The 56,507-nt window shown below is 73.3% G+C and carries 49 protein-coding genes, 2 tRNA genes and 1 pseudogene (1 of these 52 running past the window's edge); 22 read left to right on the top strand and 30 right to left on the bottom strand.

The window, feature by feature from the left end; all coding sequences use genetic code 11:
- Positions 1–1,040, top strand: the 3' portion of a protein-coding gene (locus tag ACFV1W_RS01330; RefSeq protein ID WP_380411758.1) for a penicillin-binding transpeptidase domain-containing protein. The gene continues 712 nt to the left of window position 1, outside the view; 1,040 of the gene's 1,752 nt are visible here — the last part of the coding sequence; the start codon falls outside the window, past its left edge; the stop codon is at positions 1,038–1,040.
- A gap of 79 nt (positions 1,041–1,119) precedes the next feature.
- Here the strand turns inward: ACFV1W_RS01330 and ACFV1W_RS01325 are convergent, their stop codons facing one another.
- From ACFV1W_RS01325 to ACFV1W_RS01300, 6 genes are all read right to left on the bottom strand, one after another.
- Positions 1,120–2,526 (bottom strand): glycosyltransferase 87 family protein, encoded by a 1,407-nt coding sequence (locus ACFV1W_RS01325; protein ID WP_380411756.1) that lies wholly within the window; start codon positions 2,524–2,526, stop codon positions 1,120–1,122.
- 128 nt (positions 2,527–2,654) lie between these two features.
- Complete coding sequence (locus ACFV1W_RS01320; RefSeq protein WP_380411754.1) at positions 2,655–4,229, bottom strand: amino acid permease; 1,575 nt, start codon at positions 4,227–4,229, stop codon at positions 2,655–2,657.
- A gap of 157 nt (positions 4,230–4,386) precedes the next feature.
- A complete protein-coding gene (locus ACFV1W_RS01315) occupies positions 4,387–5,910 on the bottom strand; it encodes a penicillin-binding transpeptidase domain-containing protein (RefSeq protein WP_380411752.1) in 1,524 nt (507 codons plus the stop codon).
- Complete coding sequence (locus tag ACFV1W_RS01310; protein WP_380411750.1) at positions 5,910–7,277, bottom strand: FtsW/RodA/SpoVE family cell cycle protein; 1,368 nt, start codon at positions 7,275–7,277, stop codon at positions 5,910–5,912. Before ACFV1W_RS01310 ends, ACFV1W_RS01315 begins: the two co-directional genes overlap by 1 nt.
- A gap of 346 nt (positions 7,278–7,623) precedes the next feature.
- The gene (locus ACFV1W_RS01305) at positions 7,624–8,307 is read right to left on the bottom strand and encodes an ABC transporter (protein ID WP_380411747.1); all 684 of its coding nucleotides are present in this window, start codon (positions 8,305–8,307) and stop codon (positions 7,624–7,626) included.
- Complete coding sequence (locus tag ACFV1W_RS01300) at positions 8,304–9,155, bottom strand: ATP-binding cassette domain-containing protein (RefSeq protein ID WP_380411893.1); 852 nt, start codon at positions 9,153–9,155, stop codon at positions 8,304–8,306. The genes ACFV1W_RS01305 and ACFV1W_RS01300 overlap by 4 nt, the downstream gene beginning before the upstream one ends.
- A gap of 176 nt (positions 9,156–9,331) precedes the next feature.
- Here ACFV1W_RS01300 and ACFV1W_RS01295 point away from each other — a divergent pair, with 176 nt between their 5' ends.
- The 3 genes from ACFV1W_RS01295 (at position 9,332) to ACFV1W_RS01285 (ending at position 12,043) form a co-directional block, all read left to right on the top strand.
- Entirely contained in the window at positions 9,332–10,660 is a 1,329-nt protein-coding gene (locus ACFV1W_RS01295; protein WP_380411744.1) for a VWA domain-containing protein, read from the top strand.
- Between the two features lie 2 nt (positions 10,661–10,662).
- Positions 10,663–11,529, top strand: coding sequence for a peptidase (locus ACFV1W_RS01290; RefSeq protein ID WP_380411742.1), 867 nt, complete (start codon positions 10,663–10,665; stop codon positions 11,527–11,529).
- Between the two features lie 79 nt (positions 11,530–11,608).
- Positions 11,609–12,043, top strand: coding sequence for a universal stress protein (locus ACFV1W_RS01285; protein ID WP_380411739.1), 435 nt, complete (start codon positions 11,609–11,611; stop codon positions 12,041–12,043).
- On the opposite strand, the gene ACFV1W_RS01280 is transcribed toward ACFV1W_RS01285, so the two are convergent.
- From ACFV1W_RS01280 to ACFV1W_RS01235, 10 genes are all read right to left on the bottom strand, one after another.
- Positions 12,033–13,652, bottom strand: a complete 1,620-nt coding sequence (locus tag ACFV1W_RS01280; protein ID WP_380411737.1) for a DUF2079 domain-containing protein — start codon at positions 13,650–13,652, stop codon at positions 12,033–12,035. The genes ACFV1W_RS01285 and ACFV1W_RS01280 overlap by 11 nt on opposite strands.
- A gap of 26 nt (positions 13,653–13,678) precedes the next feature.
- Entirely contained in the window at positions 13,679–14,887 is a 1,209-nt protein-coding gene (locus ACFV1W_RS01275) for a glycosyltransferase 87 family protein (RefSeq protein ID WP_380411734.1), read from the bottom strand.
- Between the two features lie 418 nt (positions 14,888–15,305).
- Positions 15,306–15,379: transfer RNA gene (locus ACFV1W_RS01270), tRNA-Ala, on the bottom strand.
- A gap of 71 nt (positions 15,380–15,450) precedes the next feature.
- The gene (locus ACFV1W_RS01265) at positions 15,451–16,455 is read right to left on the bottom strand and encodes a hypothetical protein (protein WP_380411732.1); all 1,005 of its coding nucleotides are present in this window, start codon (positions 16,453–16,455) and stop codon (positions 15,451–15,453) included.
- Positions 16,456–16,604: 149 nt separating this feature from the next.
- Positions 16,605–17,231, bottom strand: coding sequence for a GNAT family N-acetyltransferase (locus ACFV1W_RS01260; protein WP_380411890.1), 627 nt, complete (start codon positions 17,229–17,231; stop codon positions 16,605–16,607).
- Positions 17,228–17,731: a molybdenum cofactor biosynthesis protein B gene (locus ACFV1W_RS01255; RefSeq protein WP_380411730.1), complete on the bottom strand. Its 504-nt coding sequence runs from the start codon at positions 17,729–17,731 to the stop codon at positions 17,228–17,230. The genes ACFV1W_RS01260 and ACFV1W_RS01255 overlap by 4 nt, the downstream gene beginning before the upstream one ends.
- A gap of 73 nt (positions 17,732–17,804) precedes the next feature.
- Entirely contained in the window at positions 17,805–18,245 is a 441-nt protein-coding gene (gene moaC / locus ACFV1W_RS01250) for a cyclic pyranopterin monophosphate synthase MoaC (RefSeq protein WP_380411889.1), read from the bottom strand.
- A gap of 151 nt (positions 18,246–18,396) precedes the next feature.
- On the bottom strand, positions 18,397–19,734 hold the full coding sequence (gene glp / locus ACFV1W_RS01245) for a gephyrin-like molybdotransferase Glp (RefSeq protein ID WP_380411727.1): 1,338 nt from the start codon (positions 19,732–19,734) through the stop codon (positions 18,397–18,399).
- Between the two features lie 26 nt (positions 19,735–19,760).
- A complete protein-coding gene (galU, locus tag ACFV1W_RS01240; protein ID WP_380411725.1) occupies positions 19,761–20,681 on the bottom strand; it encodes a UTP--glucose-1-phosphate uridylyltransferase GalU in 921 nt (306 codons plus the stop codon).
- Between the two features lie 51 nt (positions 20,682–20,732).
- Complete coding sequence (locus ACFV1W_RS01235) at positions 20,733–21,641, bottom strand: GGDEF domain-containing protein (RefSeq protein WP_380411722.1); 909 nt, start codon at positions 21,639–21,641, stop codon at positions 20,733–20,735.
- 61 nt (positions 21,642–21,702) lie between these two features.
- On the opposite strand from ACFV1W_RS01235, the gene ACFV1W_RS01230 reads away from it, so the two are divergent.
- Positions 21,703–22,278, top strand: coding sequence for a 5-formyltetrahydrofolate cyclo-ligase (locus ACFV1W_RS01230; RefSeq protein WP_380411721.1), 576 nt, complete (start codon positions 21,703–21,705; stop codon positions 22,276–22,278).
- A gap of 62 nt (positions 22,279–22,340) precedes the next feature.
- Here ACFV1W_RS01230 and ACFV1W_RS01225 read toward each other — a convergent pair whose 3' ends face one another.
- Complete coding sequence (locus tag ACFV1W_RS01225; RefSeq protein ID WP_380411718.1) at positions 22,341–25,061, bottom strand: penicillin acylase family protein; 2,721 nt, start codon at positions 25,059–25,061, stop codon at positions 22,341–22,343.
- A gap of 307 nt (positions 25,062–25,368) precedes the next feature.
- Between ACFV1W_RS01225 and ACFV1W_RS01220 the strand changes: the two genes are divergently transcribed.
- The 5 genes from ACFV1W_RS01220 to mscL all read left to right on the top strand — a co-directional run bounded on the left by ACFV1W_RS01220 (position 25,369) and on the right by mscL (position 30,084).
- The gene (locus ACFV1W_RS01220) at positions 25,369–26,853 is read left to right on the top strand and encodes a potassium/proton antiporter (RefSeq protein ID WP_380411716.1); all 1,485 of its coding nucleotides are present in this window, start codon (positions 25,369–25,371) and stop codon (positions 26,851–26,853) included.
- 382 nt (positions 26,854–27,235) lie between these two features.
- Positions 27,236–28,525, top strand: a complete 1,290-nt coding sequence (locus ACFV1W_RS01215) for an MFS transporter (RefSeq protein ID WP_380411886.1) — start codon at positions 27,236–27,238, stop codon at positions 28,523–28,525.
- Between the two features lie 125 nt (positions 28,526–28,650).
- The gene (locus ACFV1W_RS01210; protein WP_380411713.1) at positions 28,651–28,977 is read left to right on the top strand and encodes an FmdB family zinc ribbon protein; all 327 of its coding nucleotides are present in this window, start codon (positions 28,651–28,653) and stop codon (positions 28,975–28,977) included.
- A gap of 387 nt (positions 28,978–29,364) precedes the next feature.
- Positions 29,365–29,637: a hypothetical protein gene (locus ACFV1W_RS01205; RefSeq protein ID WP_380411711.1), complete on the top strand. Its 273-nt coding sequence runs from the start codon at positions 29,365–29,367 to the stop codon at positions 29,635–29,637.
- Positions 29,638–29,667: 30 nt separating this feature from the next.
- Positions 29,668–30,084, top strand: coding sequence for a large conductance mechanosensitive channel protein MscL (gene mscL, locus ACFV1W_RS01200; RefSeq protein ID WP_380411709.1), 417 nt, complete (start codon positions 29,668–29,670; stop codon positions 30,082–30,084).
- On the opposite strand, the gene ACFV1W_RS01195 is transcribed toward mscL, so the two are convergent.
- The 3 genes from ACFV1W_RS01195 to ACFV1W_RS01185 form a co-directional block, all read right to left on the bottom strand.
- Positions 30,085–31,116 carry an IS481 family transposase gene (locus tag ACFV1W_RS01195; RefSeq protein WP_380411707.1) on the bottom strand — a complete coding sequence of 344 codons (1,032 nt, stop codon included), beginning with the start codon at positions 31,114–31,116 and terminating at the stop codon, positions 30,085–30,087.
- Positions 31,117–31,220: 104 nt separating this feature from the next.
- Positions 31,221–31,484 (bottom strand): hypothetical protein, encoded by a 264-nt coding sequence (locus ACFV1W_RS01190; protein ID WP_380411705.1) that lies wholly within the window; start codon positions 31,482–31,484, stop codon positions 31,221–31,223.
- A gap of 159 nt (positions 31,485–31,643) precedes the next feature.
- Entirely contained in the window at positions 31,644–32,615 is a 972-nt protein-coding gene (locus ACFV1W_RS01185; RefSeq protein WP_380411704.1) for a sigma-70 family RNA polymerase sigma factor, read from the bottom strand.
- A gap of 422 nt (positions 32,616–33,037) precedes the next feature.
- On the opposite strand from ACFV1W_RS01185, the gene ACFV1W_RS01180 reads away from it, so the two are divergent.
- On the top strand, positions 33,038–33,937 hold the full coding sequence (locus tag ACFV1W_RS01180; protein WP_380411703.1) for a phosphatase PAP2 family protein: 900 nt from the start codon (positions 33,038–33,040) through the stop codon (positions 33,935–33,937).
- Between the two features lie 86 nt (positions 33,938–34,023).
- Here ACFV1W_RS01180 and ACFV1W_RS01175 read toward each other — a convergent pair.
- A tRNA-Arg gene (locus tag ACFV1W_RS01175) sits at positions 34,024–34,096 on the bottom strand.
- A 115-nt stretch (positions 34,097–34,211) separates the two neighbouring features.
- Positions 34,212–36,569, bottom strand: coding sequence for a serine hydrolase (locus tag ACFV1W_RS01170; protein WP_380411701.1), 2,358 nt, complete (start codon positions 36,567–36,569; stop codon positions 34,212–34,214).
- Between the two features lie 297 nt (positions 36,570–36,866).
- On the opposite strand from ACFV1W_RS01170, the gene ACFV1W_RS01165 reads away from it, so the two are divergent.
- From ACFV1W_RS01165 to ACFV1W_RS01155, 3 genes are all read left to right on the top strand, one after another.
- A complete protein-coding gene (locus ACFV1W_RS01165) occupies positions 36,867–37,607 on the top strand; it encodes a GPP34 family phosphoprotein (protein ID WP_380411698.1) in 741 nt (246 codons plus the stop codon).
- 440 nt (positions 37,608–38,047) lie between these two features.
- The gene (locus tag ACFV1W_RS01160) at positions 38,048–38,911 is read left to right on the top strand and encodes a helix-turn-helix domain-containing protein (RefSeq protein ID WP_380411696.1); all 864 of its coding nucleotides are present in this window, start codon (positions 38,048–38,050) and stop codon (positions 38,909–38,911) included.
- Positions 38,908–39,117, top strand: a complete 210-nt coding sequence (locus ACFV1W_RS01155) for a DUF397 domain-containing protein (protein ID WP_380411693.1) — start codon at positions 38,908–38,910, stop codon at positions 39,115–39,117. Before ACFV1W_RS01160 ends, ACFV1W_RS01155 begins: the two co-directional genes overlap by 4 nt.
- 204 nt (positions 39,118–39,321) lie before the next feature.
- Here the strand turns inward: ACFV1W_RS01155 and ACFV1W_RS01150 are convergent, their stop codons facing one another.
- The gene (locus ACFV1W_RS01150; protein ID WP_380411884.1) at positions 39,322–40,437 is read right to left on the bottom strand and encodes an ADP-ribosylglycohydrolase family protein; all 1,116 of its coding nucleotides are present in this window, start codon (positions 40,435–40,437) and stop codon (positions 39,322–39,324) included.
- A gap of 169 nt (positions 40,438–40,606) precedes the next feature.
- Positions 40,607–43,195, bottom strand: coding sequence for a bifunctional FO biosynthesis protein CofGH (locus ACFV1W_RS01145; RefSeq protein ID WP_380411691.1), 2,589 nt, complete (start codon positions 43,193–43,195; stop codon positions 40,607–40,609).
- 181 nt (positions 43,196–43,376) lie between these two features.
- On the opposite strand from ACFV1W_RS01145, the gene ACFV1W_RS01140 reads away from it, so the two are divergent.
- Genes ACFV1W_RS01140 through ACFV1W_RS01130 form a run of 3 tightly spaced genes read left to right on the top strand, consistent with a single transcriptional unit; the run spans position 43,377 to position 46,584 of the window.
- On the top strand, positions 43,377–44,645 hold the full coding sequence (locus ACFV1W_RS01140) for an outer membrane lipoprotein carrier protein LolA (RefSeq protein ID WP_380411688.1): 1,269 nt from the start codon (positions 43,377–43,379) through the stop codon (positions 44,643–44,645).
- A 3-nt stretch (positions 44,646–44,648) separates the two neighbouring features.
- Positions 44,649–45,722 carry an ABC transporter ATP-binding protein gene (locus tag ACFV1W_RS01135; protein ID WP_380411686.1) on the top strand — a complete coding sequence of 358 codons (1,074 nt, stop codon included), beginning with the start codon at positions 44,649–44,651 and terminating at the stop codon, positions 45,720–45,722.
- On the top strand, positions 45,709–46,584 hold the full coding sequence (locus ACFV1W_RS01130; protein ID WP_380411685.1) for an ABC transporter permease: 876 nt from the start codon (positions 45,709–45,711) through the stop codon (positions 46,582–46,584). The genes ACFV1W_RS01135 and ACFV1W_RS01130 overlap by 14 nt, the downstream gene beginning before the upstream one ends.
- Before the next feature lie 23 nt (positions 46,585–46,607).
- Here ACFV1W_RS01130 and rarD read toward each other — a convergent pair whose 3' ends face one another.
- A complete protein-coding gene (gene rarD / locus ACFV1W_RS01125) occupies positions 46,608–47,597 on the bottom strand; it encodes an EamA family transporter RarD (RefSeq protein ID WP_380411683.1) in 990 nt (329 codons plus the stop codon).
- A 166-nt stretch (positions 47,598–47,763) separates the two neighbouring features.
- Positions 47,764–48,609 carry an SDR family oxidoreductase gene (locus tag ACFV1W_RS01120; protein ID WP_380411682.1) on the bottom strand — a complete coding sequence of 282 codons (846 nt, stop codon included), beginning with the start codon at positions 48,607–48,609 and terminating at the stop codon, positions 47,764–47,766.
- A 98-nt stretch (positions 48,610–48,707) separates the two neighbouring features.
- On the opposite strand from ACFV1W_RS01120, the pseudogene ACFV1W_RS01115 reads away from it, so the two are divergent.
- Positions 48,708–49,085: pseudogene (locus tag ACFV1W_RS01115) on the top strand (winged helix-turn-helix transcriptional regulator); the annotation flags it as partial.
- Positions 49,086–49,120: 35 nt separating this feature from the next.
- On the opposite strand, the gene ACFV1W_RS01110 reads toward ACFV1W_RS01115, so the two are convergent.
- The gene (locus tag ACFV1W_RS01110; RefSeq protein WP_380411680.1) at positions 49,121–49,888 is read right to left on the bottom strand and encodes a TetR/AcrR family transcriptional regulator C-terminal domain-containing protein; all 768 of its coding nucleotides are present in this window, start codon (positions 49,886–49,888) and stop codon (positions 49,121–49,123) included.
- A gap of 42 nt (positions 49,889–49,930) precedes the next feature.
- Here ACFV1W_RS01110 and ACFV1W_RS01105 point away from each other — a divergent pair, with 42 nt between their 5' ends.
- Positions 49,931–50,167, top strand: a complete 237-nt coding sequence (locus ACFV1W_RS01105; protein WP_380411678.1) for a DUF6011 domain-containing protein — start codon at positions 49,931–49,933, stop codon at positions 50,165–50,167.
- Here the strand turns inward: ACFV1W_RS01105 and ACFV1W_RS01100 are convergent.
- On the bottom strand, positions 50,138–52,162 hold the full coding sequence (locus tag ACFV1W_RS01100) for a hypothetical protein (RefSeq protein WP_380411676.1): 2,025 nt from the start codon (positions 52,160–52,162) through the stop codon (positions 50,138–50,140). The two genes, ACFV1W_RS01105 and ACFV1W_RS01100, sit on opposite strands and share 30 nt — an antisense overlap.
- Positions 52,163–52,345: 183 nt before the next feature.
- On the opposite strand from ACFV1W_RS01100, the gene ACFV1W_RS01095 reads away from it, so the two are divergent.
- Both ACFV1W_RS01095 and ACFV1W_RS01090 read left to right on the top strand, forming a co-directional pair.
- The gene (locus tag ACFV1W_RS01095; RefSeq protein ID WP_380411675.1) at positions 52,346–52,846 is read left to right on the top strand and encodes a hypothetical protein; all 501 of its coding nucleotides are present in this window, start codon (positions 52,346–52,348) and stop codon (positions 52,844–52,846) included.
- A gap of 124 nt (positions 52,847–52,970) precedes the next feature.
- Positions 52,971–53,687, top strand: coding sequence for a DsbA family oxidoreductase (locus ACFV1W_RS01090; protein WP_380411672.1), 717 nt, complete (start codon positions 52,971–52,973; stop codon positions 53,685–53,687).
- Between the two features lie 3 nt (positions 53,688–53,690).
- Here ACFV1W_RS01090 and ACFV1W_RS01085 read toward each other — a convergent pair whose 3' ends face one another.
- Together ACFV1W_RS01085 and ACFV1W_RS01080 are read right to left on the bottom strand one after the other, a co-directional pair.
- The gene (locus ACFV1W_RS01085; RefSeq protein ID WP_380411670.1) at positions 53,691–54,806 is read right to left on the bottom strand and encodes an alpha/beta hydrolase; all 1,116 of its coding nucleotides are present in this window, start codon (positions 54,804–54,806) and stop codon (positions 53,691–53,693) included.
- A 103-nt stretch (positions 54,807–54,909) separates the two neighbouring features.
- Positions 54,910–55,359: a hypothetical protein gene (locus tag ACFV1W_RS01080; protein ID WP_380411668.1), complete on the bottom strand. Its 450-nt coding sequence runs from the start codon at positions 55,357–55,359 to the stop codon at positions 54,910–54,912.
- 322 nt (positions 55,360–55,681) lie between these two features.
- On the opposite strand from ACFV1W_RS01080, the gene ACFV1W_RS01075 reads away from it, so the two are divergent.
- Positions 55,682–56,386 carry a hypothetical protein gene (locus ACFV1W_RS01075; protein WP_380411666.1) on the top strand — a complete coding sequence of 235 codons (705 nt, stop codon included), beginning with the start codon at positions 55,682–55,684 and terminating at the stop codon, positions 56,384–56,386.
- Positions 56,387–56,507: the final 121 nt, after the last annotated feature.

The raw sequence follows: 56,507 nt of genomic DNA, 5'->3' as shown, positions 1-56,507 counted from the left end.
AGGAGAACGCCCGCAAGCTGCTGCCGCCGGACCCGAACAAGGACCAGGACGCGGGCAGCGCGGTGGTGATCACCGACCCGTCCGGCAAGACCGCTGCGGACAGGCTGTTCACCATCGTCGAGCCCAAGCCCGGCAAGCCGTTCAAGGTGACCATCGACAACACCCTCCAGGCCGCCGCCGAGAAGGCGATGACCGACCTGGGCGGCAAGCAGGGCTCCATCGTCGCGATCGAGCCGAGCACCGGCCAGGTGCTGGCCTTCGCCAACGCCCCGGCCACCGGCCAGAACCGGGCCTTCACCGGCCTGCTCGCCCCCGGATCGACGATGAAGATCGTCACCTCGACGGCCCTGCTGGAGGCCGGGCTCACCCCGGACTCCCAGGTGGCCTGCCCGGAGAAGAGCAGCAACCCGGTGGCGATCCCGAACGACTTCCCCGGCGCCTTCCCGGACTACACGCTCCAGAAGGACTTCATGGTGTCCTGCAACACCGCCTTCATCAACCAGGGCCTGACCAGCCTCAAGCCCGAGACGCTCGCCGCCACGGCCAAGGACGTCTACGGCATCGGGCAGGAGTGGAAGACCGGCCTGCCGAACGCCGACGGCAGGGTCCCGGCGACCCCGGGCAGCAAGGACGAGCAGGCCATGAACTACATCGGCCAGGGCAAGGTCCAGATGAACCCGCTGGCCATGGCCTCGATCACGGCGACCGTCCAGAGCGGCTCGTTCAAGCAGCCGATCCTGGTCGCCGGCCTGCCGCAGCAGCAGGCGGCCCGGCAGATCTCGCCGGACGTCGCCGCCAAGCTGCGCGCGATGATGAACGCCACCGCCGTCGGCGGCACGGCCAGCCAGGTGATGTCCGGGATCACCGACAACGCGGGCGCCAAGACCGGCTCCGCCGAGGTCCAGGGCGCCTCCACCACCAACAGCTGGTTCACCGCCTTCCGCGGCAACCTCGCGGTCGCCGCCGAGGTCCAGGGCGGCGGCCACGGCGTGGACGCGGCCGGCCCGGCCGTCGCCTCGCTGCTCAAGGCCGGCCACTAGGACGTCACACGCGCTGGAGCCCGCCACGCCGTCACCGGCGGGCGGGCTCCGCCGCGTCACGGCCCGTCGGCGGGCCGGCTCAGCTCCGCGGCACGGCGGGCGCCGGCACGTCCGGCAGCGGGCGCGGCGGCACCGGGCGGCTGCTCCAGCGCCGGGCCGCCAGCCGGGGCCAGATCATCAGCACGGCCGGCAGCGCCAGGTACCCGAACCGCCCGGCCGGGGCGAGCGTGAAGGCGATCGCCAGCCCGGCGGCCAGCAGGTCGGCGGCGGCTATCGCGGAGACCGGCGGCCGGGCCAGCAGCCAGATCGCCACCCCGATCAGGGCCGTCGTCATCAGCGCCAGTGAGACGGAGTGCCCGGTCGGCCCGAAGCCGGCCAGCACCTTCCCGGGCAGCGGGCTGCCGGCCGGGGTGCGGATCGCGGTCATCCCGAGCGGGAAGCGCACCACCTGGTCGCGCAGCGCCTGCGGCTGGGTCAGCACGGACGGCAGCAGCACCGCCGCGCTCACCCCGACCCCGATCAGCGCGGTGCGGGCGGCGGGCCGGCGGCCGTACAGCCGCCACAGCAGCAGGACGGCGACCGGCAGGGCGGGCCAGGCGGTCCACTTGAGGGTGCAGGCGAGGGCGAGCACCAGCCCGGCAGCGACCGTGCGGTCCCGCTCGGCGAGCGCCATGGCCAGGCAGCAGACCCCGATCAGCGGCAGGTCCACCCCGCCGACGACGAGGGCGAGCGCTATCAGCGGCGAGGCGGTGAGGACGGCCAGCGGCAGCAGCGGTGCCCGCTGGCGGGACGGCCGCAGCAGCCGCCAGGCGCCCAGCAGGCAGGCGACGAAGGTGAGGGCGAACCAGATCCGGGCGTCCCCGGCGACCCGCGCGAAGGCGGTGGAGTTGCCGAGCAGCTGGCGCGGCAGGCCGAACAGGGACATCGCCGGCAGGTACGGGTTGTAGTCGGTGACCACCACCGGGTGCGGGAGGTAGACGTCGCCGGTGCCGAGCAGCAGGTGGGCCGAGCGTTCGACCACCATCACCTCGGACTGGTGCCGGCCGGTCACGGCGAGCAGTCCGAGCGGGGCCAGCACGGCTCCGAGCAGGGCGACCACGGCGGCGGCCTCGGCCGCGAAGCGGCGCGGCAGGGTGAGGCACAGCAGCCCGGCCACGACGTAGGCGGGAGCCGCGACCAGGCCCCACAGCCGCTGGTTGGCCAGGTCGGAGACGACCGGGAAGGCGGCGGCCCAGCCGGCCGCGATCAGGCAGCCGAGCAGCTGGACCCAGCGCAGCGAGGCGAGCCGGGCGGGATTCCACCGATCGGGCGTGGGCGGAAAGGCGCTCTCGCCACGCTGTCGGGGGAACGGCCGGGTGGAGAAGCCCCTCGGCGGCCGTCCCGGTCTGGACGGCAGTTCGGCGCTGATGGACTGGGCCGGCGTTCTGGCGCGGCCGGTGAAGCGGCCGCGCGGGCGGGAGAAGCCGGGCGTGCGGGTGCTCACCATGGTGGAAGGTTATGGGTGCGGGGCGGGCGCTGTCGCCATCGCGTCGGGCTTCCGCCGGCGGTTTACGCGCGTAGGGCCGCCCGGTGTCGTACCTGGCGGCGGCCCTTCACGATTGGGTAACGGCACGGTCAGCCGGCGTTGGTGTCGACCGGGACCTGCTCTTCGGCCCGCTCCAGCCGGGAGTGCTTGATGCTGTAGCCGAAGTAGACGGCCACGGCGACGGCGAGGGCGATCGCCCCGGCCCGGAAGGTGTCGGCGTGCAGACCGGTGATCAGGTAGACGCAGAAGCCGACGCTGAGCAGCGGGACGACCGGGTAGCCGGGGACCTTGAAGCCGCGCGGCAGGTCGGGCTGGGTGCGGCGCAGGACGATCACGCCGACCGAGACCACGGAGAAGGCGATCAGGGTGCCGAGGCTGGTGATGTCGGCCAGGACGTCCAGCGGGATGAACGCGGCCAGCGCGCCCACGCCGACGCCCACCACCAGGGTGTTCCAGACCGGGGTGCCGGTGCGCGGGGAGAGCTGGGCGAAGCGCTTGGGCAGCATGCCGTCGCGGCCCATCGAGTACAGGATGCGGGTCTGGCCGTAGATCACCACGAGGGTGACGCTGAAGATCGAGATGATCGCGCCGACCGCGAAGATCATCGCGGGCCAGCTCTGACCGGTGATGTCCTGCATGATCTGGGCGAGCCCGGCCTCCTGGCCGTCGAACGCGGTCCACGGCTGGGCGCCGATGCCGGCCAGGGCGACCAGGATGTAGAGAAGGGTCACCACGACCAGCGAGATGATGATCGCCATCGGCAGGGTGCGGCGCGGGTTCTTGACCTCCTCGCCGGCGGTGGACACGGCGTCCATGCCGATGAAGGAGAAGAAGATGCTGGAGGCGGCCATCTGCACGCCGCCGATGCCGAGCGGCATGAACGGGGTCAGGTTGCCGGACTTGAAGCCGGTGAGGGCGACGCCGACGAACAGCAGCAGGATGATGATCTTGATCCCGACCATGGCCGCGTTGACCTTCGCCGACTCGCTGACCCCGCGGACCAGCAGGAAGCAGACCATGGCGACCAGCAGCAGCGCGGGCAGGTTGAACCAGTGGCCGCCGCCGGGTGCGCCGGAGAGCTGCTCGGGGATTCTGACCCCGAAGGCCAGGTCGAGGAACTTGTTCAGGTACTCCGCCCAGCTCACCGCGATCGCGGAGGCGGAGACGCCGTACTCCATCAGCAGGCAGATGCCGACGCCGAAGGCGACGCCCTCGCCGAGGGTGGCGTAGGCGTAGGAGTACGAGGAGCCGGAGACGGGGATCGCGGAGGCCATCTCGGCGTAGCAGAGCGCGGTGAGTCCGGCGGTGATCGCGGCGATCACGAAGGACAGGATGACGGCCGGTCCGGCCTGCGGGACCGCGCTGCCGAGCACGAAGAAGATGCCGGTGCCGATGGTGGCGCCGATGCCGATCGCGGACAGCTGCCAGAGTCCGATCGAGCGACGAAGGTGGATGCCGGAGCGTCCGCCCTCCTCGGGTGCGCCGGCCGGAAGGCCGTGGCCCTCGCTCTCCGCGATCAGGGTCGAGACGGGCTTGCGTCGCAGCAGACGCGCACCGAGGGTGTTGCTGGTCAAAACTGCGGTCCTTCTAGGCGGGGGAGGGTGTCCTAGCGGCCGGTCACCCGGGACACCGGGGGTGTCATCGGGAACCAACCGAACAAACATGGGACAGTACCCGGCGAAGACACCAGTGTCGCAAACAAACAATACTGATCGGCGCATTGTACGAATTGGCGCACCAGACATAACAAACCGGACACTTCGCACCCGTTGCATCTCCGGGCGTTCCGCTAAACGTCCAGTTCAACACGCCTGACCGGCCTCAGTGGCCCAGCACCGCCCGCATCACCGAGCGGGCGACGGGAGCCGCCAGCGCGCCACCCGTGACGTCCGTGGCGTCACTGTCCGCGACCACCACGGCCACCGCGACCGGCGGCACCGCGTCCGAACCGGCCGGTTTGGCCCAGGCGATGAACCAGGCGTACGGTGTCCCGCTGTTGTCCACCCCGTGCTGGGCGGTGCCGGTCTTCCCTCCGACCACCGCCCCGGCGATCCGGGCGTTGCCGCCGGTGCCCTTCTCCACCGCGTCGGTCATCAGCTTCCGCACCTGCCCGGCCACCTCCGGCGTGATCGCCCGCCGGTAGACCGCCGGCTTCATCCGCTCCACCTCGGTGCCGTCGCTCCTGGTCAGCTTGTCCACGAGCTGCGGACGCATCACCGTCCCGTCGTTGGCGATCCCGGCCGCGACCATGGCCATCACCAGCGGGGTGGCCGCGGTGTCGAACTGCCCGATCGAGGAGAGCGCCAGCTGCGCCCGGTCCATCGAGGTGTCCACGTTGGACCGGGCCGGGCGCACCGGCACGTCCAGCTGCGGGTCGTTGAAGCCGAAGCCCTCGGCCGTCGCCACCACGTTCGACAGCCCGGTCCGCACCCCGAGGTAGCCCAGCACGCTGTTGCAGCTGGCGGTCATCGCGGCGTCCAGCGACAGGCCCGGCCGGTCGCAGTCCGCGTTGTCGTTGACCAGCGGCGTGGCCGTCCCGGGCAGCACGTACGGGAACGGCGCGTCGGTCGGCGCGCCCGGGTCGGTGACCACGCCGGCGGTCAGCGCCGCGGCGGCGGTGACCACCTTGAAGGTCGAGCCCGGCGGGTAGGTCTGGCGCAGCGCCCGGTTGAGCATCGGCTGGTCGGTGTCGGCCTGCAGCCGGTTCCAGGCCGTCCGGTCCGCGCCCGAGGAGCCGGCGAAGCCGCCCGGGTCGTAGGTGGGGGTGCTGGCCAGCGCCAGGATCCGGCCGGTGGCCGGCTCGATCGCCGCCACCGCGCCCTTCTGCTCGCCCAGCCCGCTCATCGCGGCCTGCTGGGCCGCCGGGTCGATCGTGGTGTACACGTCCCCGCCGGGGTTCTGCCGGCGGGAGACCGCGTCCCACAGCGACCAGCCGGTCAGCCGGCCGTCGGTGCCGGTGAGCAGGCCGTCCTCGGTGCCCTCCAGCTGGCTGTTGCCGTACGCCTGGGAGGCGAAGCCGGTGACGGCGGCGTACGTCGGGCCGTCGGTGTAGGTGCGCTTGTAGGCGTACCGGCCGCCGGTGGTCTGCGAGCCGGTCACCGGCCGGGCGCCGACCAGGATGTCGCCGCGCGGCCGGGCGTAGCGCTCGACGGTGAGCCGCTGGTTGGCCTGGTTGCGGTCGAGGTCCCTGGACTCGAACACCTGCACCCGGGTGGCCTGCACGCACAGCGCCCCGACCAGCAGCAGGCAGAAGGTGGCCGCGCGGCGCCCGGTGACCGAGATCCCGGGCAGCCCCTGCGGGCCGTTGCCCTTCGGCCGACCGCCCCCGGCCGGACCGGCCGCCATCACCGCTCCTCCGGCGCGGGCGAGGGCGCGGGGGCCGGCAGCGGCAGCGGCGCCGACCGCCGGGCGTCGTGGCTCATCCGCACCAGCAGCGCGACGACGATCCAGTTGCTGACCACCGAGGAGCCGCCCTGGGCGATGAACGGCATGGTCATCCCGGTCAGCGGGATCAGCGCGAGCACCCCGCCCGCCACCACGAACACCTGCAGGCCGACGGTCGCCGCCAGCCCGATCGCCAGCAGCCGCCCGAACGGGTCGCGCAGCGCGATGCCGGTCCGGAAGCCGCGCGAGACCAGCACCGCGTACAGCAGGAACACCGCGACCAGCCCGGTCAGGCCGAGCTCCTCGCCGATAGTGGCGAGGATGAAGTCCGACTTGGCGGCGAAGCCGATCAGCACCGAGTGCCCGTTGCCCAGCCCGGTGCCCAGCTCCCCGCCCCAGGCGAAGGCGAACAGCGACTGGGCGATCTGGTTGGCGCCCCGGCCCGCCGCGATCGAGCCCAACGGGTCCAGCCAGTCCACCACCCGGCTGTGCACGTGCGGCGAGAGCCAGCCCACCGTCACCGCGCCGACCGCCGCCAGGCCCAGCCCGATCGCGATCCAGCCGGTGCGCGCGGTGGCCACGTAGAGCATCACCACGAACAGGCCGAAGTACAGCAGGGACATCCCGAGGTCCGTCTCCAGCACCAGCACCCCGACGAACGCCGCCCAGATCATCAGCACCGGCCCCAGCACCCGCCCGCGCGGCAGCTGCCAGTGCCAGACCCGGCGGCCGGTGAGCGCCAGCGCGTCCCGGTGCACCGCCAGGTAGGCGGCGAAGAAGACGGCCAGCAGGATCTTGGCGAACTCCCCGGGCTGGAAGGACAGCGGCCCGACGACGATCCAGATCCGCGAGCCGTACACCGGCGGGAAGAGGATCGGCGCCACCAGCAGGACCAGCGCCACCAGCGCCCCGACGTACGCGTAGCGCCGCAGCCGCCGGTGGTCGCGCACCAGCAGCAGCACGGCGATGAACAGCGCCACCCCCAGGCTCGACCAGAGCAGCTGGGCGCAGGCCGCCGCGCGGCCCGGGGTGGCCCGGTCGAGGCGGTGGATCACCACCAGTCCGATCCCGTTGAGCAGCACCGCGATCGGCAGCAGCAGCGGGTCCGCGTACCGGGCCCGCCACCGGACCGTGCCGTGCGCCGCCAGGGCGAGCACGCCGAGCGCGGCCCCGTACCGGGCGGCGTCGGCCGGCACCTCGCCGTCGAGGTTCACGCCCACCTCGACGTAGCCGAACACGGCGGTCAGGACGGCGGCCAGCACCAGCACCAGCTCGGTGGTGCGCCGGCTCGGCACCGGCCGGTTCGGCCGGGCGGCGGATCTCGTCACGGCGGAAGGTGTCGCCACGGGCCGTCCTCGGGGAGGCGGGGAGTCGAAGCGGCGGACCGGGTACGGGCACCGGCGCCTGGACCGTCACCCTAGGGCCTGCCCGGCGGATCCTGTCGGATCAGCACGCGGCGTCGGGCGCCCGGCCGGGCGGGTGCCCGGGCCGGGCTCGTACCGGGCGCACTCCGGCGATCCGGGCGTGCGTCCGGCGGGATGCCTCGGGCACCTCCCTGCCGGAGGCCGGGGGCGCGTCGCGCGTCCGGCAGGATCCGCCGGGCGCGCCCTGACGAGCGCCATCCGCAGGTGCGGGTCCGTCGCCGCAGTGTGTCCGCGACCGCGGACACCGCCCTCACTCCGGCCGCCGCCCGGCCAGCGCCGCCAGCCCGGCCGCGGCCGCGGCGAACAGGACGACGGCCAGCAGCAGTTCCCCCCAGGGCACGGCCGTCCGGCCGGTCCGGGCCGCCGTCACCATCCCGCGCACCGCCGCGTTGGCCGGCGAGACCGGCACCACCAGCGCCGCCGCGGCCAGGCCCAGCGCCGCCAGGATGCCGTAGGGCGCGCGGACCGGCACCGGGCGGTTGCCCAGCGCCCCGGCCAGCGCCCCCAGCAGCACGCAGACCACCGAGGTGGCCAGCCCGGCCAGCAGCGCCGGGCCGACCCCCGGGTCCCGCTGCGCCCCCGGGTCGGCCACCGCCCCGCTGGTCCACCACACCACCGCCACCTCGCCCACCGCCAGCAGCAGACCCGCCGTCAGCGCCGCCAGCAGGGCGCCCAGGTGCACCCGCGCCGGGCCCGCCACCGCGACCAGGCAGGCCCGCGAGGCCGGCGGCTCGGCGGTCAGTGCGCCGCGCACGTACCAGGCGCTCACCGGCACCAGCAGCACCGCGCCGTAGCCGAGCCCGCCGAGCAGCGGGTCCCCCGCCGTCACCCCGACCACCAGCAGCAGCGCGAACGCCAGGAACGGCGGCAGCCAGGCGTGCGAGCGCACCAGCAGTTCCAGGTGGTACCGGATCAGCGCCCCGACCTGCCTCACCGCCGCTCCTCCCGACGACGCACCGCCAGCACCCGTACGGCCGGACGGCCGAGCAGCAGACCGCGCAGCAGTGCGTCCGAGTGCTCGGCCGCCACCGTCAGCCGCACCGCCGTCCCGCCCAGCGCGACCGGCTCCGGCGTGCCGGGCAGCCGCTCCGGCAGCGGGGCGCCGTCCGGGACGTCCACCTCGATCTCCATCACCGGCCCGCCCCCGTCGACCGCCCGCGGCGGCTCCTCCTCCACCGGGCGAAGCCCGCCGTCCGCCCCGACCCGGTAGGCGGCGCTGGTCCGCCCGGCCAGCCGGGCCGGGTCGTGGTCCACGAACAGCACCGCGGCGCCCGCCGCCGCCCGCTCGGCCGCCGCCTCGTCCAGCACCGCCCTGGCCTCGGGGTCCAGCCCGGTCCAGGCCTCGTCCAGCAGCAGCACCCGGGCCTCGGCGATCAGCGCCTGCGCCACCGCGACCTTCTGGCAGGTGCCCTTGGACAGCCGGCTCAGCGGGGTGCCCGCCCGGTCCGCGATGCCGAACCGGTCCAGCCACTCCCCGGACCGCCGCCGCGCCACCGCCTCCGACAGCCCGTGCACCCGGCCGACCCGCAGCAGGTACGAGGCGGCGTCGAAGGGCAGCGCCGGCGGGAAGCGCTCCGGCACGTACGCCGCCGTCCCGCGCCGCACCACCCGGCCGGCGCTCGGCCGCTCGATCCCGGCCACCAGCCGCAGCAGGGTCGACTTGCCGCTCCCGTTCGGCCCGGCGATCCGCACCAACTCCCCCGGCCCCACGGCCAGCTGGACATCGCGCAGGATCCACCGACCGCCCCGCCCGTACCGCTTGCCGACCGCGGTCAGCTCCATCAGCACGCCCGCCTCCCTCCGGAACCCTACGAAGGCTATCCACCGCGGGTAAGGCCGGCGTGAGCACGGCGGGCGGCAAACACCCTCCCGTGCGCCGGAGTTCACGACGGCGCGGGCGACTACACCGTCCGGTCTCGTTTGGCCTTGACGAACTGATGATCCCTAGGATCGGCCGGGTGAATACCGGACGACGACCGAAGACCAGGCTCGGCAGCCTGCTGGCCGCCCTGGCGATAACGGGCGCCTCGCTGCTCCTCGGCCTGCCCGCCTACGCCGACGAACCCTCAGCCGGCGCCTCCCCCACGACCCAGGAGGCCCCCAAGGTCGACCTGATCCTGGACGTCAGCGGCTCCATGAACATCGCCGACATCCAGGGCAAGAGCCGCATCTCGGTGGCCCAGCAGTCCCTGGGCGAGGTGATCGACGCCCTGCCCGCGGAGACCGAGTTCGGCATCCGCACCCTCGGCGCCACCTACCCCGGCAACGACAAGAACATCGGCTGCCAGGACACCAAGCAGCTCTTCCCGGTCGGCAGGACCAACAAGGTCGAGGCCAAGACCGCGGTCGCCACCCTGCGCCCCACCGGCTGGACCCCGATCGGCCTGGCCCTGCGCGGCGCCGCCCAGGACCTCGGCAAGGGCGACGCCACCCGCCGGATCGTGCTGATCACCGACGGCGAGGACACCTGCACCCCGCCCGACCCGTGCGACGTGGCCCGCGAACTCGCCTCCCAGGGCATCCACCTGGTGGTCGACACCCTCGGCCTGGCCCACGACGACAAGACCCGCCAGCAGCTGCTGTGCATCGCCAACGCGACCGGCGGCACCTACACCGACGTCCGCACCCCGCAGCAGCTCACCGACAAGGTGAAGCAGCTGGTCGACCGCTCCAACGACACCTACACCGTCAACCCGGTCAAGACCGCCGGCACCGACAAGTGCGAGAGCGCCCCGGTGCTCACCCCCGGCGTCTACAGCGACCGGGAGAAGTTCTCCGAGCACCGCGTCTACAAGGTCCCGGTCAAGGCCGGCCAGGAGCTGCGCGCCTCGGTCAGCGTGGGCCTCGACCGCGCGGTGGCCCGGGACTACGGCGTGCTGCTCCAGGCCACCAGTGCCACCGGCCAGGAACTGGTCCGCGGCACCGACGCCGGCAGCACCCGCACCGACGTGATCTCCACCGGTCTGCGCTGGTCCACCAACGACTCCAAGGGCTACGTCACCGCGAGCCCGACCTCCTCGGCCAAGGACAAGGACAAGCCGGACACCACCGTCTGCCTGGTCGTCAGCAACTCGCTGGCCCCCCAGGCCGGCGTCCAGGCCGACCCCGGCATGCCGCTGGAGCTGACCGTGGACCTCGCGTCCGCCTCGCCCGCCCCCGAGGGCGCCGCGATGGGCCTCGGCCGCGGCTGGATCCTGCTGCTCACCCTCACCCTGGCCGGCCTGTTCTTCGGTCTGCTGGCCGGCTGGATCGCACGCTGGCGAATCGCCGTCTGGCGGGAGAACTGATCATGCGTACGACGATCCGCGGCGCCCTCGCCGCCCTCGCCCTGCTGCCCGCCCTCGCGCTGGGCGCCCCGGCCGCCTCCGCCGCCTCGCCGTCCCCGACGGCGACCGCGAGCGGCACCCCGGCCCCGGCCACCAAGGCCGGCACCTCCTTCCTGACCGCGGTCAACCTCTCCCCCGGCCAGGACGCCGATGTCGCCGTCTCCACCGGCGACTACCTGTACTGGGCGTTCGGCGCCTCCGAGGGCCAGACCCCGACGGTCAACCTGTCCGTCAACCTGGCCCCGGCCGCCGACCGGCACGGACCGCAGACCTGGACCGTCGAGGTCTTCGACGGGCTGCGGCGCCGCCAGGCCTGCACCGCCGGCACCCAGAACGCCACCGGCGACCAGAGCGCCACCAGCCTGACGCTGAACTGCACCCTGCGCGAGGTCCGCACCTGGGCCGAACCGTGGTCCGGCGACCCGCTCCCCGGTACGTACTACGTCCGGCTGTCGGTCACCGACGCGCCGCAGCCCGACCTCGGCCTGGCCGCCACCGCCCAGCTGCACGTCGCCGCCAAGGGCAACGCCGACAACGCCCAGCCCGAGGGCGGCACGCTCAAGGCCCCGCTGGTCCCGCCGGTCGGCGGCGGTGCGAGCACCGCCAAGGCCGCGGCCCCGGTCGCGGAGGAGGAGCACTGGTACACCGGCTGGTTCTCCGGCTGGAACAGCCGCTGGTACTGGACCATCGGCGGCGGCTTCCTGGCCGCCCTGGCCGGCGTCCTCGGCTACCACCTGACCCGGCACCCGCGCGGCCACCGGCCCGGCCACTACGGCGCCGTCCCGCCCCAGGGCTCGCACCAGCACGGGTCCTACTCCGAGCGCCCGTAACGGACCCGCCCCCACGAGGGCCGGCCGGACACCTTCCGGCCGGCCCTCCGGCATGTCCGGACGGCCCTAAGCTCGAACCGTGCAACCGCGCGGCCGGATCGTGGTCGGCGTGGACGGCTCCGCGCCCGCCCGCGCCGCCGTCCGCTGGGCCGCCCGCCTGGCCGGCCTCACCGGCGGCCCGCTGGAGGCGGTGGCCGTCTGGGAGTTCCTCCGCCTGCTCGGCGAGCACGGCTTCGTCCCGCCCGCGCTGGACGGCTTCGAGAACGAGCGCCGCGCTGGGGAGATCCTCGCGGAGACGGCCGGCTCGTGCGCCGTCCCGCTCCACCGCCGGCTCCGGACCGGTCCGCCCGGCCCCGCCCTGGTCACAGCCGCGACCGGCGCCGCCCTGCTCGTCCTCGGCAACCGCGGCCGCACCACCCCGCCGGACGCCCCGCTGGGCACCGTCGCCCAGTACTGCCTGCACCACGCGCCCTGCCCGGTGGTGATCGTCCGCGCCGAGCGGATCAGCCCTTGAACAGGTTGTGGCCCACGTCGGACGGCACCTCGTCCTGGACCGGCTTGCTGCCCGGCCCCGGCACGTGCTCGCCGGGCACCGGCTCGGTGCTCTCCCGGTGCAGCAGCACCACGCCGTCCTCGGCCCAGAGCTGCCGGTAGCCGTGCGCCAGCAGCAGCTCGATCCGGTCGGCCTGCTCCCTGTCCGTCTTGAACGGGAAGGAGCGCTTGTCGGACCGGGTCAGCACGTACTCGCGTCCGCGCGGCGTCCCGTCCACCAGCACCACGTCGGTCCGGGCGGTCAGCCTCGGCGCGATCTGGTTGTCCGCCTCCACCGAGGCGCCGTCCGGGATCAGTTTCGCCGCCCGGACCAGCGCGGCCTCGCTCGCCCGGGGCTCCCAGGAGGACGGCACCGCCAGCTGCAGCAGCCCTATCGGCACCGCCGCGACCAGCGCCACCCCGACCGTGCCGAGGCCGAACAGCCGGGCCCGGTGCCTGGTCCGCCCGGGCCGTTCGACGGCGCTCATCCGTCCCAGCACCTCGACGGTGGCGGTCGCCAGGACCGGCCAGAGCATCGAGTCGTAGTGCCGGGCGATCGACCAGTGGTTGGGGTTGCTGGAGAGGATCCGCTCGGCCAGCAGCGGCAGCATGCACAGCACGGTGGCCGAGCGCAGCGGCAGCAGGAACAGGGTGCCGAACAGCCAGAGCAGCAGCAGCGGCTTCAACGGCTGGTCGAAGGCGGTCTGCACCAGCAGGAACGGGTCGTGCAGCAGGTTCCGCAGCGCGTCGCCGCCGTCGTCGCCGAGCGCCTTGTAGTTCCAGTAGTAGCCCGGCTCGCCGCCCATCGCCGGGATCAGCCACTTGATCGCCACCGCCGAGGCGATCGGCCCGCCCAGCAGCAGGCCGGTCCCGGTGAAGCGCCCGGCCCGGTCCCCGGTGCGGCGGGTGCGCAGCAGCAGCACCAGCCCGTACGCGCCGACCAGCAGGCCCAGGTCCTCCTTGGTGCAGCACAGCAGCACCGCGGCGAGCACCACCGTGCCGTAGCGGCGGGCCTGGCCGCGCTCCAGCATCAGCAGGGTCAGCGGGACGGCAAAGGCGACCTCGTGGAAGCCGACCCGGGAGGCGACCAGCAGCGGCCAGCCGAGCGCGTAGACCAGCCCGGTCAGGTCGGCGGCCCGGCGGGCGGTGCGCGGCTCGGCGGCGGCGAAGGCGTGCGCGGCGATCCGCCGGATCAGCGGCACCCCGAGCGCGAACAGCAGCGCCTGCCCGATGATCAGGGAGCGCGGGTCGTCCCAGAGCCAGTACAGCGGGGCGAGCAGTGCCAGCACCGGGGAGAAGTGGTCGCCCAGTAGCGAGAACCCGGGCGGGAACTCGTGGTGGTAGTACTTCAGCGTCGAGACCGGCAGGTGGAAGTGGGAGTAGCCGCGCACGCCCTGGTCGAAGATGCCGAGGTCGAAGCCGCCGAGCGAGACGGAGGCCCAGCCCTGCATGCCGATGGCGCACATCACCGTGAAGCACAGCACGCCGAGCAGCAGGGTGCGCCGGGCGGGCGCGCCCAGGACGGCCGCGGCCCTGCGGGCGGCGGGCGCGGCGGCCAGGGGCGGCGACGGGGTCGCGGTCTGGGTGGTCACGTCGGCTCCGGTCCGTCTCTGGTCCGTCAGGTCCGATTGGTCAGGGCGGGGTCACGGGCGGGGTCGTGATCGGGGCCGCGGTCGAGGTCGAGGTCGCGATCGAGGTCGAGGTCGAGGCCGGAGCCGTGGTCGAGCCTGGCGCCGAGCAGTGCCCAGGCCCCGGCCGAGGCGTCGACCTCCTGCCGCCGGGCGCGGTACAGCCGCAGGCCGATGACGACCAGGAGGGCGATGCCCAGCGGCGGGTAGACCGCGCCCGGCAGCTGCCAGTACCAGGCGACCCCGCGGCCCCAGCGGTGCGGCACGGTCCACATCACGTGGGAGAGGAAGACCACCAGCGTCACGCCCAGCAGCATCCTGCGCCCGGCGCTCCTGGCCTCCGCGGCCAGCAGGGCGATCAGCGGGACGCACCAGACCCAGTGGTGGGTCCAGCTGATCGGGGAGACCAGCAGCGCGGTGAGGGCGGTGCAGACGCCGCCCCAGGCGTCGGCCCGGCGCAGCACCCGGGCGGAGCGCCCGGCGAGCACGGCCACCCCGAGCCCGAGCGCGGCGACCAGCCCGGTGGCGATCAGCCCGACCGTGCCGGGGTCGTTGGCGTCGAGCAGCCGGCAGACGGCCCCGCGCAGCGACTGGTTGTCCACCAGCACGGTGACGCCGACCCGGCTCGGGTCCCACAGGTAGTCGGTCCAGAACCCGTACGAGCCGTCCGGCAGGACGATCCAGCCGACCAGGCCGGCCGCCAGGAAGGTGCCGACGGAGACCAGCGCGGCCCGGATCCGGCCGGTGAGGATCAGGTAGACGGTGAACAGGCCAGGGGTGATCTTGATCGCGGCGGCCAGGCCGATGCCCACGCCCTTGAACCGGCTGCGGTCCGGCCGGGTCAGGTCCCACAGCACCAGGCAGAGGATGACGAGGTTGACCTGGCCGTACTGGAAGGTGGTGTACACCGGCTCCAGCCAGACGCCGAGGCCGGTCGCGAGGATCGTGGCGGCCGGGCGGTACCGCCGGGCCGGCCAGCCGGCCAGCTTGAGCGACAGGTGGACGGCCAGGCCGAGCAGCGCGTAGTTGCCGAGCATCACCAGGATGCGCAGCGGGCTCACGCCGAACCAGGTGCTCGGCACGAACAGCAGCGCGGCGAACGGCGGGTAGGTGGCCGGCAGGTCCCAGCCGGGCAGCCGCATCGCGTACAGGTCGTCGCCGTTGACGACGGCCTGGCCCTCGGCCCGGTAGACGAGCATGTCGACCATGTTCGCCCCGTGCAGGTGCCGTTGTACGACGAAGGCCGCCAGGGACACCACGGCGACGCAGACCGCCGCGACGGTCCGGGAATTCGGTCTTCCGCTCGCCGGGCCGCTGTCGGGCCCCGCCGGGTCCGCCTGCCGCGTCCACCGTTTCAGACCGAACTCGCGCACCGCGATGGCACCCCGTTGAGATAGACCAGATCGTTCCCTCGTCAGCGTCTGGGCCCACCCACCATAACCGACCCCTCCGAGACTCCCCTGAGTCCCAAAGAGCGTCAGATTCCGCTCTGCGAAGGCGGTGTGAGCTCCGTCACGAGGCCGCTGTCCGTTCCCGTGGAGCCCGCAAAACGCGAAATCCCGCCGGGAGTTGACTCCCGGCGGGATTTGGTGGACCGGTCGGAACCGGTCCGTTGGGTGGAGCTGAGGGGATTCGAACCCCTGACCCCCTCGATGCGAACGAGGTGCGCTACCGGACTGCGCCACAGCCCCAACGAGAAGAAACTCTAGCACCTTTCGGAGGGGGTCCGTGACCACCCCCTGGTCGGGGGCGGTCACGGCGGTCATTCGTTGGCCGCGCGGGGGCGGGGCTCCGGGGCCGCGGCCTCGGCGTACTGGTCGAAGAGCGGGGTGCTGCGGGACTCCGCGGGGCGCCCGGCGGTCCAGGTGCCGGGGGCCGACAGGTCGAGGCCTCGGGACACCCGGGGGGCGACCGGCGCGGTGACGTAGGTCGGCAGCGGGACGGGCACCGGCTCCCAGGAGTCCGGGCCGGCCGCACCGCGCTCGCGCATGCCGTCGACCCACTCCTCGTGCTCGGTCGCCTCGGCCACCGCGGAGGCGGAGGCGGCCGGCGCGGTGGCCTCCCCGGCGTCGGCGGCCAGCCGCAGGTGCGGACGGCGGCCGGACCGCTGCTCCGCGGACGGGGCCGGGGCCGGCTCCACCTCGACGGGCGCCCCGACCGTCGGCCGGTCGTCCGTCGGGGCCTCGGCGCGCTGCCGCTCGCGCTGGCGCAGCCGCTCGGCGGCCTGGGCGGCCCGGACGCGGTCGAGCTTCACCTCGTACCGCTGGCGCTCCAGCTTGCGCAGGTGGCCGATGTACAGGGTGAGGAGGAGCGCCGGGACGGCCGGGACCCAGAGGAAGGCGAGGCCGGCCACCGCGGCGACCACCGCGCCGAGGGCGAAGGCCAGGAAGAGGACGGTGACCATCCGGCGACGGCGGGCCAGCAGCCGTGCCCGGCGCTCGCCGCCGACCGCCCGCAAGGGGGCCGGCCGTTCGGCCGGGCGGTCCGTCGGGGGTTCCGGCTCCCGCGCGGCGGGGTCGCCGGGGGCGGCCTCGTCCCGTTCGGGAGGACCGTCGTCGCTCTGCTCGTCGTCACGCGGTTCGTCGCCCAGGGCCCGGGCTGCCCGCCGCTCCAGCGCCGAACGCCCGGCCAGCAGGCGGATGGCGGTGCTGAAGCGTTCCGTCGGGCGCGCCTCGTTGAGTTCGTCCTGCCTGCGGAGCCACATCGGCACCAGATAGGCGGCCCAGGCCCCTACGATGACGGCGTAGATAAGGCCGCTACTGCTCACGATTCACACCGTACGGGCGCCGGGAAGGCCTGGCAGCAATTTGGCGCGGCGTGTCGTGTGATCAAGCTGATTCTCCGACTATTTTGCCGGCATTTGTGACGGTCCGCCACCGGGCCGATGCCATATCGATATTTCTTTCGAACATATATTCAATTAAGCGGTTCCCGACCGGAACTGAGCGCCCGCCAGCGCTCCAGCATCCCCTCCGGGACCTCCTCGGCGGTCAGGGCGTAGACCAAGTGGTCCCGCCAGTCGCCGTCGATGTGGAGATAGCGCGGGCGGATTCCCTCCGAGCGGAAGCCGAGCTTTTCCACCACCCGACGGCTGGGGCCGTTCTCCGGGCGGATGCAGACCTCGATCCGGTGCAGCCCGAGGGCGTGGAAGCAGTAGTTCACCGAAAGCGCCACGGCCGTCGGCATGATGCCCCGGCCGGCCACCGCCTCGTCGATCCAGTAGCCGATGTTGGCCGAGCACATCGAGCCCCAGGTGATCCCGCCGACGGTCAACTGGCCGACCAGCTGGCCCTTGTAGATCACCACGAAGGGCAGCATCCGGCCGGCCGAGGCCTCGCCGCGCAGGAAGCGGACCATCTGCCGGTACGTCGGGCGGGGGCCGGCGGCCCGGCCCGCCGGACCGGGCGGCACGGTGGCCTCCCAGCGGCGCAGCCAGTCCCGGTTGCGGCGGCTCACCTCCTGCCACTCGCGCTGGTCGCGGGCCCGGATCGGGCGCAGCACGACCTCCCCCTCCTGGAGTTCTACCGGCCAACCGGCGTTCAGTGCGCTCTCCCGGAAGCTGGTGCGTCGGGCCGGGGGTGGTCCCCGCCGCCGAGCTGGTCGACGGCGTGGGCGAGCAGCGGTTCCAGGACGGCCAGGCCGTCCCTGACGCCGCCGGTCGATCCCGGCAGGTTGACGATCAGGGTACGTCCGGCGAGCCCGGCGAGCCCGCGGGAGAGTGCCGCGGTCGGCACCTTGTCACGGCCGTGGGCGCGGATCGCCTCGGCGATGCCGGGGATCTGCCGGTCGATGACCCGGGCGGTCATCTCGGGCGTGAGGTCCATCGGCGAGATGCCCGTGCCGCCGGTGGTCAGCACCACGTCGTACCCGGCGGCGACGGCCTCGCGCAGCACGGCCTCGACCGGCTCGCCGTCCGGGACGACCCGGGGGCCGTCCGCGGTGAAGCCCATCGCGGTCAGTCCGGCCACCAGCAGCGGGCCGCCCCTGTCCTCGTACACCCCGGCCGAGGCCCGGTTGGAGACGGTGACCGCAAGCGCCCTCATGCGCCCACCCCGCTTCGCCGGGCAGGCGCCTCGCGCCGCCCGCACCTCCCGACGGTGGACTCGCTCCGCGCGCTCACTCCGCCACCTCCGGCGCGAACCAGTCGCCGCTCTTGCCGCCGGTCTTGCTGAGCACTCGGACCGACTCGATGGCGGCGCCCTTGTCCACGGCCTTGACCATGTCGATCACGGTCAGCGCGGCGACCGTCACCGAGGTCAGCGCCTCCATCTCGACGCCGGTGCGGTCGGCGGTCCTCACGGTGGCGGTGATCTCGACCGCGTCGTCCGCGACGGCGAGGTCGACCTTGACGCCGGAGACCGCGATCGGGTGGCAGAGCGGGATCAGGTCCGGGGTCCGCTTGGCGCCCATGATCCCGGCGATCCGGGCCACCGCGAGGGCGTCTCCCTTGGGCACGCCCTCGCCGCGCAGCAGCTCCACCACCCGCGGGGAGACCCGGACCCGGCCGGCGGCGACGGCGGTGCGCGCGGTGGTGGCCTTCTCGGACACGTCGACCATCCGGGCGGCGCCCTGCTCGTCGACGTGGGTGAGTCGGTCGCCGGGGTTCGGTGTCGTCACGGGTAACTCCAGGGGCGCGCAGGTCGAATACCGCGCTACGGTACCGCTCCCCCCGCACGCCGGGTGCGGCAGCCACTCCCCGCCTGGTCCGTCAGGAGTCCAGCAGCACCACGTCGACCTCGCTGCCGGCCGGCAGCTCGGTGGTGTCCTCGGGGACGGTGATCAGGCAGTTCGCCCGGGCCAGTGCACCGACCAGGTGCGAGTCGGCGCCGCCCACCGGCTCCACCGTGCCGTCGGCCGCCGAGTAGCGGCCGCGCAGGAACTGCCGGCGGCCGGCCGGGGAGCGCAGCGCGGACGGGCAGAGCGCGCGCACCACCGGCCGGTGGACGTCGGCCGCGCCCAGCATCGTGCGGATGACCGGGCGGACGAAGAGCTCGAAGGAGATGTAGGCGCTCACCGGGTTGCCCGGCAGGGCGAGCAGCGGCACCCCGGCCGCGCCGCCGATCCGGCCGAAGCCCTGGGGCTTGCCGGGCTGCATCCGGAGCTTGCGGAAGTCGACACCCCCGTAGGACTCGAAGACCTCCTTGACCACGTCGTACGCGCCGACGCTGACCCCGCCGCTGGTGACGATCAGGTCGGCCCGGCCGAGCTGGTCCTCCAGGACTGCGCGCAGCAGGCCCGCGTCGTCCGGGACGCCGCCGACCCGGTAGGCGATGGCGCCGGCCTCCTGGGCGGCGGCGGTGAGGGTGAAGCTGTTGGAGTCGGTGATCTGTCCGGGCCCGATCGGCTCGCCGGGCTGGACCAGCTCGCTGCCGGTGGAGAGCACCACCACCCGGGGGCGCGGGCGGACCTTCACGGTGGCCCGGCCCACCGCGGCGAGCAGGCCGAGCTGGGTGGGGCCGAGGCGGGTGCCGGCCGCCAGGACGGTGGTGCCGGCGGCGACGTCGCTGCCGCGGCGGCGGATGTGGGCTCCCTCGGAGACCGGGCGCAGCACCCGGACCTCCTCGTCGGCGACCGGCGCGGTCATCGCGGCGGCGGCCGTCCCGGTGCCGGTGCCGCCGTCGGTCCACTCGACCGGGGCGACGGCCTGGGCGCCGGGCGGCAGGGGTGCGCCGGTCATGATCCGGGCGGCCTGGCCGGGGCCGACCTTGGGCAGTTCGCCCGCGCCGGCGGCGATGTCGCCGACCACCGTGAGCACCGAGGGGTAGATGTCGGTGGCACCCTCGGTGTCGGCGGTGCGCAGCGCGTAGCCGTCCATCGAGCTGTTGTCGAACGGCGGCAGGTCGCCCTCGGCGACCACGTCCTCGTCCAGTCGGCAGCCCTGGGCGTCGAGCAGTTGGAGCTCGATCGCGGGCAGCGGGCCGACCGCGGCCAGCACGTCGGCGAGGTGCTCGTCCACCGTCCAGAAGCGAGGAGCCGCCGGTGCCCGGTCCGCGGACCCGTCGCAGCAGGCTGCGGGGGTGGTGCTGTGCTCCGTGGACCCGGTCATCGGCGGCTCGCTCTCTGTGTGTGAGATCAGTCCTGCAGCTCGGAGCCGACGAACTCCCGCAGCCAGGAGCGGAACTCCGGGCCCAGGTCCTCGCGCTCGGCGGCCAGTCGGACGATAGCGCGCAGGTAGTCGGCGCGGTCGCCGGTGTCGTAGCGGCGGCCCTTGAAGAGCACGCCGTGCACCTGGCCGCCGGCCTCGGCCTCGCGGGTGGTCAGCTCGCGCAGGGCGTCGGTGAGCTGGATCTCGCCGCCGCGGCCGGGCGGGGTCTCGCGCAGCACGTCGAAGACCAGCGGGTCCAGGACGTAGCGGCCGATGACGGCGTAGTTGGAGGGGGCCTCGCCGGGCTCGGGCTTCTCGACCAGGTCGGTCACCTGGAAGACGTCCTCGCCGAAGCCGTTGGCCTTGACGGCGGCGCAGCCGTAGAGGTGGATCTGGGAGGGGTCGACCTCCATGAGGGCGACGACCGAGCCGCCGAGCTCCTGCTGCACCTCGATCATGCGGGCGAGCAGCGGGTCGCGCGGGTCGATCAGGTCGTCGCCGAGCAGGACGGCGAAAGGCTGGCCGGCGACGTGCTGCTCCGCGACGGAGACGGCGTGGCCGAGGCCCTTCGGGTCGCCCTGGCGGACGTAGTGCATGTTGGCCAGCTCGACGGACTCGCGGACCCGGCGCAGGCGGTCCTCGTCGCCCTTGCGGACGAGCAGCTCCTCCAGCTCGTAGGCGCGGTCGAAGTGGTCCTCCAGCGCGCGCTTGTTGCGGCCGGTGACCATCAATATGTCGGACAGGCCCGCGGCGGAGGCCTCCTCGACGACGTACTGGATGGCCGGCTTGTCGACGACGGGCAGCATCTCCTTCGGGGTGGCCTTGGTCGCCGGAAGGAAGCGGGTGCCCAGTCCGGCCGCGGGTACCACGGCCTTGGTTACCGGAATTCGGGAGGTGGTCGTCGTCATGCGTTTACCTTACTCAGGCACGTTTTCGCCCGGCCGAGCACGGTCGGACGGCTAGGACAGCACGTCCCGGGGCACGGCCACATTGGCAGGCGTATGGGAAGCGACCGGTTGGGCAAGGGGGTCCCCTCCGGTACAGGCCGACAGACTACCCGGCTTTCCCGAACGGTCACGTTCGGCAGTCGGCGGCCGCTCCGGGGCCGGAGCCGGCTGTTCACGGGGCCCGCCGGGGGGCTGCCCGGGGCGCGGGGCGATCCGCCAGCAGTCGCCGCCGGCCGCCCGTGCCGCGGCCAGCGCGGCGTCCGCGGAGCGGACCAGGACGGCCGCGTGGGTGCCGTCCTCGGGCAGCACGGCGATGCCGACGGCGGCGGTCAGTCCGTTGCCCCCGGCCGGGCGGGGCTCCCGGGTGCCGGAGGACCAGTCGAGCAGCAGGTGCCGGCGGACCGACCAGACCAGCCGCTCGGCGACCTGCACCGCGCCCTCGGCGCCGGTGTCCGGCAGCACCACCAGGAACTCCTCGCCGCTGTAGCGGCCCAGGGTGTCGGCCCGGCGGATCTCCATCGCGAGCCGCTGGGCGAGGTCGCGCAGCACGGCGTTGCCCCGGGCGCGGCCGTGCTCGGCGATGACCGCGTCGAAGCCGGCGATCTCCAGAAGCAGCACGGCCAGCGGGCGCGGGCCGTCGGCCTGGTCGGAGTGCTCGGCCCGGCGGGCCCGTTCGATCTCCCGGTCCAGGGTGAGCTGCAGGTGGCGGTAGTTCCAGACGCCGGTGAGCGAGTCGCAGGAGGCGGTGCGCTCCAGTTCGGCGCAGCGCTCCTCCAGTTCGGCGATCCGGCCGTTCAGCCGCTCCCGGTCCTCGGCGGCCTCGGTCCGCTCCCGGCGCACGCGCAGTCCGAGTACGGTGGCGCCGGCCAGCGCGGGGGCGCTCAGCGCGGCCAGGGCGTGGACCAGCAACGGGGTGGACAATCGGGGCGCCCTTTCGCGTGTCAGGCTCTGCGCGTCACGGTTTTCGGACGTGGAGGATCCGGTGCACAACGAGAAGAGCGACCTGAGGACACGGCTGTTGACGCGGCGCCGCGCGCTCACCGTCGAGGGGCGCGCGGAGGCGGCTGACGCACTCGCCGGGCACGCCTGGGAGCTGGCCGCGCCGGGCTCCACGGTGGCCGCCTACGTCTCGGTGGGCGCGGAACCCGGGACCAGGCCGCTGCTGGACGCGCTGCGGGAGAGCGGGGTGCGGGTGCTGCTGCCGGTGCTGCTGCCCGACAACGACCTGGACTGGGCCGAGTACGAGGGGCCGCAGTCGCTGGCCCCGGCCGCGCGGGGGCTGCTGGAGCCGGTCGGGCCGCGGCTCGGGCCGGAGGCCGTGACGGGCGCCTCGGTGGTGCTGCTGCCGGGCCTGGCGGTGGACCGGGGCGGGCTGCGGCTGGGCCGGGGCGGTGGCAGCTACGACCGGGTGCTGGCCCGGCTGGGCCGGGCGGGGGTGCGGCCGGTGCTGGCCGTGCTGCTGTACGAGCACGAGTTGCTGGACCGCGTGCCGGCCGAGCCGCACGACCTGCCGGTGGACCTCGCGGTCACGCCCTCGGGAGTGCGGGCGCTCGGCTGAGACGGCGGCGGCCCCGCTCCCCCGGAGGGGAGCGGGGCCGCGGTGCGCGTGCCGTACGGGCGTCAGCCGGTGGTGAGCACCAGCTTGTGCTTGGTGGCCTTCTCGACCGCGTCCGGGGTGAACGCCCAGGTCAGCAGCTTGCCCTTGAGCCAGAGGTCGGTCTGGTCGTTGTAGTTCGCATGGAAGGCGTGGCCGGACTCGCCGCCGACGTTGATCCAGCGCGAGGAGTCCAGGTCGTTCAGGTCGACCACCATCCGCATCGACGGGATCCAGTCCACCTGGTAGCCGGCCGCCGCGTTCCAGCCGGCCGCGTCGACCGCCGCCGAGCCGCCGGAGAGGCGGTACGGGCCGCGGTTGAGCAGCTTGTGGACGGCGCCGGAGGCGATCGAGGAGTTGTCGGTGCCGAGGGTCTGCTCGCGCAGCTCCAGCTTGTGCAGGCGGCCCCAGCTCCAGGTGGAGATGTCCTTGCCGAGCAGCGAGGTCAGGTCCTGCCGGGCGTTCTTCATCGCCTCCTTGAGCAGGTTGTCCAGGCCCTTCTGCTCCTTGTGCTGGGAGTCGATGTACGTCCACCACGAGCTGTCGGGCTTGTCGAGCTGGGCGCGGACCACCTCGGTCCAGCGGTCGCCGCCGTCCGGCTGGGCCTTGCCCGGGTCGCGGGTGCCGCACTGGGTGACGATCTTGCTGGAGCTGTCCGGCTTGGTCGGGTCGTCCTGCTGGCGCACCAGCAGGCAGTTGTCCTTGGCCCGGATGTCGGCCGGGAACTTCTGGCCGAAGGCGAGGCTGAGCAGGTTGCGCCAGACGCCGTTGTAGTAGGCGGCGGCGGCCGAGTCGGCGTCCTGGTGGTAGTTCCAGTCCTTCAGCAGGTCCTGGGCCCGGCGCACGTAAGGGTCGTCGATCTGCTGCTTGAGCAGCAGCGGGACCAGCGTCTTGGCCATGATGCTGGTGTTGTCCAGCTGGAGGGTCTGCATGTCGTCCGGCGAGATCTTGCCGTTGTTCTTGAGCAGGCCCTCGATCTGGTCGGTGATCTCCTTGGCCCGGGTGCCGTACTCCCAGTCCTTGGTCAGGTTGTACTTGTAGTTCGGGTCGACCACGGCCTGGTTGGCGGTGACGATGTAGCCCACGGCCGGGTTGAAGCTGTACGGCAGGGCGGTGAAGGGGACCGGGTCCGGCTTCCACTGGTACGACGAGTCCCAGCCCGGGGCGGGCATGGAGCCGTCGCCCTTGCCGCGCACCGGGATGACGCCCGGGGCCTGGTAGCCGATGTTCTTGGCGTCGGCGTAGATCAGGTTCTGCGCGGGGACGGCGAAGTCCTTGGCGGCGTTCCGGAAGTCGTCCCAGTTCTTCGCCCTGTCCAGCTCGAACACGGCGTCCATGGTCCTGCCGGGGCTGAGCGCCGTCCACTGCAGCGCGACGCCGTAGCCGCCGGTGCCGCGGTCGGGGGCGGAGCTGCCGTTGGGCGCGTACTTGCCGACGTTCTGCTGCTCGGTGCTCGTGTCGGAGATGAGCGGGGCGCCGGTCTTGGTGGTGCGGACGGTGATGGTGCGGTCCTCGCCGCCGGCGACCTTGATGGTCTCCTTGCGGAGGTCGAACTTCTCGTCCTTGCCGTCGACCTGGTAGGTGTCCGGGCCGGTCACCTTCTCCAGGTAGAGGTCGCTCACGTCGGCGCCCAGGTTGGTGAAGCCCCAGGCGATGTCCTTGTTGTGGCCGATCACCACGCCGGGCATGCCGGCGAAGGTGAAGCCGGAGACGTCGAACTGGCAGGCCGGGGAGGCGGTCCGGCAGTGCAGGCCCATCTGGTACCAGACCGAGGGCAGGCCGGGGCCGAGGTGCGGGTCGTTGGCCAGCAGCGGCTTGCCGGTGGTGGTGTGGGAGCCCGCGACCACCCAGGAGTTGGAGCCGATGCCCTGGCCGGGGCGGCCGAGCAGCTGCGGCATCCCGTCGATCCGGTCGGTGAGGCCCTGGACCAGCGCCCTGGTCGTGGTGGCGCCCTGGGCGGTGCCGCCGCCGGGGGACGCGCCGGGCTGGGCGGAGCCGTCGGCCGGGCGGTAGGTGTCGCCGCTGACGGTGCCGGTCTTCACGATCGTGCCGCTGCGGGAGTACGGGTACTCCGGGTACAGCTCGGCGATCTTGTCCGGGCCGAAGTCCTGGGCGAGCAGCGAGCGGTCGATCTCCTCCTGGAGGTTCCCGGAGAGGTTCCAGGCCATCGCCTTGAGCCAGGCCACCGAGTCCACCGGCGTCCACTGCTCGGGCTTGTAGCCGCTGTTGACGGCGCCGAGCATGGCGTACTCCAGCGAGGCCTTCTCCCCGCCGGGGTGCTCGGCGAGCCAGGCGTTCACGCCGTCCGCGTAGGCCTGGAGGTACTTCTTGGTCTCCGGCGAGAGCTTGGTGTCGTACTCCTTCTGGGCCACCTGGCGCCAGCCCATGGTGCGGATGAAGGAGTCGGTGTCGACCTGGCTGTCGCCGAACATCTCGGAGAGCCGGCCCGCGGTGACGTGCCGGCGGACGTCCATCTCCCAGAAGCGGTCCTGGGCCTGGACGTAGCCCTGGGCGCGGAACAGGTCCTCGGAGGTGTCCGCGTACAGCTGCGGGATGCCGTTGGCATCGCGCTTGACGTCGACCGGCGCGCTCAGGCCCGCCACCTTGACCGTGCCGTCCACCTCCGGAAAGGACGCACGGACCGCGGTGACCCCGCGGTAGCCGCCGTAGCCGACGCCGGCCACCAGCAGCACGACCAGCACGATCACGATCAGACGGGCGCGCCGGAACTTCTTCGAGCGGGGCATCTGGGTCCTTGCGGTCCTGACTTCGGGGCGGGCGGGCGTGTCCAGGGCCTGCGGCCGTGACAGGGAACCACATTAGGCCGAGTCGGCGGAGCGCCGTGAACGGGGGACCAAACTAAAGATATGGCAAAATGTTAGACTGCGTAACGATCCGCAACAGGAGCATTGACGACTTCTTAGCGGGGCGGTGCTCGACAGCGCTGCTCTCCGTACAGACGGAACCCCCTGCACCACTGACACCCCCGCACCACCTGACAGCCCTGCACCACCTGACACCCCGCCCGCCCATGCCTGCCCGAGGTGCCACTGCGTGAACGTCGCCCATCTGAACCAGCTCCTGCTCGAAGCCTCCGTGATCCTGCTCTTCGCGGTGGTCGCCGTCCGGTTCTCGACCCGATCAGGACTGCCCAGTCTGCTGATCTACCTCGGGATCGGCGTGGCACTGGGCCAGAACGGGATCGGCGTCACCTTCAACAACGCCCAACTGACCCAGGTGCTCGGCTACGCGGCACTCGTGGTGATCCTGGCCGAGGGCGGCCTCAAGACCGTCTGGCGCGATGTCAGACCGTCGTTGCCGGCGGCCACCGCGCTGGCCACCGTCGGCGTCGGGATCAGCGTCTTCGTCACGGCGGCCGGCGCCCACTGGCTGGTCGGCCTGGACTGGCGGACCTCGCTGCTGCTCGGCGCGATCGTCTCCTCCACCGACGCCGCGGCCGTCTTCTCGGTGCTGCGGATGGTCCCGCTGCCGCACCGGCTCACCGGCCTGCTGGAGGCCGAGTCCGGCTTCAACGACGCGCCCGTGGTCATCCTGGTCGTCGCCTTCGCCTCCGCCGGCGAACTGGACACCTGGTACGTGCTGCTCGGCACGATCGTCGCCGAACTGGCGATCGGCGCGGCGATCGGCCTGGCCGTCGGCAAGCTCGGCGCGTTCGCGGTGAAGCACGTCGCGCTGCCCTCCTCGGGTCTCTACCCGATCGCCGTGGTGGCGCTGACCGTGCTCGCCTACGCCGGCGGCTCGCTGCTGCACGGCTCCGGCTTCCTCGCCGTCTACGTCAGCGCGGTGATCCTCGGGAACTCCAAGCTCCCGCACGGACCGGCCGTGCGCGGCTTCGCCGACGGGCTGGCCTGGATAGGGCAGATCGGCATGTTCGTGCTGCTCGGGCTGCTCGCCGCACCCGAGAGCATGGGCGACGCCGTGGTGCCCGCGCTGGTGGTCGGCACGGTGCTGGTCTTCCTGGCCCGGCCGCTGTCCGTGGTGCTCACGATGACCCCCTTCAAGGTGCCCGGCCGCGAGCAGGCCCTGCTGAGCTGGGCCGGCCTGCGCGGCGCGGTGCCCATCGTGCTGGCCACCATCCCGGTGGTCTCCGGCGCCCACAAGGCCGAGGACGTGTTCAACATCGTCTTCATCCTGGTCGTCGTCTTCACCCTGCTCCAGGGGCCGACCCTGCCCTGGATGGCCAAGCGGCTGAAGATCGGCGAGGGCGCGATGGGCCAGGACCTCGACATCGAGTCCGCGCCGCTGGAGAAGCTGCACGGACACCTGCTGGCGGTCACGCTCTCGCCGATCTCGCGGATGTCCGGGGTGGAGATCAGCGAGCTGCGGCTGCCCAAGGGGGCGGCGGTCACCCTGGTCGTGCGGGAGGGCAACTCGTTCGTGCCGGACAAGGCGACGATGCTGCGCGGCGGGGACGAGCTGCTGGTGGTCACCACGGACGAGGTGAGCGAGGCGGCGGAGCGGCGGCTGCGGGCCGTGGACAGGGGCGGCAAGCTGGCCGGATGGCTGAACGGGCGGTGACCCCGGCTCCTCGGCCGGCCCGGGGCCGCAGGGGCCGGAAGTCGGGTGGCCTGGCGGAATCTACGCGCGTAACTGTATGCTGGTTCGACTACGCCGTATAACTACCGCTAGACCACCCCCAGCATCTGCCTGACGCAGAGTTGGCGCGACCGCTCGGCGGCCGCGGTCCGGCCCCGGCCCACCAGGCCCGGCCGGCCCGGTATCTACCCCGGTCGACGCGCGAGAGGACGACTCTCGGCGCCGTCGGGGCCACCCCATGCCCTGCCGCGCTACCAGGCAGCAGGAAGGACCGACCGTGACGGCCCGCCGAACGGTCGAGATCGCCGCGGACTCCACTCCGGACACCGCTCCGGACACCGCGGCCGGCACCCCCGACAGCGCGATCGCACCGGCCAAGGTCGGCTACGGCGCGCTGCTGCGCACGCCCGGCGCCTGGACGTTCCTGGCCCCCGCCTTCGTCGCGCGGCTGCCCTACGCGATGCTCAGCATGGGCATCCTGCTGCTCGTCAAGGACACCCACGGCTCGTACGGGACCGCAGGCACCGTCACGGCGATCGCCGCCGTCGCGCAGGCGCTGATCGGCCCGCAGACCGGGCGGCTCGCCGACCGGTACGGACAGGCCGCCGTCCTCGTCCCGACCGTCGCGGTGCACGCGGCCGCGGTCGGCCTGCTGCTCACCCTGGCACTCGGCCACGCGCCGGCCTGGAGCCTGTTCCTGGCCGCCGTTCCGGCCGGTGCGAGCGTTCCGCAGATCGGCGCGATGGTCCGGGCCCGCTGGATCGCCACGATCGGCGCCGAGGGCGCGTCCGCCTCCTCGGCGGCCAAGGTGAGCACCGCGTTCGCCTTCGAGTCGGTGACGGACGAGTTCACCTTCGTGATCGGCCCGATCCTGGCCGCCAAGATCGCCACCTCGGTCAGCCCGTCCGCCGCGCTGGTCACCGAGGCCGCGCTGACCCTCGTGGGCGGCCTGGTCTTCGCCGCCCAGCGCCGCACCGCGCCCGCCCGGACCGCCACCCGGCCCGGCGCGCGCCGCGCCTCCGCGCTGGCCTCCCCCGGCGTCCGGCTGCTGGCCGGAGTGATCCTCGGGGTGGGGGCCGTGTTCGGCGGGATGCAGGTCTCGGTCAACGCCTTCGCCGACTCGGTCGGCCAGCACGCCGCCGCCGGCACCGTGTACGGGATCTTCGCCGGCGGCTCGATGGTGGCCGGCGTGCTCTACGGCGTCATCGCCTGGCGCCGGGCCGTCCAGCACCGGATGGTCATCAGCTACGCACTGCTGGTGGTGGGCTGCTCGACGCTGTGGGCGATGCCCGACCTCGTCACGCTGTCGATCGCCGGACTGTTCTGCGGTCTGGCCATCGCTCCGACCCTGATCAGCGGCTACACCCTGGTCGAGACCCTGGTCGAGGACGGCGCCAAGACGGAGGCCTTCACCTGGCTGACCGGCGCCATCGGCCTGGGCCTGGCCGTCGGCTCGATGGTGGCCGGGCGGCTGATCGACGGCCACGGGCCGTCCGCCGGGTTCCTGGTCCCGCTGGTCGGCGCCGGTCTGGGGCTGGTCGCGCTGGGGTCGATGCGGCACCTGCTGGTCCCCCCGGTCAGGAGCGGTCACGTGGTGGCGGGGTCCGGCGAGCACGGCGCCCCGGCGCAGCTGGTCGGCACGGCCAAGGGCTGAGCGATCGGTCGGACGCGGCCCGTACCGGCTCATCTCACACCGGATTCGCTGGACTGATCCAACGGAATACCGCATCATTGACCATCGTTAGCACTCATCAGGCGAGAGTGCCAGGAGGAAGACAAGTGCCCACGTACCAGTACCAGTGCACCGAGTGCGGCAACGGCCTGGAGGCGGTGCAGAAGTTCACCGACGAGGCGCTGACCACGTGCCCCGACTGCCAGGGACGGCTCCGCAAGGTCTTCTCGGCCGTGGGCGTCGTGTTCAAGGGCTCGGGCTTCTACCGGACCGACAGCCGCTCGTCCTCCAGCAGCTCGGTGGGCGCGGGTTCGTCCGCCGGCTCCTCGACGTCGTCGTCGGCGTCGGGTTCGTCGAGCGCTTCCGGCTCTTCGGGCTCGTCCTCGTCGAGCACCTCCAGCTCGTCCAGCAGCCCGGCTGCGGCCGCGAGCTGAGCTCGGCTCCCCGGGATTCCGGGGGGCTCCTGAGGCTTCACGGGAAGGCCCGTCGGCCCCGCTTCGCGCGGGGGCGGCGGGCCTTTTCGCATTCCGGCATTCCGGCGTCGCGTGTTCCCGCGTTCCCGGGTCTCGTGTTCCCGCGCCTTCCCGCGTTCCCGGGTCTCGTGTTCCCGCGGTGCCGCTTGCGCGGCCTACGTCAGCTCTCGGAGGTCGGACTCACTCGTGCGGGTGTACGAAGTTGTCCACAGGGGCGGGGTTGTCCACAGGCTGTGGGAACCGGCTTTCCAGCAGTGGCACAAGCGCGCATCGTGTGGTCACCGAGCGGCGACCGACCGCGCGGCGTCCGACCCCGTGTGACGACCGACCGAGTCCGGAGGTGCCCCGATGACGGCCATGAGCCCGTCCGTTCCGCTGCCCGCGCCCACCGTGCCGCCGCGGCAGGAGGTGCCGAGCTTCCCGCCGATCCGGCGCGGGTGCGGCGGGTGGCACCGCTGGCGCCGGGCCGTCCGACGCCGGGCCGGGGTGCCCGCGCTGGTGCTGCTCGCGGTGGCCGCGGCGTTGGCGTTCGGGCCCGCGCGGGCCGGACTGCCGCCGCCCTCGGAGGGCGCGGTGGGCCGTACGGGTTGTCAATCCGGGATCGCGGAAGACCACCCGTAACCCCGGAACGACTTCGTCGTTCGAGGCGGCATGAAAGGCTTCAAGGAATTCCTGCTGCGTGGAAATGTCGTCGAACTCGCCGTCGCCGTGGTCATCGGCGCGGCCTTCACCAACATCGTCAACGCCTTCGTCAAGGGCGTGATCAATCCGATCGTCGGTGCGTTCGGGACGAAGGACCTGGCGTCCTACAGTTCCTGCCTCAAGGGGCCCTGCGAGGTGAGCGGCACCGGTGAGGTCACGTCCGGGGTCCTCATCCTGTGGGGCTCGGTGCTCAGCGCCGCCCTGCAGTTCCTGATCACCGCCGCCGTCGTCTACTTCGTCCTGATCGTGCCGATGAACCGGTTGGCGGCCAGGCGCAAGACCGTCGCCGAGGAGGCGGCCGAGGCCGAGGCCAAGGAGGTCCAACTGCTGACCGAGATCCGCGACGCACTGGTCACGACACGCTAGTCACCCCGATCCCCAACTCCCTTTCCCCGGTCCTTCGCTCCCCCGTTCCCCCTGGGTGTATTGACCCGCAGGGTTGTTCACGCGGCTGATCGGTGGCTTGCCTCCGAGTGCGGTGTGGCAGCGATGGTAGTTGTCCTGGTGCAGGAAGTCGGCCAGGGCGGCGGTTCGTTCGTGGTTGCTGGTGTGGGGCCGCTGGTAGGCCCGTTCGTCGAGCAGGGTGCGGTTGAAGCGTTCGACTTTGCCGTTGGTCTGCGGCCGGTAGGGGCGGATGCGCTTGTGGGTGATGCCGGCATCGGTCAGGGTCCGGGTGAAGAGCCTGGACCTGTAGCAGGAGCCGTTGTCGGTCAGGACACGTTCGACGGTGATGCCGTGGTCGGCGAAGAACGCCTGGGCCCGCTGCCAGAACGCGGCCGCGGTCTCCTGGCGTTCGTCGGCGAGGACCTCGCTGTAGGCCAGGCGGGAGTGGTCGTCGACGGCGGAGTGGACATAGCTGTAGCCGATCACCGGCTTGCAGCTCCTGCGTTCGGTGGTGGTGGCCTGGCGGTTGCGGTCGCCGGCCTCCCGGCCGACCGTGCGCCAGCCGCCGCCGGGGATGTTGCCGGGTTTCTTGATGTCGACGTGGACGAGCTCGCCCGGGCGTTCGCGCTCGTGGCGGCGTATCGCTTCGCCGGTGGGCCGGTCGAGCCAGGCCAGGCGGTTCAGGCCGTGCCTGGTCGGGATCCGTTGCACCGTCGAGGCCGGGATGCCGAGGATCGGGCCGATCCTGGGGGGTCCGAGCTTGCGGTCCCGCCGCAGCTCGCAAACCCGGGCCTCGACGGCGGCCGCGGTGCGGTGCGGGGTGGTGCGCGGGCGGCTGGAGCGGTCCAGCAGGCCCGCCTCGCCCTCGGCCCGCCAACGCCGCACCCACTTGTGGGCGGTGGCCCGGGAGATGCCCGTCTCGGCGGCTATGTGCGCCACGGGGCGGCCTGCGCGGACGCGTTCGACCAGGAGCCGCCTGCCGTGCACGGTCAGCCGGGCATTACGGTGGGACACGAAGACTTCCGTGTGTGGTGTGGAGCCTAGACACCTCCGCCACACCGGAGGTCTTCGCCATGATCAAGCCCGACCACCGTCAACAACGCTCATGGTCAATACACCTAGTCACCGTGGTGCGGCGGGCGCTGGCTCAGGTACCAGTCCAGCCCCCGCCCACCGCTCTCCCCGGCGCCGGGGCGGTCGCCCCAGCCGGCGTCGGTGTCGTCCCGGGACTGCTGGTCCAGCGGGTCGTGGAAGACCAGGCGGGCCTTGGCCGCGGCCGTGTCCTGCCCGCCCCGGGCCTTCGGCTGCCGCTGGTCCTGTTCCTCCCGCCCCGGCTCTGCCTGCCCCTGCCCCGGTCCCTGTTCCTGTCGCTGCTCGCTCACCCTGTCCACTCCGTCCGGTCCGGCCGTCCCGGCCGCTCCCCTGCCGATCCCTGTCCTGACCTGCCCCTCCAGCCTAAGAGGCCCGCGCCACGCCGCGGGCCCTGGTGCGGAGCGCTCCGCAGCAGGGCCCGGGTGGTGGCCGGCCGCCGTCGCCGACCGTCAGGCGGCTTCGAAGCCGGCGTGGTCGGCGATCTTCTTCAGTTCGGCCAGCGCGTGCTTCTCGATCTGGCGGATCCGCTCGCGGGTGAGGCCGTGCTGCTTGCCCACCTCGGTGAGGGTGCGCTCGCGGCCGTCCTCCATGCCGTAGCGGGACCGGATGATCGAGGCCGTACGGTCGTCCAGCCGCCCGATCAGGTCGTCCAGCTCCTCGCGGCGGAGCATGACCATCACGGCGTCCTCGGGGGACGTCGCCCCGGTGTCCTCGACCAGGTCGCCGAACTGGGTCTCGCCCTCGTCGTCGACCGACATGTTGAGGCTGACCGGGTCCCGCGCCCAGTCCAGCACGTCCTTGATCCGGGCCTCGGTGGTGTCCAGCTCGGCCGCGATCTCGGCCGGCTCCGCCTCGCGGCCCAGCTCCTTGGACTTCTCGCGCTGCACCCGGCGGATCCGGCCGAGCTCCTCGACCAGGTGCACGGGCAGCCGGATCGTACGGGACTGGTCGGCGATCGAGCGGGTGATCGCCTGCCGGATCCACCACGTCGCGTAGGTGGAGAACTTGAAGCCCTTGGAGTAGTCGAACTTCTCGACGGCGCGCACCAGGCCGGCGTTGCCCTCCTGGATGAGGTCCAGCAGCGGCAGGCCGCTGCGCGGGTAGCGGCGGGCGACCGCCACGACCAGACGGAGGTTCGAGCGGATGAAGACGTCCTTGGCGCGCTCGGCGTCGGCGGCTATCGCCTCCAGCTCCTCGCGCGTGACGCCGTCGGGGATTTCGCCCTCGTCCAGCATGTGCTGGGCGTACACGCCGGCCTCGATCCGCAGTGAGAGCTCGACCTCCTCGGCGGCATCGAGCAGGGGCGTCCTGGCGATCTCGTCGAGGTACATACCGACCAGGTCGCGGTCGGCCTCAAGGTTGGTCGGGCGGGCCGCGCGAGTCCGGTCGGCCCTGTCGCGAACGACGGCACGGGTGGCCATGCTTGCTCCCTTTGCTGGAATTGCCGAGGTCTGCCTGCCTGCCCGAAAGGGCAAGAAGTGCGGGCCCCGAGGGGCTCACACGTAACGATCCAACGAACAGATTCCGGACAACATTCCCAACTCGCTCAGATTCTTCCCGGCGATGCAGTATCCTGCCGGTTTTCATCCTGGACCTGGACACTGTGTGACCGATCGAACACCTCAGGTGCCCGTCCGCGACCGATCGGGGAGCGGCCCTTCACGGGCTGCACACGCGGCCGCCGCCCATTCGTTGAACAGCCGGGCGATCGCACACGTTCCCGTGCACCCCCGGCGTCCGCCCGCGCCCGCACTCCGGCACACGCAGGTCCTCCGCACAAAAGATGCCGAATCGCTATCACCCGGGCTCCCGATCGGCGCAGGACGCTGGGAAGGTACCAGGCATGCACCTGACCAACAGCACGAGTTCCGTCACTGTGCGTCAGCGCCGCCTTCTTCGGGACGCGTCGCTCGCGCTGGGCTGCGCCGCGCTGTTCTGCCTCCTGGCGACGCTGGTGACGGGCCACTGGCACCCCCTGCACCAGTTCGACCAGGACTGGACCAGCGAACTCCACGACTACGCACGGGATCACCGGATCTGGACCGCCGCGGTGCAGACCCTCTCCGACATCGGCGGCCCCGTCACGATGCGTGCACTGCTGGGCATCGCGGCCGCCTGGCTCTGGCTGATCGGCGCCCGGGTGCTGGCCGGCTGGGTGGCCGCCCAGACCCTGGTCGGCTGGGGCGCCCAGTGGGCGCTCAAGCTGGCCGTCGACCGGCAACGGCCCGCCTTCTCCGACCCGGTCTCGCACGCCGGCGGACCGGCCTTCCCCTCCGGGCACGCGATGGCCTCGGCGATCACCTGTACCGTCCTGGTCGGCCTGCTCTGGTACCGGGTCGACCGCCGCGGCCGGACCGCCGCCTGCTCGGTGGCCGCGGCCACGGTCCTGACCATCGGCTGGACCCGGACGGCCCTCGGGGTGCACTGGCCCAGCGACGTGGTGGCGGGGTGGCTGGCCGCCGGCGTCGTGCTGGGCGTCGTCACGGCCGCGATCGAACTCTGGCGCCCGGGCGCCCTGGCCCGTGACGTACGGCGGGTCAACTGGCGCACCAGGCCCCGGGTCCAGCGGGTCATCGTCCCGTACGTCCGGCCCCCGCGCCCCGAGGGCCCGCCTGCTGACGGGCCGCTGGGCGACGCCCCGCTGGATCGTGACCCACTGGACGACGACCCACTGGGCGGTGGCGGGGCGGACGCGCCCGGCCGGGACGGACCGTCCGACCGCCCGGACGCACCGGTCCACTGAGCGGAGGGCCCCGGCGAGAAGCCCGGAAACGCCGCAGGCCCTCCGCCCCGGGAGGGGAGGAGGGCCTGTGAACTGCGGTTCTGTCGTGCCCCAGACAGGAATCGAACCTGCGACACCGGCTTTAGGAGAGCCGTGCTCTATCCCCTGAGCTACTGAGGCGTGGCCGGTCGGTGACCAGGCCGTTCACAGCGTACCGGATCGGGGGTGGGCGGGGGACGGCGAAGGGGGAGACGGGTGGGCCGGCTCCCCCTTCGGAGGTCGGGAAGGGGAGGGGTCAGAGGAGGCGCAGCAGGCGGGACTGGATGGACGGCGGGTTGAGGTCGGACTGGAGGGCCACCGGGACCTCCGACTTGCCGTCGCCCGAGCCCACGCGCAGGGTGCCGATCTCCTTGCCCGCCTTCTCGGTGTGGTGGAGCGAGGCCGGGTCCAGGGTGATGGTGCCGGTGACTCCCGGGAAGCCGGCCACCACGAGGTCCTTGGTCGCGACGACCGGGACCTTGCCGCCGAGGCCGTCGTCCACGCTGCCGACGACGTCGCCCTTCTTCACCACGGTCTGGCCGCTGAGCCCGTTCTGGGCGGCCTGGATCTGCTTGCCGCTGACCTTGAGCACGGTGGGCAGGATGCCGTCGCCCGGATTGGGCGAGGTGGCCTGCTGGCCCAGGGTGACGCCGAGGATCATCCGCTTCACCCCGCCGATCTCCTTGTAGGCGGCCCACATCAGGCAGCCGCCGGCCGGGGTGCTGGAGCCGGTCTTGACGCCGATGACGCCGGTCTTCGGGTTGATCAGGTTGTTGGTGTTGGAGATCTTCACGTTGTTGAACGTGGTGTCCGGGGTGGAGACGATCTGTCGGAAGATGTCGTCCTTCATGACCTGCTCGGCCAGCTTCAGCTGGTCCTTCGCAGTGGACTTGGTGTCCGCGTTGAAGCCCGCCGGGTCGGCGTAGGTGGTGTTGGTCATGCCGAACTTGGCCGCGGTGTCGTTCATCTGCTTGACGAACGCCTCCTCGGAGCCGGAGTGGAAGCGGGCGAGCAACCGGGCCACGTTGTTGGCGGACGGCAGCATCAACAGTTCCAGGGCCTGGTACTCGGTGAGCTCCTGACCTGCGGTGAGGGTGACCCGGGACTCGTCGCTGTTGCCGGACTCCTGCGCGGCCTGCGGGTCGACCGTGATCTTGGGCCCGCTCTCCCCCTTCTTCAGCGGGTACTTCTGCAGGATCAGGTAGGCGTTCATCACCTTGGTGACGCTGGCGATCGGGGCCGGCGTCTCCTGGCCCGAGCTGCCGAGGCTGCCGACGCCGACAACCTCGGCGGCGGACTGGCCCTTGGCCGGCCAGGCGAGGTCGGGCGCGTCGCCGGAGAAGCTGAAGGTGCCCGCGGTCGTCATCCGCACCTTCGGGTCCGGCAGCGGGCGCAGCAGCTGGGCCACCACGACCGCGCCGAGCACCACGGCCAGGAAGACCGTCCAGATGGTGATCCGCTTGAGCGCACGGCGCAGCGGCGAGACCGGGCGGGCGTTGAGGGTGGCCAGGACCTCCATCGCCTCGGCCGTGTTCTCGGGCGAGGGCTCGGGAGCGGGCTGGGGCTGCGGCGGCGGAGCCGGAGCGGGCTGCGGGGAGGGCAGCGGCTCCGGCCGGGGCAGCGGCGGGACGGGCGGCAGCGGTGGGGGGCCCGGGGCCGGGGTCGGCTCGGGTTCGGGGAGGGGCTTGGGTGCCGGGGTCGGCTCGGGCACCGGCTTCGGCACGGGGGTCGGCTCGGGCACCGGAGCGGGCTCCGGGGGCTCGGGGACGGTCCCGGCGGCGGGGGCGCGCAGCGGCTCGGGCTTCTCCGGCTTCCCGCTTCGGCCCGACTCGGCCGCCGTCTGAGCGGACTCCCCCTTCTTGGTCAGTGCGAGGGTGGCGGTGGCGCCGACGGGATGGCCGACCTCAGGGCCCTTGTCCTTGCCCTTGTCCTTGCCCTTGTCCTTACCCTCGACCTTGCCCTTGTCCTTGCCCTTGCCCCCGTCCGCGCCTGCGTCCGCGTCCGCGCCCGCGTCTGAGTCCGCGTCGGCGGATGAGTCGGTGTCGGGCGTGTCCGCCTCACCGCCGGCCTTCTCCGCCGCCTTGTCGTCGGCCTTTCCCGCAGCCTTCTCGTCGGCCTTCTCCGGTGGCACCGCCGCTGTCCGCATGGCGAGACGCGGGTCGGCGACGGGCGGCCGCTCGGCGGCTGCCTTCGCCCCGTCAGTCTTCGGCGAGTCCTTCTTCTCCCCGGCCGCGTCATCAGAAACGTCGTCGGAGGCAGGCTTCAGCAACTCCTCGGGCAGCCGCAGCGCGGTGGTCTTGTTGTCCACCGGCAGCCGCAGCATCGTCGTCCGGCTGTCCACATCCCGGACACGGAGCTGTACGGTCGAACCGCCCTTGGCACCGGCCTTCGGCGTGTCGGCGGGTGCCTCGGCGGACGCGTCAGCGGGTGCCTCGACCCCGGCCTCCGCCCCGGTCTCCTCCGCTGCCTCCACCGAGGTGTCGGCCGCACCCTCCGCAGACGTGTCCGCAGCGGCCTCGGCTGACGCCCCGGCAGCCGGCGCACCGGTCCGTTCGCGTTCGCGGTCCTGCTCCCGCTCGCCGTCCCTCAGCACCCTGTCGGGGGACTCGCCCACGTATCCCAGCCTCCTCAACGCCCGGCGGGGCACCGGCAGACCCGATTTCGGGAAGCCGACGCCCCGCCCCGTGTACCTGTACAGTCTCCGCCACCGGCGGCCGATCCAGTCGCCACACCCCGCCCGACCGGCGCTTATTGCCGCCGCACGGCCGCACCGCGGTCTGTTCCTGAGTCAGACGCGGGGCCCGAGGCCGCCGGTTCCGCGCCTTCACCGCAAGGTCACGATTCGGAGGCGTACTCGACAAGCCCGTGTGAGAGGCGTCACCCTGTGTCTCATCCACGCGGGGAGGCTTGGATGGGCAAGAGCCGCAGAACTGTTCCCGAGGAACTCTTGCTGCTCGCTTTGGACCCGACCACGGGTACCACGGCGCAGCCGCAGACCCTCGACCTCGGACTCGCCGGGGCGCAGCTCGTCGAGCTGTCCCTGGCCGGACGGATCGTACCGGAGGGCGACCGGATCGCCGTCGTGCTCGCACGGCCGACCGGCGACCCGACCCTTGACCACGCACTGGAGCTGCTGCGACGACGCGGTAGCCCGGTCCGCGCCGCGCACTGGATCGGCGGGCCCCGGCTGGGGCTGCGGCAGACCTACCTGGCGCACCTGGAACGCTGCGGCATGGTCACGGCCGTGCCGGGGCAGGTGTGCGGGGTGCTGCCGACGACGCGGTACCAGGCGTCCGACGACTGCACCAACGCCGCGATCAAGCAGCGGCTGGACACCGCGATCCGCACCGGCGTGCCGCCGGACCCGCGGACGGCCGCGCTCGCGGCCCTCGCCCACTCGGTGGGGCTGGGCAAGCACCTGTACCCGGGCAACGAGGGCCGGTCCTCACGGTCGCGCCTGCGCGACCTGATCCGGTACGACCCGCTGGGCGGGATGGTCGCGCACGCCGTGATGGACGTGCAGAACGGCCTGCCGACGCAGCAGAACCGTTCTTCCCAGAGTTCCGGGACCGCCACCGGCCGCTCCAGCGCGCGGGCAGGAGGCAGGACACCGGCCGGGCGGGTCGCCTCTCCGCGGGTCGCGGTCCGCTGATCCGACCGCCGACGCCGCGCCCGGCAGCGTGCGGCACACCGTTCGCGCCCCTCGGAGGTGCTGAACCACCGTCCGCACAGCACCGCGCAGCTCAGCACCACCGGCACGACCGCGCCACCAGCAGCACCAGCAGCACCGAGGGGCGGTCGCCCCGCGACGCAAGTCGCCCGGCGACCGCCCCTCTGCCGTTCCCGGAGGCCCGTCGGGGCCCTCCGCCCACTACCGGTTCGAGTCACCGAGCCGCACTACCACCTGGGAGCTTCCGCTGTCTCACGGACGCGCTTTTCCGCTGATCTGTTCTACTGCGCTGCTGTGATTCCCCGGCGCCGAGCTGGCCCAAGGTGACATGCTGCTCCGAGTCAGGGGGGTTGGTCCCAATGTCCGAAGTGTTCCGAGGGCTGCCGTTCCAACGATCACCAGAGGTTCGGCCGGAGGTCGACGTGTCCGCGAACATCAATCCCACCGTGCGCCGCCGGCGGCTCGGCTCGGAGCTGCGCAAGCTCCGCGAGGGCCTCGGGATGACGGCGGAGGAGGTGGCAGGCCGTCTGATGGTCTCCCAGTCGAAGATCAGCCGACTGGAGAACGGCCGCCGCAGCATCAGTCAGCGCGACGTGCGCGACCTCTGCGACGTGTACAACGTGGCCGACGAGCAGATGCGCAGCAGCCTGATGGAGATGGCCAAGGAGTCCCGCCAGCGCGGCTGGTGGCACGACTTCAACGACATGCCGACGCCGTACAGCGTCTACATCGGCCTGGAGGCGGAGGCCTCCTCGATCCGCGCCTACGAGTCCTCGTTCATCCCCGGCCTGCTGCAGACCGAGCAGTACGCCCAGGCGGTGGTCGAGGGCACCCAGCCGGACACCGACGCCAACGCGGTGCAGCGCCGGGTGCAGGTGCGGATGAAGCGCCAGGAGCGGGTCCACGGCGACAACCAGCTCGGCAGCCTGTGGACCGTCATAGACGAGGCGGCGCTGCGCCGCGAGGTGGGCAGCCGCGAGATCATGGCCCGGCAGCTGCGGCAGATGCTGGAGCTGAGCCTGCGTCCGAACATCACCATCCAGGTGATCCCGTTCTCGCACGGCGCCCACCCCGGCATGACCGGGACATTCTCCCTGCTGGAGTTCCCGGAGTCAGCCGATTCCACGGTTGTCTACTTCGAAGGTGTGACGAGCGATCTCTACCTGGAGAAGGAGGCCGATGTGCGCCGCTATACCGGTCTCTACGACTACCTGAGAGCGGCCGCGCTCGGTGTCGCGGAGAGCCGGTCGCTGATAGCCGACATCGAAAAGGGATACCACGAATGATCACCCCCGCCGAGTACGGACCCGGTTGGCGCAAGAGCAGTCACAGCGGAGGCCAGGGCGCCTGCGTGGAGATCGCCGGACCGGCCGCGGGAGCGGTGGCGGTCCGGGACTCCAAGGATCCGGACGGGCCGCAACTGCGCTTCTCCACCGAGGCCTGGAACGCGTTCGCGTCGGCGGCGGCGGCCGGGGCCTTCGGCGAGGTCTGAGGCCCGAGGTCCGGGGTCCGAGGCCCTGGGCCCGAGGTCCGGGGTCCGAGGCCCTGGGCCCGAGGTCCGGGGGCCGAACCGGATCCGTGCTCGGCCAGTTGCCCGCAGCGGTGTCCGTCGCCCCGAGCGGCGGTCGGCGCTACGGGCAACTGTCGTGTCGGGGGCTCCCCTTCACCGGCGCCGCCGTCCTCACGGCACCGCCGCTCAGTGCGCCACCGGGTAGCGGGCGGCCCAGTCGGCCCCCTCCGGGGTCTGCCGGTCGTGCAGTTCGGTGCCGTGCATCAGCTCCAGCGCGAAGTCGTCGGCGAGTTCGAGGATCGCCCCGCGCCCCTCCACCCCCGCGACCAGGCCCGGCGGCAGCGCGGTGTCGCCGTGCAGCACCCCGAGCAGGTTGCCGCAGATCGCGCCGGTGGAGTCGCTGTCCCCGGAGTGGTTGACGGCCAGCAGCAGCCCCGAGCGCACGTCGTGGGCGACCAGCGCGCAGTAGACCGCGATGGCCAGCGCCTCCTCCGCGACCCAGCCCTCCCCCAGCGCCTCGACCCGCTCGGCGGACGGTTCGCCGGCCCGCACCGCGTCCAGCGCGGCCCGCAGCGCGGCCGTGGTCTCCTCGTGCGCCTGCCGCTCCGAGAGCAGGGCCAGCGCCAGGTGGACGCCCTCCTCCAGGGTCCCGCCGCGGGCCACGGACTGGACGATCACCGCGAGCGCGCCCGCCGCGAGGTAGCCGGTGGGGTGGCCGTGGGTGAGCACCGAGCACTCCACCGCGAGCTGGAACACCAGGCCCGGCTCCCAGGTGGTGAGAAGCCCGAACGGCGCCGCCCGCACCACCGTGCCGCAGGCCTTGGAGTGCGGGTTCTTGGGCCGTTCCAGGGTGCCGAGCCGCTCACCGTCCGGCCCGCTGAGGCCGGTCAGGCACCCCTGGCCGGGGGCGCGCTGGGCGTACAACCACTCCTCTCGGCCGAGCCAGCCGAGGTCGGGGCGGCGCTCGTCCGGGCCCCAGTCGCGCTGGGTGGCGGCCCAGCGCAGGTAGGCCAGGTGCAGGTCGGTGGGCGGGTGCCAGCTGCCGGTGTCGCGCCGGATGTGGGCGCGGATCAGGCCGTCCACCGTGAACAGGCTGAGCTGGGTGTCGTCGGTGACGGCGCCGGTGCGCCCGTACGCGGGGACGTAGCCGGTGACGCCCTGCGGGCCGTACTGGGCCCGGATCCCCTCCAGCGGCTCGAACTCGACGCCGGCGCCGAGCGCGTCACCGATGGCACCGCCGAGCAGGCAGCCGCGCACCCGGCTGCGGAAGTCCTGCTGCTGGGCTCGTGACCACAGTGGCATCACGACGGGGCGCCTTTCGTCGGGGTGGGGGCCGGTCCGCGCGACGCACGGCCGTGGCGCGCGCCCTGGCACTGTATTCGAAGGCGCGAGCGAGACGACGGCGTCCCTCGTACTTCGGTTCCCCGCCCCGGCCGCTCCCGCTCGGGCGGCCGGGGCCCCGCGGCCGGCCTCAGTCCAGGACGGGCAGCAGCTCCGGCAGGTGCCCGTCCGAGGCCAGTGCCGCCGCCCGGCGCTCGGCCGGGACCTCGCCGTACAGGGTGGTGCGCTGGCGGTGCGGACGGCCCGCGGCCTCGGCGATCGCCTGGAGGTCGCGCACCGACTTGTAGCTGCCGTACGCCGAGCCGGCCATCCGCGAGATGGTCTCCTCCATCAGCGTGCCGCCCAGGTCGTTGGCGCCCGAGCGGAGCATCTCGGCCGCGCCCTCCGCGCCGAGCTTGACCCAGCTGGTCTGGATGTTGGGGATGTGCGGGTGCAGCAGCAGCCGGGCCATCGCGACCACCGCGCGGTTGTCCCGGGCGGTCGGGCCGGGGCGGGCGATGCCGGCCAGGTAGACCGGGGCGTTGGTGTGGACGAACGGGAGGGTGACGAACTCCGTGAACCCGCCGGTGTGTTGCTGGATCTGCGCGAGCAGCCGCAGGTGGCCGAGCCAGTGCGCGGGGGTGTCCACGTGCCCGTACATCATGGTGGAGGAGGAGCGGATGCCCAGCTCGTGCGCGGTGGTGACCACCTCGACCCAGGTCGCGGCCGGCAGCTTGCCCTTGGTGAGCACCCAGCGGACCTCGTCGTCGAGGATCTCGGCGGCGGTGCCCGGGATGGTGTCCAGGCCGGACTCCTTGGCCCGCTGCAGCCAGTCGCGGATCGACAGGCCGGTCCTGGTCGCGCCGTTGACCACCTCCATCGGGGAGAAGGCGTGCACGTGGATGCCGGGGACGCGCTCCTTCACCGCTCGGGCGATGTCGAAGTAGGCGGTGCCGGGCAGGTCCGGGTGGATGCCGCCCTGCATGCACACCTCGGTGGCGCCCACCTCCCAGGCCTGGGCGGCCCGTTCGGCGACCTGCTCCAGGGAGAGGGTGTAGGCGTCGGCGTCGGTGCGGCGCTGGGCGAAGGCGCAGAAGCGGCAGCCGGTGTAGCAGACGTTGGTGAAGTTGATGTTCCGGGTGACGCAGTAGGTGACGTCGTCGCCGACCGCGTCCCGGCGGACGTCGTCGGCGATCCGGCACAGGGCGTCCAGGGCCGGGCCGTCCGCGTGGAACAGCGCCAGCGCGTGGTCGTCGGTGAGCCGGGTCGGGTCGTCGGCGGCCGCTGCCAGGGCCTCGCGCAGGTCCCCGGCGAGGCGTTCGGGCGCGCCCTTCGCCAGCACCTGCTCGCGCAGCACCTCCCAGTCGCCGTACACGTCCTCGAAGTCGGCCCGGCGGTCGCCGGTGCGGCCCTCGGTGTCGACGGCGGTGTGCAGGTCGGTCCGGCCGTACGACTCCGGCAGGTCCTCGGGCTCCTGCCAGGGGAGGCCCTGGACCGCGGCGTCCGGGTTCGCCAGGCCGGTGGCCGGATCGGCCAGGGCGCGGACGTGCGGCAGCACCCGCGGGTCCAGCCAGGGTTCGCCGCGCAGCACGTACTCGGGGTAGACCGCCAGACGCTCGCGCAGCACGAAGCCGGCCGCGGCGGAACGTTCGGCCAGGCGGTCGATCTGCGGCCAGGGGCGCTCGGGGTTGACGTGGTCCGGGGTGAGCGGGGAGACGCCGCCCCAGTCGTCGATGCCGGCCGCGATCAGCCGCTCGTACTCGCCGTCCACCAGGTTCGGCGGCGCCTGGAGGCAGGCGCCGGGGCCCAGCAGGTGCCGGGCGACCGCCACCGTGGCGACCAACTCGTCGAGTTCGGCGTCGGGCATGCCGCGCATCGCCGTGTCCGGCTTGGCGCGGAAGTTCTGCAGGATCAGCTCCTGGATGCCGTGGTAGGCCCGGGACACCCTTCGCAGCGCGAACAGCGACTCGGCGCGCTCCCGGTGCGTCTCGCCGATGCCGATCAGCAGACCGCTGGTGAAGGGGACGGAGCTGCGGCCCGCGTCCTCCAGGACCCGCAGCCGGACGGCCGGTTCCTTGTCCGGGGAGCCGTGGTGGGGGCCGCCGGGCTCGCTCCACAGCCGGGTGGCGGTGGTCTCCAGCATCATGCCCATCGAGGCGGAGACCGGCTTGAGCCGCTGGAAGTCCGTCCAGCTCAGCACCCCGGGGTTGAGGTGCGGGAGCAGGCCGGTCTCCTCCAGGATGCGGACGGACATCGCCCGGACGTAGGCGATGGTGTCGTCGTAGCCGTGCGCGTCCAGCCACTCGCGGGCCTCGGGCCAGCGGTCCTCGGGCTTGTCCCCGAGCGTGATCAGGGCTTCCTTGCAGCCGAGTTCGGCCCCGCGCCGGGCAACCTCCAGCACCTCGTCCGGGGACATGAACATCCCGTGGCCGGCCCGGCGCAGCTTGCCGGGGACGGTGGCGAAGGTGCAGTAGTGGCACTTGTCGCGGCAGAGCCGGGTGAGCGGGATGAAGACGCTCTTGGAGTAGGTGATGACGCCGGGGCGGCCGGCCGCCTCCAGGCCGGCGTCGCGGACCCGGGCGGCACTGGCGCACAGGTCGCGCAGGTCATCGCCTCTGGCCTGGAGCAGCACGGCGGCCTCGGTCAGGTCGAGGGCGACGCCGTCCCGGGCGCGGCGCAGGGCGCGCCGCATCGCGTTAGCGGTCGGGGGGTTGCTTGCGTCCGTGGCGGTTCCGTCCATGGCGCGACCCTACGCCAGGGTGGTACGTCGGTAGGACACAACCCTGAGGCCGTCTCAGGGTCGGTGTACCCATCAGGTTCACCTCGGAGTGCCCCTGCAGGGCGATGACGTGGCGGCGGCACCGGCCTCTAATGGAGGGGCAGTGCCAAGCGCAGGCTTCCACGAAGGAGTTGAGTACGCCATGACCAATGAGACGCCGGTGGACGACCAGTTGGACGGCGGGGAACCGTACCGCTCACGGCGGCGCACCCTGGTGCGGGCCGGGGTGCCGCTGGCGGTGGCGGCGGTGATCGCCGCCGGGGTGGGGCTGGTGCCGGCGCTGGCCGCCGACTCGCCGCCCGAGCTGCCGCAGCTCTCGGCCGAGCAGGTGGTGGCCAAGGTGCTCGGCTCCGACACCCAGGCCCTGTCCGGGACGGTCTCCGTCTCCACCGACCTCGGGGTGCCCAGCCAGCTGCTGGGCGCCGCGGCCGGCGGGCTCGGTGCGGCCGCCGGGCACGGCGGCGACCAGGGCGGGGCCTCGGCGGACCCGCAGGCCAAGCTGCTCGGTCTGCTCGGCGGCGACCAGACCCTGCGGGTCGCGGTGGACGGTCCGGACCGCCAGCGGGTGGACCTGATGGAGAACATGGCGGGCTACACCCTGGTCCGCAACGGCGACCAGAGCTGGGCCTGGGACAGCTCCACCAACACCGCCCTGCACGTGACCGGGCGTCCGGCCGAGCACGCCGGGGCCAAGGCGCCGAAGGCACCGCTGACCGGGGTGCCGACCACCCCGCAGGAGGCCGCCCGGCAGTTCCTGGCCGGCAGCGCCGGCACCACCTCCGTCACCGTGGCCGGGACGGCCAACGTCGCCGGGCAGAAGGCGTACCAGCTGAGCGTCAAGCCGACCCAGTCCGGCTCGACCGTCTCCGAGGTGCGGATCTCGGTGGCCGCGGACAACGGGGTGCCGCTCGCGGTGGTGGTGAAGTCCACCGACGGCTCCACCGTGCTGGACGTCCACTTCACCGACGTGTCCTTCGCCGAGCCGGCCGCCAGGACCTTCGACTTCACCGCGCCCAAGGGAGCCAAGGTGACGGAGAGGAAGGCGGACGAGGCGGCGGCCAAGGGCGCCAAGGGTGAGCAGGGCGAACGGGGCCCGCAGGGCAAGGACCACGACGGCGTGAACGTGATCGGCGAGGGCTGGACGGCCGTGGTCTCCACCCGGTTGCCCAGCAGCGTCGAGGCGCCCGCCGAGGGCCCGCAGGGCGGCGGCACGCACGGCGACGGCAAGCAGGGCAAGCAGCACGGCCGGCCGATGAACCCGCAGGCGCTGGTGAAGTCGCTCGGCAAGCCGGTCGGCGGCGGGACCCTGATCAGCACCAAGGTCGTCAACGTCCTGCTCACGGACGACGGCCGGGTCTTCGCCGGCGCGGTGACCCTGCCGGTCCTCCAGCACGCCGCCGGGGTGAACTGACGGATGACCGGGACTCCCGTAACGGGGGACGTTACGGAGCCGGCCGGGGGCCCGGGCGCCGCGTCGCGCCCGGCCCCCGTTCCTCCCACCTCCCCCAGCTCCCCCCACTCCCCCAGCCCGTCCAGCTCCTCCCGTGCCGACGACGTGATCAGGACCCGAGGCCTGACCAAGCGCTTCCGCGGCGGCCAGCTCGCCGTCGACGGGCTGGACCTGACCGTGCCGCGCGGCTCCGTCTTCGGCTTCCTCGGCCCCAACGGCTCCGGCAAGACCACCACCATCCGGATGCTGATGGGTCTGATCGCCCCCACCTCCGGCGTGGCCACGGTGCTCGGCGAGTCCATGCCGCAGTCCGTCGCCACCGTGCTGCCCCGGGTGGGCGCGCTGATCGAGGGCCCGGCGCTGTACGGCTTCCTGTCCGGCCGGGACAACCTGGTCCGCTTCGACGCCGCCGACCCGACCGCCGACCCCCGCACCCGGCGGCAGCGGGTCGAGACCGCGCTGGAGCGGGTCGGGCTGAGCGCCGCCGCGGGCAAGAAGGCCCGCGCCTACTCGCTGGGCATGAAGCAGCGCCTGGGCCTGGCCGCCGCGTTGCTGCAGCCGCGCGAGCTGCTGGTGCTGGACGAGCCGACCAACGGCCTGGACCCGCAGGGCATGCGGGAGATCCGGGCGCTGGTCCGGGAGGTCGCGGCGGAGGGGACCACGGTGTTCCTCTCCTCGCACCTGCTGGACGAGATCGAGCAGGTCTGCACCCACGCGGCGGTGATGTCCCGGGGCCGGCTGGTGGTGCAGGGCACCGTCGCCGAGCTGGCCGCCCGGGCGCAGGGCCGACTGGTGGTCCGCACCCCCGACGTGGCGCAGGCCACCGAGGTGCTGGCGGCCCACCAGGTGGGCGCGCTGGTACCGGGCGAGGGCCGGGTGGACGGCGAGCTGGGCGCGAGCGGTGACGAGGTGCTGCCCAAGCTGTGCGCGGCGCTGGTCGAGGCCGGGGTCCGGGTGCACGGGTTCGGGCTGGAGCGGGGCACGTTGGAGGACGCCTTCGTGGCGCTGACCGGGGAGGGCTTCGATGTCGCAGGCTGAGACGGCGCTGGTGATCGGCCGTCGGCCGCAGACCGCCTCCGGGTTCCTGGCGCTGTTCCGCAACGAGCTGCACCTGACCTTCCGCCGGATGCGGACCAAGGTGCTGCTGGGCATCCTGGCGGCGCTGCCGATCCTGATCGGGGTGATCGTCAAGCTCAACACGGACAGTCCGCGCGGGGGTGGCGGCGGGGCGCCGAGCTTCATCGCGCAGACCACACAGAACGGGCTGTTCCTGGTGTTCACCGCGCTGGCGGTGGCGCTGCCGGTCTTCCTGCCGATGACGGTCGGCGTGGTCGCCGGGGACTCGGTGGCGGGCGAGGCCGCCACCGGGACGCTGCGCTACCTGCTGGTCGCCCCGGCCGGGCGGACCAGGCTGCTGGCCGCCAAGTTCACCGCCGGACTGGTGTTCTGCCTGGCCGCCACCGCGGCGGTCGCGGTGACGGCCCTGGCCACCGGCGCCACCCTGTTCCCGCTCGGCGAGGTCACGCTGATCTCCGGGGACACCATCGGCTTCACCGACGCCCTGCTGCGGGCGGTGCTGGTGGCCGGGGTGGTCGCGGTCTCGCTGGCCGGGCTGGTCGCGATCGGGCTGTTCGTCTCCACCCTCACCGGCAGCGGCATCGCGGCGATGGCCGCGACCGTCGGGCTGGTGATCACGGTGCAGATCCTCGACGCCTTCCCGCAGCTGGACCCGGTCCGGCCGTTCCTGTTCACCCACTACTGGATGAGCTTCTCGGACCTGCTGCGGGAGCCGATGTACTGGGACGGCGTGTGGAAGGACCTCGGGCTGCAGGCCGCCTACGTCGCGGTGTTCGGCTCGGCGGCCTGGGCCCGGTTCACCAGCCGCGACATCAGCGCGTGAGCGGCGTCGAACGGTGAGCGGCGTCAGCCGGTGACGGCTTCCTTGGCCGCCGCCGGGGCCTCGGCCGTCGGGGCGGGCGGCGGCACGGCCGCGGCCCGCCCGGCGCGGTCGGCCCGCACCTGGCGCAGCGCGTCCCAGGTGAGCACCGCGAGCGCGGCCCACACCAGCGCGAAGCCGGCCCAGCGCGCCGGCGGCATCGACTCGTGGAACACCGCGACGCCGATCAGGAACTGGAACACCGGCGCCAGGTACTGCAGCAGGCCCATCACCGTCAGCGGCACCCGGACGGCGGCCGCGCCGAAGAACAGCAGCGGGATCGCGGTGATCACCCCGCTGAGCATCAGCAGCCCGGAGTGCCCCCAGCCGTACGAGCCGGCCACCGTGTGCCCGAAGGTGCCGCGCCCGCTGGCCTCCAGGTAGACCAGGTAGCCGAGGGCGAAGGGGAACATGAAGGCGCTCTCGGCGGCCAGGCTCTCCAGCCCGCTCAGCCCGACCTGCTTCTTCAGCAGGCCGTAGGTGGCGAAGGAGAGCGCCAGGGTGAGCGCGATCCACGGCAGCTGCCCGTAGGCGACGCTCAGCACCGCGACGGCGGCGGCGCCGATGCCGACGGCCGTCCACTGCGCGCCGCGCAGCCGCTCCTTGAGCACCAGGACGCCGAAGGCGATGGTGACCAGCGGGTTGATGAAGTAGCCGAGGCTGGTCTCCACCACGTGGCCGCTGTTGACGGCCCAGATGTAGACGCCCCAGTTGACGGAGATCACCGTGGCCGCGCCGGCCAGCATGGCGACCCGGCGGGGCTGGCGCAGCAGCGGGCGTATCCAGCCCCAGTGCCGCTGGGCGACCAGCATCAGCACCACCGCGACCAGGGACCAGACCATCCGGTTGGCCAGGATGTCGTCGGCGGCGCCGGGCTCCAGCAGCGGCCAGAAGAGGGGGAAGAGCCCCCAGATCCCGTAGGCCGCCATGCCGTACCAGAGGCCTCGGCCGCTGTCCTGCTGGGTCGTCTGTGGCATGGCCGAGTGCCCTCCCGCGCGCGCGTGTCGTCCTGGCGACGGTAGCGGGCGGGAGGGTCGGCTGTCATCTCCGTTTTCGGATTTTGGTCATGACATTGCTTGCATGCTGGACGGGCCCGGCGTTCTCGCAGGTCGGGTGGCCGCCCCAGGACGCGTCGGACCCGCCCTAGGCAAGCGCCGCGCGGACGGACTCCGCCAGCGGGACGGTCGGGCGGCCGGTCAGCCGGGCCAGGTCGCCCGGGGTGCCGGCCAGCTCGCCGCGCGCGATGCCCGCGTCCACGTCGACCAGCACCTCGGCGAAGCCCTGCGGCAGGCCCGCGCCGACCAGCACGTCCAGGTGCTCGGCCGGGGTGACGTCGCGGTACCCGACCGGCCGGCCGGAGGCCTCCGCCAGCTCGGCCGCCAGCTCGGGCAGGCTCCAGGCGACGTCACCGCTCAGCTCGTAGACCCGGTTGCGCTCGCTCCCGTCGAGCAGCACGGCGACCGCCGCGTCGGCGTAGTCCCGGCGCGGGGCGCTGGCCACCCGGCCGTCCCCGGCGCTGCCGAGCACCACGCCGCGCGCCACCGTGCCGGCCGCGTCGCCCAGGTAGTTCTCGGTGTACCAGCCGTTGCGCAGGAAGGCGTACGGCAGACCGGAGGCGAGGATCAGCTCCTCGGTCGCCCGGTGCTCGTCGGCCAGCCGGAAGGTCGCCGCGCCGAGGATGCTCGTGTAGGCGAGCAGGGCGACCCCGGCCGTCCGGGCGGCCTCCACCACGGCCCGGTGCTGCGGGATGCGGCGGCCGACCTCGCTGCCCGAGATCAGCAGCACCCGGTCACCAGCGGCGAAGGCGCCGACCAGGCTCCGCGGCTCGCCGTAGTCGACCACCCGGACGTCGACCCCGCGTGCGGCCAGGTCGGCCGCCTTCCCGGCGGAACGGACGGCGACCGCCACCTCGCTCGCGGGGACCTCGGCCAGCAGGCCCTCGACGACGAGGCGGCCGAGCTGGCCGGTGGCTCCGGTGACGACGTACATGGGGTGCTCCTTCTCGTGGGTGGCTCTCCGACCTCGGAACTCACCTTAGGGACGGCACTAACCTTTCGAAAGTACGCACTTCGAAGTAGGGTACTGGCATGAAGGTAAGCGGAGTGGGGACGAGCGAGCTGCCCCCGGCGAACGTCTTCGACCGGATGTGCCCGTCGCGGGGCGTGCTGGAGCACGTCACCAGCCGTTGGGGTGTCCTCGTCCTCGGCGCCCTGCGCGAGCGCGGTCACCGGTTCAGCGAACTGCGTCGACGGGTGTCGGGGGTCAGCGAGAAGATGCTCGCGCAGACCCTCCAGACGCTGGAGCGGGACGGCTTCGTGCTGCGCGAGGCGCACCCGGTGATCCCGCCCAGGGTCGACTACAGCCTCACCCCGCTCGGCCGGGAGGCGGCGGAGCTGGTCGCGGCGCTCGCGCACTGGTCCGAGCAGCGGGTCGACTCGGTGGTCGCGGCCCGCGAGGAGTACGACGCCCGTCAGCCCGACGCCCGTCAGCCCGACGCCCGTCAGCCCCTGCCGACCAGGGCCGCCAGGCCGTCCAGGACGCGGGCCAGGCCGAAGGCGTAGGCGTGGTCCGGGCTGTACGCGCCACCGTGCGCCTCGCCGGCGGCGGCGCCGACCCGGGCGGCGACCGGGTAGCGCTCGGGGTCGAAGACCCGGGCCAGCAGGTCGGCGTTGGCCTGCCACCACTGGGCGTCGGTCATTGCGCTGTCCTGCCGGGCGGCCCGCTCGTCGGCGGCCATCCGGGCACAGGTCTGGACGAAGCCCAGCAGGTGGGTCAGCGCGGCGTCCAGCTCGACGTCGGGCAGGCCGGTGCCCTCCAGCGCGCCCAGCTCGTACTCGTACTTGGCCATCAGGCCCGGGCCGAGCGGGGGGCGGCTGGTGGACACGGCGGCGACCCACGGGTGGGCGCGGAACAGCGCCAGGTTGTCGTCGGCGACAGCGGTGACCCGGGCCCGCCAGCCGTCGTCGGCCGGGGCGCTGCGGGGCATGGTCGCGTAGACGGTGTCCAGCATCAGGTCGAGCAGCTCGGCCTTGCCGGGCACGTAGGTGTAGAGCGCCATCGGGGACAGCCCGAGCTCCTGGGCGACCCGGCGCATGGTGACGGCTTCCACGCCCTCGGCGTCGGCCAGGGCGATGGCGGCGGCGGCGATCTCACCGGTCGAGCGGGCCTGCTTGGGGCCGCGCCGACCGGGCTTCTCCTCGGCGGTCGTCCCCCAGAGCAGGGCGAGGGTGCGCGCCGGGTCTCCTGCGCTGCTGCGGTCCGTGGCCATGGGCAGGATCCTTTCACGGACGACTGCCGCTACCGTCTCCCCATGACCAGCCCTGAGCCACTGCCCGGTACGGACACCACCCGGGCGCTCCGCTCCCGGGTGACCTGCCGGCGCTGCCACCGGCCGCTGCACGACCCGGAGTCGCGGATGCTGCGGCTGGGGCCGGAGTGCCGCGATCCGGCGGAGCGGGTCGCGCGGTTCGAGGTGGAGCAGGAGACGCTGCCGGGGGTGTGGCCCGGGCCCGGGTGTCTAGGGCGTGATCCGAGAGACACGCCCTAGCCAGGAGCGGCCGAAGAGGCGGCGGATCAGGCCGGGGCGGGGCCGCTGCGGGGGTTCGGGCGCTGCCGGTCCGGTCGCGTCGGGCTCGTCGCCCGTCCCCTCCGGCTGCTCCGGCTCCGCGTCCTGCTCGGTGTTCTGGGCGTCCTGGGCGTCCTGGGCGTCCTCGGTGTCCCGGGCGTCTTCGGCGTCCCGGGCGTCCGCCTCGTCCAGCAGGTGCCGGGCGATCTCGCGGTCGTCCGGCCGGGTCCACGGCGCGGCGAGCACCAGGGCACAGTACGAGCGGAGGATCGTCACCACCCGGCTGCGGCTCGCCCGGGCGCTGTAGTGCAGCCGCTGTCGCAGCAGTTCGGCGATGTCGGCGCGGGCCGCCGGGTGTGTCCAGCCGATGGCGACCAGGGCGAAGCCGGCCGCCTCGACCACCCAGTCCTCCGGTCCGAGCAGCAAGTCGCGCAGCACCCGTCGGCGTTCGGAGCCCTCCCAGGGCTGGTCGGTGCGGTGGTGGGCGATGCCGAGGCAGGCGAAGGCCTGGACGGCGCGCACCCACAGCTCGGGCTGGTGGGCGAGCAGCGCGCGGCCGAGCTCGTCCTCCCGGGGCAGCGGCGGGTGGACGAGCACGCCGAGCAGTTCGTCCAGCGGCAGCCCGGCGAGCCGGACGGCGTGGTCGTAGGCGGCGGGGACGGTCGGCCAGACGATCTCGGCGGTGGCACGGACGAGTTCGGCGCTGGACGGGGCGGGCGCGGCGACGGCCGGGCGCGGGTCGGTGCCGTCCCAGGACCAGATCCGGGTGGTGGGTTCGGTCAGCGGCAGCCGGGGATCGGGCTCGCCGACGGACCGGTAGGAGACCGTGGAGCGCGGAAGCGCGAGGTGGAGGGCCAGCACCGAGCTGGGCGGCTCGACGGCGGAGGCGGTGCAGTCGATCTCGGTGTCGCGGTCGGTGCCGTCCGAACCGAGCACCTGGTGCAGCACGTTGACGGTCGCCTCGGTGGCGCCGGAGACCATGCCGAGCCAGGGCTCGCGGTGGCTGAGCCGCTCCAGCAGGTCCTGGGCGTACTCGTGGTCGGGGTGGTCGCGGTGGTGGTCGGCGAGGGCGAGCAGGTGGGCGGCTTCCCCGTCGACGGCGAAGCGCAGCCCGTGCAGGGCGGGGGCGGCCTTGGGGTGGTCGGGTTCGGTGGCGAGCACGCGCTCCAGCCAGGGCAGGCCCTCGGCGGGGCGGCCGAGGGCGCCGTACAGCTCGGCGACGTCCACGGCGAGGTAGCCGCTGGAGTTGCCCTCGTCCGGCGCGACCCTGGCGAGTTCGGCCTCCCAGACGGAGAGCGCCTCCTCGGGGCGTCCGTCGGCGCGCAGGGCGTTGCCGAGCATCACGGAGGGCAGGTAGCCGGGGGCCAGGCGGTGGGCCCGCTCGGCGAGTTCGACGGCGCGGGCGGTGGCGCCGAAGCGGCGGGTCAGGCCGGAGGCCATCGCGAGCAGCAGCGGGTGATCGGGGTGGCGGTCCGTCACGGCCCGCAGGAATCGCTCGAAGGGCCTTACCGAGTCGGCCAGTTCGGCGGACAGCGGGTCGGGCAGGGCGCCGGCGGCGCGGGCCACCGCCTGGGCGACGGCGTCCGGGTCGACGAGGGCGGGCAGGTCCTCCCGGCCGAGCCAGGCGGTGTGCGCCCAGGGGCGGGCCGGCTCGTACTGGATCGCCGAGGCGAGCAGGCCGACGGCGGTGTCCCAGCCCCCGGCGGCGGCCTCCACGTGGGCGCGGCAGACGACGGTGCCGAGGTAGACCTCGCCGTCCAGCGGGAACAGCTCGCGGGCCGCGGCGGGGCCGCCCGCGGCGGCGCACAACTCGGCCAGTGCCTCGTGCAGCTCGGGCAGCTGGGGATCGGCGAGGATCGCGTCCGAGAGGTGGTCGGCGGCGTGGGCGAGGTCCCCCGAGTCGATCGCCAGCCGGGCGACGGCCACCTCGCCCTCGGCCGCCAGCCGCTCGTCGCCCTCGTCGTCGGTGTGCGCCATGCCCTGTCCCCCGGGTCCGCTCTCGGCTTGTGCGCGGATGAGGGTATCCGGTGCGTACGACAGGCGGATGATCACAGTCGGACGGGCCGGCTTCCTGCTCCGTGCGTCAGCCGATCGGGTGAGCGGTGTCAGCGGCGTCTGGTCCACTGTCCTCAGGACCGAGACGAGGGGGTGGCCGCCGGGATGGGCGTGCTGACCGACTACTTCCGGGCGCCCGGTGCGGCGGCCGTCGTGCGGGCGCTGGAGCTGACCGAGGGCTCGCGGCCCGGGTTCGGCGAGGTCTCCGACGGGGCCTTCGACGGCGTCATGGCCAAGGGCGTCGATCCGGCCGTCCTGCTGGGGCAGTTCGTCGCGGCGATCCGGGCGGAGCCGTGGCGGGCCGATCTGGTGGGGCAGAAGCCGGTCTGGCCGACCACCGCGCCACCCGGCCGGGACGGCCCCTGGGACGAGGACGACCCGTGGGCCTCGGGCCCCTGGGTGGTCGAACTCGACGACGCCGCCCGGGACGCGCTCGCCGAGGCGCGCGACGACCGGATACCGGCGGCCGTGGCGCGGTGGGCCGAGGCGGAGGAGTGGGGCGGTGCGGATCCGGCGCAGCTGCTGCCGCTGGCCGAGGGGCTGATCGCCCTCGCCCGCCGGGCGCGTACGGCGGGCGAGCGGCTGTACTGCTGGATCTGCCTGTAGCGGCACCCACGGGCCCGGGCCCCGGACCTGAACATTTCAGAACGAGAAATATTCAGGTGGGAGCGGGCGTTCCGGAAGGGGTCGGCGCGGAAGGACCGCGCGAGGCCGGAGGGAGTGCAGCGCCGTGCGCGTGGAGATCTGGAGCGACATCAACTGTCCGTGGTGCTACATCGGCAAGGCCCGGTTCGAACAGGCCCTGGCCGTCTTCCCGCACCGCGCGGAGGTGGAGGTCGTCCACCGCTCCTTCGAACTGGACCCGCACGCGCCGCGCGCGGCCCGTCCGGTGATCCCACTGCTCGCCACCAAGTACGGGATGAGCCTGGAGCAGGCCGAGGCGGCCGAGGCCCGGATCGCCGAGAACGCCCGCGGCGAGGGCCTGCCGTACCTGGACGGCGGGCGGGACGCCGCGAACTCCTTCGACATGCACCGGCTGCTGCACTTCGCCGGGGCGCACGGCCGGCAGGCCGAACTGCTGGACGCGCTGTACCGGGCCAACTTCGCCGAGGAGCGCTCGGCCTTCGCCCCCGGGCGGCTGCTGGAGCTCGCCGTCGAGTCCGGGCTGGACGGCGAGGCGGCGGCCGCCGTGCTGGCCGACCCGGAGGCGTACGCGGAGGCGGTGCGCGAGGACGAGGCGACGGCGAGCGCCCTGGGGGCGACGGGCGTGCCGTTCTTCGTCCTGGACCGGCGGCTCGGGGTCTCCGGCGCCCAGCCCGCCGACACCTTCACCCGGGCGCTGGAGCAGGCCTGGGCCGGCCGGGCGCCCTCGCCGCTGGTCCCGGTCGGCGCGCCGGACGACGCGCGGGCCTGCGGGCCGGACGGCTGCGAGCTGCCCCCGCGGTGACGGTCAGCCCTTTCCGACGGTCCGGGTCAGCCAGGTGAACACGGACGGCACGAGCGGCTCCCAGGTGGACGTCAGGTGCGGGCCGTCGACCTCCACCGGGGTGACGGCGGTGGGCGCCTTGGCGTTCTTCTGCAGCGCCAGGGCGTCCTCGTAGCCGTCGCCCTTCTTGCCCGTCATGTACAGGGCGACGTCCGGCGGCGTCTGGGCGTGCTGGAGCAGGTACACCGGGTTGGAGACCTCGCGCAGATGCGGGTCCTTGGCGGTGAGCGAGTCCGACTCGCCCGTCGGGTCGTTGTACCCGGACAGGCTCACCCCGGCGTGGTACCGGTTCGGGTGCCCCAGTGCGAGCCGGGCGGCACAGTGCCCGCCCGCCGAGTAGCCGGCCACGGCCCAGTGCTCGGGGCCCGGCTCGGCGCGGAAGTTGTCCAGCACCATCTGCGGCACGTCCCGCGCCAGCCAGGTCTCGGCGTTGACCCTGCCCGGCACGTCCGCGCAGCCCGTGTCGACGTGCCCTTCGAGCAGCACGACCCGGGGCGAGACCAGGATGAACGGCGCGACCTGCCCGGACTTCATCAGCGGCGCCAGCTGCCTGGAGACGTTCATGCTGCCGAACCAGGCGCTGGACGAGCCGGGGAAGCCCACGAGCAGCTCGACCACCGGGAACTTCCTGTCCTTGTAGGCCGGGTCGTCGTACTGCGGCGGCGTCCAGACCAGCACCTCGCCGTCCACCCCGGAGACCCGGCCCTTCAGCTCGGTCGTCCTCACGTCCTTCGGCACGGCCTTGTCGTCCACCGAGGTGAACTGCTGGGCCACCTTGGGCCGGTCGGGCGCGTTCGCGGCCGCCGTCGCATCCGCCGCCGGCGGGACGGGCACGGCGCGGACGTGGCTTCCGGTGCCCAGCAGGTCGTCCCAACTGCCGTACAGCTGGTTGTCGTTGTTGACCACCACGAACACCAGCGTGACGGCCGTGACCTGGGCGAAGGCCACCATCAGCAGGCGACTGCCGAAGCGCAGGGCCCGCGGGCCGCGCACCCGGTTCCACAGGTACATCAGGAGGCCCACGGAGAGCGGGACGAGGAGGACGGAGAGGACGAAGAACGCCGTGCCGGTCAGCTTCACACCAGCTGATACGGACGGAAGCGGGTGTTCGGTTGCGCTCCGCCCCCGCCGCACGGACAACCACCAGGCCGTCCGGGGCACCGCGCACTGCTGACGCGGACCGTCAGTCGTAGAAGAACTGGCGGAGGTCCTCGACGGAGCCGGGCCCGAAGAGGAAGGCCTCCGCCTCGACGGCCTGGGCGAGCGGCGGCGGGCCCTCGGCACCGAGAGCGTCGAGCCAGATCTCGCCCTGCTCTCCGACCGCGTACACGGCGGAGAGCAGGACCGCCATGCCCGCGGGCCGGGGCGGGGCCGCCCCGGCGACGGGGAGCAGCTCCCAGCCGCCCGCCTGCGCGGCGAGCCGCAGCACGGCGGCCCAGCGGACGACGCGGGCGAGCCGCGCGCGCCAGGGGAGTCCACCGGGCGCGGGCGGGCAGCCGACGGTCGCGGCGGCGATGTCGTCGATGATCCGGCGCTCGGCCTCGGTGCGGATCCACCGGCCCTCCTGGGAGTCCTCGACGGCGGCGCTCCACCACTCCCAGGCGGCGTCCATGCGCCGCGTGAACGCGTCCATGAGGGGAGGGTTCCACACGGCCTTCGCCCCGCCCGGCCGGAGGCCCCGCAGAACGGGCGTTCATCGGCTGTCCACCGCCCTGCGCCATGGTTCTGATCGAACATCCGCGAAGCATCCCGGAAGCACGGCGCACGGAACCGCACAACGGGATCCGCCGAGGTGGCGGACGGTTGGGGCACGTGCGATCACGACTCGGCATCCCTTGTCACGGAGTCGCGAGGGACTCGTCACGGACCCGTCAGGACGGGTCGAAGTCGTGGCGGCCACGGTGATCGCTGCGCTATGAACGTCCCTCAGGAGGACCGCCGCCACGGCGGTCCGCATGGACGGGGGACGTCACGTGAAGACCATCCGCAACAGTCGCACCGTGGCCCTGGCCGGCTTGGCCGTGGTGGGCGCGCTCACCATGACCGCCTGCAACGACGACGCGGCGTCGTCCGACAGCGCCACCACCCCGCCGGCCACCCAGGCACCGGCCGCCCCGACCGCCGCGGCCACCACTCCGGCGGCCACCACCCCGGCGGCCTCCGGCTCGGCGGCCGCGCCGACCGGCGGGGCCCCGGCCCAGGCCGGCCCGACCGCGGCGCCCGGGACCACGCTGAAGATCGGCGACGCCGCCACCGTCCCGTTCACCTCGGGCAGCACCAAGGGCACCGTCACGCTCGCGGTGACCTCGATCGACAAGGGCGACCCGGCCGACCTCGCCCCGCTCAAGCTGGGCGACAAGGTCACCGGCATGGTGCCGTACTACGTCCGGTTCAAGGTCACCAACACCGGCAGCACCGACCTGTCCTTCGCCAGCCTGACCCAGGTGAAGGGCACGCTGCCGGACGGCTCGGAGGCTTCCGAGGTGATGCTCATCGGCACCTTCGACAAGTGCCCGCACCCGTCCTTCCCGAAGGGCTTCACCAACGGCCAGTCCATCACCTCCTGCGTGCTGGCCCTGGCGCCGACGGCGACCAAGGTGGCCGGCGCCGAGTACTGGGGCGAGCCGTACACCCTGGGCAAGGGCGTCAACTGGAAGTGACGCGGGACGGCCCGGGGGGGGGGCGGGCGCGCGCCGCCCCCCCCCCCCCCCCCCCCCCCACCCCCCCCCCCCCCCCCCCCCCCGGGCACCCACGACAAACAAACCCCCCCCCCCCCCCCAC

The sequence above is a fragment of the Kitasatospora sp. NPDC059648 genome (assembly GCF_042734825.1).
Lineage (GTDB): Bacteria > Actinomycetota > Actinomycetes > Streptomycetales > Streptomycetaceae > Kitasatospora.
This window is presented reverse-complemented; position numbering and strand designations above follow the sequence as displayed.

Coding starts and splice junctions, on each gene's coding strand:
- ACFV1W_RS01130 (WP_380411685.1), top strand. CDS start 45,709: ATGTCGCAGGCTGAGACGGCGCTGGTGATCGGCCGTCGGCCGCAGACC.
- ACFV1W_RS01165 (WP_380411698.1), top strand. CDS start 36,867: ATGGGCAAGAGCCGCAGAACTGTTCCCGAGGAACTCTTGCTGCTCGCT.
- ACFV1W_RS01225 (WP_380411718.1), bottom strand. CDS start 25,061: ATGCCCCGCTCGAAGAAGTTCCGGCGCGCCCGTCTGATCGTGATCGTG.
- ACFV1W_RS01315 (WP_380411752.1), bottom strand. CDS start 5,910: ATGGCGGCCGGTCCGGCCGGGGGCGGTCGGCCGAAGGGCAACGGCCCG.
- ACFV1W_RS01185 (WP_380411704.1), bottom strand. CDS start 32,615: ATGGCCACCCGTGCCGTCGTTCGCGACAGGGCCGACCGGACTCGCGCG.
- ACFV1W_RS01145 (WP_380411691.1), bottom strand. CDS start 43,195: ATGGACGGAACCGCCACGGACGCAAGCAACCCCCCGACCGCTAACGCG.
- ACFV1W_RS01140 (WP_380411688.1), top strand. CDS start 43,377: ATGACCAATGAGACGCCGGTGGACGACCAGTTGGACGGCGGGGAACCG.
- ACFV1W_RS01180 (WP_380411703.1), top strand. CDS start 33,038: ATGCACCTGACCAACAGCACGAGTTCCGTCACTGTGCGTCAGCGCCGC.
- ACFV1W_RS01120 (WP_380411682.1), bottom strand. CDS start 48,609: ATGTACGTCGTCACCGGAGCCACCGGCCAGCTCGGCCGCCTCGTCGTC.
- rarD (WP_380411683.1), bottom strand. CDS start 47,597: ATGCCACAGACGACCCAGCAGGACAGCGGCCGAGGCCTCTGGTACGGC.
- ACFV1W_RS01095 (WP_380411675.1), top strand. CDS start 52,346: ATGGGCGTGCTGACCGACTACTTCCGGGCGCCCGGTGCGGCGGCCGTC.
- ACFV1W_RS01290 (WP_380411742.1), top strand. CDS start 10,663: ATGCGTACGACGATCCGCGGCGCCCTCGCCGCCCTCGCCCTGCTGCCC.
- galU (WP_380411725.1), bottom strand. CDS start 20,681: ATGACGACGACCACCTCCCGAATTCCGGTAACCAAGGCCGTGGTACCC.
- ACFV1W_RS01135 (WP_380411686.1), top strand. CDS start 44,649: ATGACCGGGACTCCCGTAACGGGGGACGTTACGGAGCCGGCCGGGGGC.
- ACFV1W_RS01080 (WP_380411668.1), bottom strand. CDS start 55,359: ATGGACGCGTTCACGCGGCGCATGGACGCCGCCTGGGAGTGGTGGAGC.
- ACFV1W_RS01155 (WP_380411693.1), top strand. CDS start 38,908: ATGATCACCCCCGCCGAGTACGGACCCGGTTGGCGCAAGAGCAGTCAC.
- ACFV1W_RS01275 (WP_380411734.1), bottom strand. CDS start 14,887: ATGCTCGTCTACCGGGCCGAGGGCCAGGCCGTCGTCAACGGCGACGAC.
- ACFV1W_RS01150 (WP_380411884.1), bottom strand. CDS start 40,437: ATGCCACTGTGGTCACGAGCCCAGCAGCAGGACTTCCGCAGCCGGGTG.
- ACFV1W_RS01320 (WP_380411754.1), bottom strand. CDS start 4,229: ATGTTTGTTCGGTTGGTTCCCGATGACACCCCCGGTGTCCCGGGTGAC.
- moaC (WP_380411889.1), bottom strand. CDS start 18,245: ATGGTCGACGTGTCCGAGAAGGCCACCACCGCGCGCACCGCCGTCGCC.
- ACFV1W_RS01105 (WP_380411678.1), top strand. CDS start 49,931: ATGACCAGCCCTGAGCCACTGCCCGGTACGGACACCACCCGGGCGCTC.
- mscL (WP_380411709.1), top strand. CDS start 29,668: ATGAAAGGCTTCAAGGAATTCCTGCTGCGTGGAAATGTCGTCGAACTC.
- ACFV1W_RS01300 (WP_380411893.1), bottom strand. CDS start 9,155: ATGGAGCTGACCGCGGTCGGCAAGCGGTACGGGCGGGGCGGTCGGTGG.
- ACFV1W_RS01255 (WP_380411730.1), bottom strand. CDS start 17,731: ATGAGGGCGCTTGCGGTCACCGTCTCCAACCGGGCCTCGGCCGGGGTG.
- ACFV1W_RS01110 (WP_380411680.1), bottom strand. CDS start 49,888: ATGGCCACGGACCGCAGCAGCGCAGGAGACCCGGCGCGCACCCTCGCC.
- glp (WP_380411727.1), bottom strand. CDS start 19,734: ATGACCGGGTCCACGGAGCACAGCACCACCCCCGCAGCCTGCTGCGAC.
- ACFV1W_RS01100 (WP_380411676.1), bottom strand. CDS start 52,162: ATGGCGCACACCGACGACGAGGGCGACGAGCGGCTGGCGGCCGAGGGC.
- ACFV1W_RS01205 (WP_380411711.1), top strand. CDS start 29,365: ATGACGGCCATGAGCCCGTCCGTTCCGCTGCCCGCGCCCACCGTGCCG.
- ACFV1W_RS01325 (WP_380411756.1), bottom strand. CDS start 2,526: ATGGTGAGCACCCGCACGCCCGGCTTCTCCCGCCCGCGCGGCCGCTTC.
- ACFV1W_RS01075 (WP_380411666.1), top strand. CDS start 55,682: ATGGACGGGGGACGTCACGTGAAGACCATCCGCAACAGTCGCACCGTG.